This is a genomic window from Streptomyces sp. NPDC001970 (assembly GCF_053594115.1).
This window is the reverse complement of sequence record NZ_JBSFDW010000042.1, coordinates 1-56726: the sequence shown is the minus strand read 5'-3', so window position 1 is coordinate 56726 and position 56726 is coordinate 1. Positions and strand designations below refer to the sequence as shown.

The 56726-nt window shown below is 68.3% G+C and carries 51 protein-coding genes and 7 pseudogenes (1 of these 58 running past the window's edge); 30 read left to right on the top strand and 28 right to left on the bottom strand.

Annotation, left to right across the window (positions count from 1 at the left end; all coding sequences use genetic code 11):
• Positions 1–881: the 5' portion of a helix-turn-helix transcriptional regulator gene (locus ACWCP0_RS35390; RefSeq protein WP_451082850.1), read on the bottom strand. The gene continues 1828 nt to the left of window position 1, outside the view; 881 of the gene's 2709 nt are visible here — the first part of the coding sequence; its start codon is at positions 879–881; the stop codon falls past the left edge of the window.
• 416 nt (positions 882–1297) lie between these two features.
• Here ACWCP0_RS35390 and ACWCP0_RS35385 point away from each other — a divergent pair, with 416 nt between their 5' ends.
• Positions 1298–1534, top strand: a complete 237-nt coding sequence (locus ACWCP0_RS35385) for a hypothetical protein (RefSeq protein ID WP_451082849.1) — start codon at positions 1298–1300, stop codon at positions 1532–1534.
• A gap of 114 nt (positions 1535–1648) precedes the next feature.
• On the top strand, positions 1649–2563 hold the full coding sequence (locus ACWCP0_RS35380; protein WP_451082848.1) for an MBL fold metallo-hydrolase: 915 nt from the start codon (positions 1649–1651) through the stop codon (positions 2561–2563).
• Here the strand turns inward: ACWCP0_RS35380 and ACWCP0_RS35375 are convergent.
• Positions 2557–3915 (bottom strand): hypothetical protein, encoded by a 1359-nt coding sequence (locus ACWCP0_RS35375; RefSeq protein ID WP_451082847.1) that lies wholly within the window; start codon positions 3913–3915, stop codon positions 2557–2559. The genes ACWCP0_RS35380 and ACWCP0_RS35375 overlap by 7 nt on opposite strands.
• Positions 3916–4665: 750 nt before the next feature.
• Here ACWCP0_RS35375 and ACWCP0_RS35370 point away from each other — a divergent pair.
• A complete protein-coding gene (locus ACWCP0_RS35370; protein WP_451082846.1) occupies positions 4666–5148 on the top strand; it encodes a hypothetical protein in 483 nt (160 codons plus the stop codon).
• A gap of 650 nt (positions 5149–5798) precedes the next feature.
• Here ACWCP0_RS35370 and ACWCP0_RS35365 read toward each other — a convergent pair.
• Together ACWCP0_RS35365 and ACWCP0_RS35360 are read right to left on the bottom strand one after the other, a co-directional pair.
• The gene (locus ACWCP0_RS35365) at positions 5799–6356 is read right to left on the bottom strand and encodes a YcxB family protein (RefSeq protein ID WP_451082845.1); all 558 of its coding nucleotides are present in this window, start codon (positions 6354–6356) and stop codon (positions 5799–5801) included.
• A gap of 477 nt (positions 6357–6833) precedes the next feature.
• Positions 6834–8045, bottom strand: a pseudogene (locus ACWCP0_RS35360) (IS3 family transposase).
• 612 nt (positions 8046–8657) lie between these two features.
• On the opposite strand from ACWCP0_RS35360, the gene ACWCP0_RS35355 reads away from it, so the two are divergent.
• Positions 8658–11021: a glycosyl hydrolase family 95 catalytic domain-containing protein gene (locus ACWCP0_RS35355; RefSeq protein WP_451082844.1), complete on the top strand. Its 2364-nt coding sequence runs from the start codon at positions 8658–8660 to the stop codon at positions 11019–11021.
• Between the two features lie 48 nt (positions 11022–11069).
• A complete protein-coding gene (locus ACWCP0_RS35350) occupies positions 11070–11201 on the top strand; it encodes a hypothetical protein (protein WP_451082843.1) in 132 nt (43 codons plus the stop codon).
• Between the two features lie 280 nt (positions 11202–11481).
• Here the strand turns inward: ACWCP0_RS35350 and ACWCP0_RS35345 are convergent.
• Both ACWCP0_RS35345 and ACWCP0_RS35340 read right to left on the bottom strand, forming a co-directional pair.
• Positions 11482–13009, bottom strand: a pseudogene (locus ACWCP0_RS35345) (ISL3 family transposase).
• A gap of 109 nt (positions 13010–13118) precedes the next feature.
• Positions 13119–14069, bottom strand: coding sequence for a GlxA family transcriptional regulator (locus ACWCP0_RS35340; RefSeq protein WP_451082842.1), 951 nt, complete (start codon positions 14067–14069; stop codon positions 13119–13121).
• 444 nt (positions 14070–14513) lie between these two features.
• Here ACWCP0_RS35340 and ACWCP0_RS35335 point away from each other — a divergent pair, with 444 nt between their 5' ends.
• Entirely contained in the window at positions 14514–15314 is an 801-nt protein-coding gene (locus tag ACWCP0_RS35335) for an alpha/beta fold hydrolase (protein ID WP_451082841.1), read from the top strand.
• A 52-nt stretch (positions 15315–15366) separates the two neighbouring features.
• Here ACWCP0_RS35335 and ACWCP0_RS35330 read toward each other — a convergent pair whose 3' ends face one another.
• The gene (locus ACWCP0_RS35330; RefSeq protein WP_451082840.1) at positions 15367–16071 is read right to left on the bottom strand and encodes a TetR/AcrR family transcriptional regulator; all 705 of its coding nucleotides are present in this window, start codon (positions 16069–16071) and stop codon (positions 15367–15369) included.
• Positions 16072–16257: 186 nt separating this feature from the next.
• On the opposite strand from ACWCP0_RS35330, the gene ACWCP0_RS35325 reads away from it, so the two are divergent.
• From ACWCP0_RS35325 to ACWCP0_RS35315, 3 genes are all read left to right on the top strand, one after another.
• Positions 16258–17100: an alpha/beta fold hydrolase gene (locus ACWCP0_RS35325; RefSeq protein WP_451082839.1), complete on the top strand. Its 843-nt coding sequence runs from the start codon at positions 16258–16260 to the stop codon at positions 17098–17100.
• 57 nt (positions 17101–17157) lie between these two features.
• Entirely contained in the window at positions 17158–18072 is a 915-nt protein-coding gene (locus tag ACWCP0_RS35320; RefSeq protein WP_451082838.1) for an MBL fold metallo-hydrolase, read from the top strand.
• A 259-nt stretch (positions 18073–18331) separates the two neighbouring features.
• The gene (locus ACWCP0_RS35315; RefSeq protein WP_451082837.1) at positions 18332–18700 is read left to right on the top strand and encodes a hypothetical protein; all 369 of its coding nucleotides are present in this window, start codon (positions 18332–18334) and stop codon (positions 18698–18700) included.
• Here ACWCP0_RS35315 and ACWCP0_RS35310 read toward each other — a convergent pair.
• The gene (locus ACWCP0_RS35310; RefSeq protein WP_451082836.1) at positions 18654–19022 is read right to left on the bottom strand and encodes a hypothetical protein; all 369 of its coding nucleotides are present in this window, start codon (positions 19020–19022) and stop codon (positions 18654–18656) included. The two genes, ACWCP0_RS35315 and ACWCP0_RS35310, sit on opposite strands and share 47 nt — an antisense overlap.
• Positions 19023–19041: 19 nt before the next feature.
• Between ACWCP0_RS35310 and ACWCP0_RS35305 the strand changes: the two are divergent.
• Positions 19042–19869 (top strand): annotated as a pseudogene (locus ACWCP0_RS35305) (IS110 family transposase); the annotation flags it as partial.
• A 377-nt stretch (positions 19870–20246) separates the two neighbouring features.
• On the opposite strand, the gene ACWCP0_RS35300 reads toward ACWCP0_RS35305, so the two are convergent.
• The 5 genes and pseudogenes from ACWCP0_RS35300 to ACWCP0_RS35280 form a co-directional block, all read right to left on the bottom strand.
• A complete protein-coding gene (locus tag ACWCP0_RS35300; protein ID WP_451082835.1) occupies positions 20247–21293 on the bottom strand; it encodes a nuclear transport factor 2 family protein in 1047 nt (348 codons plus the stop codon).
• Between the two features lie 150 nt (positions 21294–21443).
• Positions 21444–21578, bottom strand: a complete 135-nt coding sequence (locus ACWCP0_RS35295; RefSeq protein ID WP_451082834.1) for a hypothetical protein — start codon at positions 21576–21578, stop codon at positions 21444–21446.
• Between the two features lie 80 nt (positions 21579–21658).
• A complete protein-coding gene (locus ACWCP0_RS35290; RefSeq protein ID WP_451082862.1) occupies positions 21659–22447 on the bottom strand; it encodes a maleylpyruvate isomerase family mycothiol-dependent enzyme in 789 nt (262 codons plus the stop codon).
• A gap of 191 nt (positions 22448–22638) precedes the next feature.
• Positions 22639–24062 (bottom strand): annotated as a pseudogene (locus tag ACWCP0_RS35285) (aldehyde dehydrogenase family protein).
• Positions 24063–24065: 3 nt separating this feature from the next.
• Positions 24066–25094 carry an alcohol dehydrogenase gene (locus tag ACWCP0_RS35280; protein ID WP_451082833.1) on the bottom strand — a complete coding sequence of 343 codons (1029 nt, stop codon included), beginning with the start codon at positions 25092–25094 and terminating at the stop codon, positions 24066–24068.
• An 873-nt stretch (positions 25095–25967) separates the two neighbouring features.
• On the opposite strand from ACWCP0_RS35280, the gene ACWCP0_RS35275 reads away from it, so the two are divergent.
• The 3 genes and pseudogenes from ACWCP0_RS35275 to ACWCP0_RS35265 all read left to right on the top strand — a co-directional run bounded on the left by ACWCP0_RS35275 (position 25968) and on the right by ACWCP0_RS35265 (position 28767).
• On the top strand, positions 25968–26858 hold the full coding sequence (locus ACWCP0_RS35275; protein WP_451082832.1) for a helix-turn-helix transcriptional regulator: 891 nt from the start codon (positions 25968–25970) through the stop codon (positions 26856–26858).
• 684 nt (positions 26859–27542) lie between these two features.
• Positions 27543–27713 (top strand): annotated as a pseudogene (locus ACWCP0_RS35270) (IS701 family transposase); the annotation flags it as partial.
• Positions 27714–27861: 148 nt separating this feature from the next.
• A complete protein-coding gene (locus tag ACWCP0_RS35265; protein ID WP_451082831.1) occupies positions 27862–28767 on the top strand; it encodes a hypothetical protein in 906 nt (301 codons plus the stop codon).
• Here the strand turns inward: ACWCP0_RS35265 and ACWCP0_RS35260 are convergent.
• From ACWCP0_RS35260 to ACWCP0_RS35250, 3 genes are all read right to left on the bottom strand, one after another.
• The gene (locus ACWCP0_RS35260; protein WP_451082830.1) at positions 28676–29506 is read right to left on the bottom strand and encodes an NAD(P)H-quinone oxidoreductase; all 831 of its coding nucleotides are present in this window, start codon (positions 29504–29506) and stop codon (positions 28676–28678) included. The genes ACWCP0_RS35265 and ACWCP0_RS35260 overlap by 92 nt on opposite strands.
• 1072 nt (positions 29507–30578) lie before the next feature.
• The gene (locus ACWCP0_RS35255) at positions 30579–31493 is read right to left on the bottom strand and encodes a patatin-like phospholipase family protein (RefSeq protein ID WP_451082829.1); all 915 of its coding nucleotides are present in this window, start codon (positions 31491–31493) and stop codon (positions 30579–30581) included.
• A gap of 190 nt (positions 31494–31683) precedes the next feature.
• Positions 31684–32385, bottom strand: a complete 702-nt coding sequence (locus tag ACWCP0_RS35250; protein WP_451082828.1) for an SDR family oxidoreductase — start codon at positions 32383–32385, stop codon at positions 31684–31686.
• 93 nt (positions 32386–32478) lie between these two features.
• Here ACWCP0_RS35250 and ACWCP0_RS35245 point away from each other — a divergent pair, with 93 nt between their 5' ends.
• On the top strand, positions 32479–33090 hold the full coding sequence (locus ACWCP0_RS35245; protein ID WP_451082827.1) for a TetR/AcrR family transcriptional regulator: 612 nt from the start codon (positions 32479–32481) through the stop codon (positions 33088–33090).
• 67 nt (positions 33091–33157) lie between these two features.
• Here the strand turns inward: ACWCP0_RS35245 and ACWCP0_RS35240 are convergent.
• Positions 33158–34230: pseudogene (locus ACWCP0_RS35240) on the bottom strand (IS630 family transposase).
• Positions 34231–34999: 769 nt separating this feature from the next.
• On the opposite strand from ACWCP0_RS35240, the gene ACWCP0_RS35235 reads away from it, so the two are divergent.
• Both ACWCP0_RS35235 and ACWCP0_RS35230 read left to right on the top strand, forming a co-directional pair.
• Positions 35000–35701, top strand: a complete 702-nt coding sequence (locus ACWCP0_RS35235; RefSeq protein WP_451082826.1) for an SDR family oxidoreductase — start codon at positions 35000–35002, stop codon at positions 35699–35701.
• A 48-nt stretch (positions 35702–35749) separates the two neighbouring features.
• A complete protein-coding gene (locus ACWCP0_RS35230) occupies positions 35750–36214 on the top strand; it encodes a tautomerase family protein (RefSeq protein ID WP_451082825.1) in 465 nt (154 codons plus the stop codon).
• 237 nt (positions 36215–36451) lie between these two features.
• Here ACWCP0_RS35230 and ACWCP0_RS35225 read toward each other — a convergent pair whose 3' ends face one another.
• Positions 36452–38158 carry a hypothetical protein gene (locus ACWCP0_RS35225; RefSeq protein WP_451082824.1) on the bottom strand — a complete coding sequence of 569 codons (1707 nt, stop codon included), beginning with the start codon at positions 38156–38158 and terminating at the stop codon, positions 36452–36454.
• A 294-nt stretch (positions 38159–38452) separates the two neighbouring features.
• On the opposite strand from ACWCP0_RS35225, the gene ACWCP0_RS35220 reads away from it, so the two are divergent.
• Positions 38453–39391: an alpha/beta hydrolase family protein gene (locus tag ACWCP0_RS35220; RefSeq protein WP_451082823.1), complete on the top strand. Its 939-nt coding sequence runs from the start codon at positions 38453–38455 to the stop codon at positions 39389–39391.
• A 64-nt stretch (positions 39392–39455) separates the two neighbouring features.
• Here ACWCP0_RS35220 and ACWCP0_RS35215 read toward each other — a convergent pair whose 3' ends face one another.
• Genes ACWCP0_RS35215 through ACWCP0_RS35205 form a run of 3 tightly spaced genes read right to left on the bottom strand, consistent with a single transcriptional unit; the run spans position 39456 to position 40408 of the window.
• Positions 39456–39620 carry a hypothetical protein gene (locus tag ACWCP0_RS35215; protein WP_451082822.1) on the bottom strand — a complete coding sequence of 55 codons (165 nt, stop codon included), beginning with the start codon at positions 39618–39620 and terminating at the stop codon, positions 39456–39458.
• 21 nt (positions 39621–39641) lie between these two features.
• Positions 39642–40085, bottom strand: a complete 444-nt coding sequence (locus ACWCP0_RS35210; protein ID WP_451082821.1) for an SRPBCC family protein — start codon at positions 40083–40085, stop codon at positions 39642–39644.
• Positions 40082–40408 (bottom strand): ArsR/SmtB family transcription factor, encoded by a 327-nt coding sequence (locus ACWCP0_RS35205; protein WP_451082820.1) that lies wholly within the window; start codon positions 40406–40408, stop codon positions 40082–40084. The genes ACWCP0_RS35210 and ACWCP0_RS35205 overlap by 4 nt, the downstream gene beginning before the upstream one ends.
• Before the next feature lie 111 nt (positions 40409–40519).
• Here ACWCP0_RS35205 and ACWCP0_RS35200 point away from each other — a divergent pair, with 111 nt between their 5' ends.
• From ACWCP0_RS35200 to ACWCP0_RS35185, 4 genes are all read left to right on the top strand, one after another.
• Positions 40520–40948, top strand: coding sequence for an SRPBCC family protein (locus ACWCP0_RS35200; RefSeq protein ID WP_451082819.1), 429 nt, complete (start codon positions 40520–40522; stop codon positions 40946–40948).
• Between the two features lie 65 nt (positions 40949–41013).
• Complete coding sequence (locus tag ACWCP0_RS35195) at positions 41014–41436, top strand: SRPBCC family protein (protein ID WP_451082818.1); 423 nt, start codon at positions 41014–41016, stop codon at positions 41434–41436.
• Between the two features lie 103 nt (positions 41437–41539).
• Positions 41540–41992: an SRPBCC family protein gene (locus tag ACWCP0_RS35190; protein WP_451082817.1), complete on the top strand. Its 453-nt coding sequence runs from the start codon at positions 41540–41542 to the stop codon at positions 41990–41992.
• A 48-nt stretch (positions 41993–42040) separates the two neighbouring features.
• Entirely contained in the window at positions 42041–42370 is a 330-nt protein-coding gene (locus ACWCP0_RS35185; RefSeq protein WP_451082816.1) for a TfoX/Sxy family protein, read from the top strand.
• A gap of 54 nt (positions 42371–42424) precedes the next feature.
• Here ACWCP0_RS35185 and ACWCP0_RS35180 read toward each other — a convergent pair whose 3' ends face one another.
• Entirely contained in the window at positions 42425–42916 is a 492-nt protein-coding gene (locus tag ACWCP0_RS35180; protein WP_451082815.1) for a class I SAM-dependent methyltransferase, read from the bottom strand.
• Between ACWCP0_RS35180 and ACWCP0_RS35175 the strand changes: the two genes are divergently transcribed.
• Together ACWCP0_RS35175 and ACWCP0_RS35170 are read left to right on the top strand one after the other, a co-directional pair.
• Positions 42906–44174: an outer membrane protein assembly factor BamB family protein gene (locus ACWCP0_RS35175; protein ID WP_451082814.1), complete on the top strand. Its 1269-nt coding sequence runs from the start codon at positions 42906–42908 to the stop codon at positions 44172–44174. The two genes, ACWCP0_RS35180 and ACWCP0_RS35175, sit on opposite strands and share 11 nt — an antisense overlap.
• Before the next feature lie 33 nt (positions 44175–44207).
• Positions 44208–44747, top strand: a pseudogene (locus ACWCP0_RS35170) (serine hydrolase domain-containing protein); the annotation flags it as partial.
• On the opposite strand, the gene ACWCP0_RS35165 reads toward ACWCP0_RS35170, so the two are convergent.
• Positions 44716–45063, bottom strand: coding sequence for a hypothetical protein (locus ACWCP0_RS35165; RefSeq protein ID WP_451082813.1), 348 nt, complete (start codon positions 45061–45063; stop codon positions 44716–44718). The pseudogene ACWCP0_RS35170 and the gene ACWCP0_RS35165 overlap by 32 nt on opposite strands.
• A 161-nt stretch (positions 45064–45224) precedes the next feature.
• On the opposite strand from ACWCP0_RS35165, the gene ACWCP0_RS35160 reads away from it, so the two are divergent.
• The 3 genes from ACWCP0_RS35160 (at position 45225) to fxsT (ending at position 49559) form a co-directional block, all read left to right on the top strand.
• The gene (locus ACWCP0_RS35160; RefSeq protein ID WP_451082812.1) at positions 45225–46445 is read left to right on the top strand and encodes an RNA-guided endonuclease InsQ/TnpB family protein; all 1221 of its coding nucleotides are present in this window, start codon (positions 45225–45227) and stop codon (positions 46443–46445) included.
• 280 nt (positions 46446–46725) lie between these two features.
• Complete coding sequence (locus tag ACWCP0_RS35155; protein ID WP_451082811.1) at positions 46726–47181, top strand: hypothetical protein; 456 nt, start codon at positions 46726–46728, stop codon at positions 47179–47181.
• Between the two features lie 68 nt (positions 47182–47249).
• Positions 47250–49559, top strand: a complete 2310-nt coding sequence (fxsT, locus tag ACWCP0_RS35150; protein ID WP_451082810.1) for an FxSxx-COOH system tetratricopeptide repeat protein — start codon at positions 47250–47252, stop codon at positions 49557–49559.
• Here fxsT and ACWCP0_RS35145 read toward each other — a convergent pair.
• Positions 49548–49940 (bottom strand): hypothetical protein, encoded by a 393-nt coding sequence (locus ACWCP0_RS35145; protein ID WP_451082809.1) that lies wholly within the window; start codon positions 49938–49940, stop codon positions 49548–49550. The two genes, fxsT and ACWCP0_RS35145, sit on opposite strands and share 12 nt — an antisense overlap.
• Before the next feature lie 420 nt (positions 49941–50360).
• Here ACWCP0_RS35145 and ACWCP0_RS35140 point away from each other — a divergent pair, with 420 nt between their 5' ends.
• Positions 50361–50624: a hypothetical protein gene (locus tag ACWCP0_RS35140; protein WP_451082808.1), complete on the top strand. Its 264-nt coding sequence runs from the start codon at positions 50361–50363 to the stop codon at positions 50622–50624.
• A 110-nt stretch (positions 50625–50734) separates the two neighbouring features.
• On the opposite strand, the gene ACWCP0_RS35135 is transcribed toward ACWCP0_RS35140, so the two are convergent.
• Positions 50735–51100, bottom strand: a complete 366-nt coding sequence (locus ACWCP0_RS35135; RefSeq protein ID WP_451082807.1) for a hypothetical protein — start codon at positions 51098–51100, stop codon at positions 50735–50737.
• 21 nt (positions 51101–51121) lie between these two features.
• Positions 51122–52111 (bottom strand): hypothetical protein, encoded by a 990-nt coding sequence (locus ACWCP0_RS35130; protein ID WP_451082806.1) that lies wholly within the window; start codon positions 52109–52111, stop codon positions 51122–51124.
• A gap of 57 nt (positions 52112–52168) precedes the next feature.
• Between ACWCP0_RS35130 and ACWCP0_RS35125 the strand changes: the two genes are divergently transcribed.
• Entirely contained in the window at positions 52169–52345 is a 177-nt protein-coding gene (locus tag ACWCP0_RS35125) for a hypothetical protein (RefSeq protein ID WP_451082805.1), read from the top strand.
• A gap of 1113 nt (positions 52346–53458) precedes the next feature.
• Here the strand turns inward: ACWCP0_RS35125 and ACWCP0_RS35120 are convergent.
• Positions 53459–53974 (bottom strand): hypothetical protein, encoded by a 516-nt coding sequence (locus ACWCP0_RS35120; protein WP_451082804.1) that lies wholly within the window; start codon positions 53972–53974, stop codon positions 53459–53461.
• 395 nt (positions 53975–54369) lie between these two features.
• Between ACWCP0_RS35120 and ACWCP0_RS35115 the strand changes: the two genes are divergently transcribed.
• Both ACWCP0_RS35115 and ACWCP0_RS35110 read left to right on the top strand, forming a co-directional pair.
• Positions 54370–54828, top strand: coding sequence for an SMI1/KNR4 family protein (locus tag ACWCP0_RS35115; protein WP_451082803.1), 459 nt, complete (start codon positions 54370–54372; stop codon positions 54826–54828).
• 367 nt (positions 54829–55195) lie between these two features.
• Positions 55196–56296: a hypothetical protein gene (locus tag ACWCP0_RS35110; protein ID WP_451082802.1), complete on the top strand. Its 1101-nt coding sequence runs from the start codon at positions 55196–55198 to the stop codon at positions 56294–56296.
• On the opposite strand, the gene ACWCP0_RS35105 is transcribed toward ACWCP0_RS35110, so the two are convergent.
• On the bottom strand, positions 56293–56556 hold the full coding sequence (locus tag ACWCP0_RS35105) for a transposase (protein ID WP_451082801.1): 264 nt from the start codon (positions 56554–56556) through the stop codon (positions 56293–56295). The genes ACWCP0_RS35110 and ACWCP0_RS35105 overlap by 4 nt on opposite strands.
• Positions 56557–56726: the final 170 nt, after the last annotated feature.

Below are 56726 nucleotides of genomic sequence, written 5' to 3'. Positions count from 1 at the left end.
GCCTCCTGCACTGCGTCCACGGAAACCGCCGAGCCGAAGAGGTGAGTGGATACTTCCAGCAGCCGGTTCAGCGGCGCGGTCGGCTCGGTGGCCAGGGCCAGAAGGAACGCGCGGCACTCCTGGCTCGCCGAGTCGCTGCGCGCGGCGAACGCGTCCTCCAGTCGCTGGGTCAGCGGCAGGCCGTCCATCTGGGCGGTCATGCCCTGCACCGCCTTGGGCAGCTCGACCAGGGCCAGCGGATTACCCGCGGCGCGCTCCAGGATGAGTTTGCGCAGCGGCGCCGCAAGGCCGGGCGCGCCGGCGTCGAGCAGCTCGGCGGCGGCCGTCCGGCCGAGCGGTCCCAGACGCAGGTCCGGGTACGCGCTGGGGGTGTACGAGTCGGAGGAGTCGATCCGGGCGGCGCAGACGGCCAGTATGGCGAAGTCGCGGGTGCGCCGGGTCACGAACCTGAGCACGTCCCGGCTGGACGAATCGATCCACTGCAGGTCGTCGACGAGCAGCAGGACCGGCTGCCGTTCGGCCGCGTCGGCGAGCAGTTCGAGTACGGCAAGTGCCACCCGGAATATCTCGGGCTCGGTCTCCGTGACGCCGAGGGCGCCGCTCAGCGCCAGCCGGTGTGGGGCCGGCAGGTTCTCGACACCCCGGGCGACTGGTTGCAGCAGTAGTTGCAGTGCGGCGAACGGCAGCCATTGCTCGGTCTCCACGCCCGACGTGCGCAGCACCCTGAAACCGCTTTCCGCGGCCTCGGCGCCGACTGTGCGCAGCAGAGCCGACTTGCCGACGCCGGCGGTGCCATGGACCAGCAGCGCATCGCCGTGCCCCGCCGCCGCGTCCGACAACACCCCGCGCAGGGTGCGCAGCTCCTCGTCCCGGCCGATCATCGCGCGCGTGCTGCTCCTGGTTTGTGCAGGGTCCCCCGCAGTTGCGTCTCGAGATGCCCGCCCCGCAGCGCGAGCGCAGGCGTGCGGGCCGGGGCGGACGGCGAGGAGATGGTCCCGGTTGCCGCCCGGCGATGCCCTCTGACGTTGCGCCTGTCACCGCCGGCCTGCGTGGTGGCAGAACGCTCAGGCATGGCCGGACGTTCGGTCACCGGCACAGTGGGTATCGAGCTCAGCACGTGGAGATTCCTCCGGCAATGGTTATTGCACGCCATATGGTACCTGTCAGCCGTGATGACCTGGTACGCGGTGTGCTGTCCGGCGCGGGAGCCGGACAGCGACCGCACTGGGCGTGGCGTCAGTCGATGACCGGATGTTCCCGGGCCCGGTGCTGTGCCTGTTCGGCGCGCAGGTGCTGCATGAGCTGGGTGAAGCGGGTGCTGCCCAGGGGAAGTTCGGCTGTGTGGATCGCGCGCTCGATGACGGATCGCGAGACGCCGTGCTCGGCGACAGCGGGCCGGGCGACCGCCAGAGGCCGGCACCGTGTAGAGGCAGGTGAGCTGCTCCTCGTCGTCGTAAGCGTCCACGGTGGCCTGCGCAACCAGCTCATCGAGTTCCGCGTCACCCAGCTGTCCGTCGGGCAAGGCGAGGGATAAAGCAGGGTGAATGTCACAAATCGGGCTGCCGTCCGGTCCTAGTGGATGACTGGACGGTGTGACTCATGGCGCTGTCGATGTCTTCGGTCAACTCTCTTTCAGGAGGAGAACAACATGAGCCATGTCCACATCGCACACCCCGATGCACCGGGGCGTGACGAATTGGTTCCGTCGCGCTACGCGCTGAAGGTCGGCGACATCGACGTGATGGTGATCAGCGACGGGGTGATGCCGATACCCACCGTGACGTTGGCCCCCAACGCCGCCAAGCCTGACCTGACCGCCTGGCTCGGTGACATGTTCCTGCCGCCGGAGGTGTGCGACTGGCCACTGAATGTGGCCGTGGTGCGCAGCGGTGGCCGGACCATCCTCGTCGATTCCGGGCTGGGGACGGAGTTTCCGGGCTTCCCGCGAGCTGGGCAGTTGGCCATGCGACTGGAGGCCGCCGGGATCGATCCCGCATCCGTGACCGACGTGGTGCTCACCCACCTGCACATGGACCACATCGGCGGGCTGCTCGTCGACGGGCTGAGGGGCCGGCTGCGCCCGGACCTGCGGGTCCACCTGGCGGCCGCCGAGGCCGAGTTCTGGGACGCGCCCGATTTCTCCCGCACCGTCATGCCGGCGCCGGTGCCGGACGTGCTTCGAAGGACCGCCTCGCGGTTCCTGGACGTGTACCGCAGCCAGTTGCGGCCGTTCGAGACGGAGTACGAGGTGGCGCCAGGAGTGGTGATGCAGCGCACCGGCGGGCACACCCCCGGCCACAGCATCGTCCGCCTGGAGTCCGGCGGAGACCGGCTGACGTTCGCCGGCGATGCCCTGTTCCAGCCCGGATTCGACAAACCCGAGTGGCACAACGGCTTCGACCACGACCCCGAGCTGACAGCCCGCGTCCGGATCCGTCTCCTGAAAGAGCTGGCGGCACGCGGCGAGCAACTGGTGGCCACTCACCTGCCGTTCCCGTCCGTCTGCCACGTGGCGGTCAACAACAACGCCTTCCGTTTCGTACCGGCCGTCTGGGATTACTGACCGCACTTCGGCCCGGGGCCGACGCGTGAGCAGCACGTGAGAGGCCAGCCCACGGCCGGCAGTCCGGCGACCGGGCGCCACACCGCGCCGGTGCCGGGGCAGCCGTGCACGAGGACGACCGTCGCCCGCCCGGGCGCGCCGCGCCATTCGATCACAGCCGGTCCGGCGCCCCCGGCGGCGACCCTGCCGAGGGCGGGGCGATCGTCACGGGTCTCTCCTCGGCCTTGTGCGGCCTCGCCGGAAAAGCTCCCGCAGCGCAGTCCGCCGTGCGCGTACATGGGCCACACCGGCCACTGCCGCCTCCAGCGGGCGATCTCCGAGGACGGCAGGATCTGCAGCCAGCGCAAATCCCGGGCGCTGCGGTCGGGACGCGTCTTCTCCCTGACCATGGAGCCGTACTGGTCGAGGGAGTCCTCGAGGGCGTTGGCGTCGGGCACGATCTCGAGCCCAAAGAACCGCGCGTGCCGCCTGACCCCGGGAATCCGGGAGAGCTCGGGCTGCCGGTCGTCGGCCGCCACACCGTTCTGCGAGGAGACCCAGATGCCGTCGGGGGCGTTGAGCACGAGCGAGCGGCTGCCGTCGGTGCGGCCGGGCGCCCACAGCAGGCTCACACCGACGCCGAGTTCCACGTCCGCGTCGAAGGCGGCGACGCGGTCCCCGGGCACACCCTCCATGCCGCCGTCCACGTACCAGGCCCACTGCATCGGGTGCGGCGAGGCGAAGGTCCCCAGCTCCTTGCCGTGCACCAGCAGAGATGCGCGAGGGAACAGCGGCCCGGACGGAATCGCCCCTCCGGCCAGAGGCCTGGAGCTGCCCATGATCAGCCGGACGTCCTGCACGTGCAAATGGTCGAAGCTGACGTAGTCGACGTCCTCCGCACGCAGACCGCACAGAGGCAGCACCTCCTCCGGCTCATGACAGTAACGGGCGAATACCCGGCCGCCGAGGAAGTCGCCCGCCAAGCACCTGAGCTGGACGTAGAAGGGGGCGGTGCTCGACCCGGCGGCAACGGTGGGTTCCCAGACCAGGGTCCTGGGCACTCCGTCGAAGCCGTCGAAGTGCACGACCAGTACCCGGTTGACAATGCTGACGAACGGGTCCGGGCCGATCGCAGCACCGTGGAAGACGTACCGGGTGGGGTACGGTGCGGCCGCGATGCCGAAGCTGCGCACCGCGTGGATCCGGCCCTGGCCGCGGAAGCGCTCGCGACAGGCAAGAGCGGCCTCGCGCACGGCCTCAAGCCGGCCGCCCCGTGGCCACACCTCGTGCACGCCCTCGAATTCCGGGATCGTGCGCATGCCGGCGCCGAGGGCGTCACCGGGCGGTGGCTGCCCGGTGCCGGGCACGCTCACCGATCCGTCCCCTCCCTGGTCCGCGGGGCGGCGCCGGTCTGTGTCGCGGTGCCGCTGTCGCGCTCGTAAGAGGCGCACGGCGGGTTCGGCGAGAGGTCCGGAGAAACGGACCGGGAGCAATCCCGGCACCGCGCTCCGGACCTACTCAGCGGACCTGTCGCGGAGCGTCACCGCAGTGTTCGATTGCGAGAGGTTGCGCTTGTGTGAGACCGCGTACGCCTCGTCGCCCGATGGGCGGCAGTGACGCCCCATCAGGTCACTGCGGACCGCGCTGGTTGTTGCCTGTGGCCGGTGACGGCACTGGTCATGCAGGCCGACTCATCGTTCTGGGACTTTTCGTGTTCGACGGGATCGACGAGCTGGACGTCGAGGCGGTTACCGCCGCCTTCGGCACGGTCGACGTGACGGCCAGAGGCCGGGTAGCCGGCTCGGCATGTCCGGACTCCTGATGAGGATCCTTGATAACGGTTCTGGCCGCGATTTCGTGAAGGCGCGTTTCCTATGGAGTGACCACCGCTTCCACCAGCCACGATGGAGCAGATCCTCCAGCGACCTGTCAGTCCGTCAGAGCGATCGGGTGCCCGTGGTAACGGCATCAAGGTGATGACAGGTACATGGCGCTCATTCAGCCGAAGTACGTGGCGTTCCACACATTCCACGCCGGGGGCTGTAAAGCCGCTTGCCATGAACACATCGATACGTCGAAGATCAGCCAGCTGCGCTCGACCACATGAAGATCCACTCGAGAGGATGATTCATTTGCGTCTCAAGGGACAACGCCTGAGCCTCAGTTCTGCGATCACGGCCGCACTCCTCGCCGCCTCTGCGGTGGCGGTCACCGCCGAGCCCGCGCAGGCAGCCGCACACTGCCACACCACGTGGGAGATCGGCTACAAGAATGTCGGCACGCACTACCCCGTCACGCTGCACGGGACCACGGTGTACCTACAGAGCGGCAGCCCCAACGGATCCGCCCGCGCCTATGCGAACCTCAGGACCGGCGACATACTGACCCTCGACCGCTCGAAGTATCAGACCACCCGCACGTGGTCGACAACCACCCAGGTCATGAACGAGCTGAACGGCTACGACTACTGCGGCATCACCGCCAGCTCGAACGGGACGCGCTACACCCAGCAGATCGAGGGCTACCAGAACGCGATCCGTGTCTGTCTGCGCCGTGGAGGCGCTCTCCAGTGCAGCAACATGTGGTACGCCGACCAGGACAAATAACCACCGTCTCGGGCGGAGCCCCGGAGGCCCAATCCGGGGCTCCGCCCGACGAGCCCATGGACGCCATCGGCCGGTCCCGAGACGAGCTTCGCCATCGCCGACCGTGAGCACGATGTGGCCCACCTGCGCCAGCGCGACATCACCGCGCACGAGAACGGCTCGCCGAAAGGCGGCCGCCGGGCACTCACCGGGGTGACCAGCGCAGCGGAACTCCCGCGGCCTGCCAGGTTCGAGGACTGGTCACCGCCGGTCGCGGCTGGGCCGGGCCGGGCCGGGGCGCGGTACTGGCCCTGCGACCAGCCCGTTTCCCCGACCCGCCCGCCGCACCCGCCGTGCGTGTCTCCACGCAACGGGCGCTCCACGTGCCTTGGCCGGTGGTCAGCCGCTGGTGTTGGCGGCTGTCGGTCGTGGTGTCTCTCGGCAACGGGTGAAACGAGGTTCTGGATCACTTTTGGTGCGGGCTCGCCCAAAGGTCACTGTCCGTGTCGGCAGCGGCCTGGATCATGCTGCGAGGAGTACGCGCTTGCGCAGGACGTCGAGGCCAGCCCGAGCAGCAGTACGTCGGCGGCCCGGTACAGGAGTCAGTTGCCGAGCGGCGCGCCCGCCGGGCCCGGATGCCGGTGCGGGCCCCTTCCACGTACGCTTGTACGTCAGACGCGGGTGGTGTGCCGGTCCAGGAGGGCCCGCAGCCGGTCGACGTCGTCGGCCGTGCTCAGCCCGTGCTTGGGCAGGACCTCGAGGCACATGATGTTGGGGTCCCGGCTGAGCAGGACGAAGTGGCCGCGCGTCTCCCGGTAGCCCTGGAGGACCGACCACTTCTGGATGAGCGTGCTGTGGTCGCTGCTGGTGGTGATCCCGGCCGGGGACACGGTGGTGCAGTACTCGCCCTGCCATCCGACGAGCCGCTGCACGTGGGCCGCCTGCAACCGCGGATAGCCGCCCACCACCAGGACGACAAACAGGAACAGAGCGGTAGAGACCACGTCGGCACTCCCCCGGTTTATGGTGCCCACCAGCCACTGCCCCACCCACAGTGCGAGGAACACGCTCCGCAGCAGCAGCCCCCACCGCTTGATCCGCTGCCGGACTCGCAGACCGACCAGTGTGTCGGCGGGCTGCGGGCGGTACACCAGCTGCACCGCCGCCTCGTCCACGACATCGGCGGCGACTTCCGCGCTGTTGTTGGTGACTTCGCGGCCCTCGGCCATGATCCCTCCCCGGTAAGACGACCCGCGGATCCTACCGGCCCCTCAAAGCCTGGGACCGGGCCAACCGGGTGCCACTCGGTGAACCCCGCAGCACCTTCCCGAAGTACACGTCCGCGTCGGAGGGCTCCATGTCCCACAGCGGCCGCACCCGAACTGAACGGCAACGTCAGCCCAGCGGTCACCGCCAGCGAGTTCCTCCAACCAGCGGCACTACTCGACCCGCCGGAGGCATAGAGAAGAGGCAGGCGACGAGCCGCATCCGAGAGTGCCGAGCGCGCACGCGCTCCATCCGCTTGTTGGGATCGGTCCCCTCACTTGATTGACGTTGGCGCGTGGACGGGCAGCACGGACGATTGGGGGCCGGATGTGCGGGCAAGGTCTGCTTCGGCCCAGACGACCTTGCCGCGCGGCACAGGGCGGGTGCCCCATCTGCGGGACAGCTGGGCGACGGGCCTTGACCCCGGAGTTTGAACACGTCTATGCGGCTCGGGTCAGGGTAGTTGATGTTGTGTGGAAGGCGTCCTCGTAGGCGATCGGGGATCGCTGGCCGAGGCGGGAGTGTCGGCGTCGGGTGTTGTAGCGGTGCAGCCAGCGGAAGGCGTCGAGTCGGGCTTCGCGCTCGTTCGACCAGCCCTTTCGTCCCTTCAGTGTCTCTCTTTTGAAGGTCGCGTTGAACGATTCCGCGGCGGCGTTGTCCGCGCTGCTGCCGATCGCGCTCATGCTCTGGCGGACACCGGCGAGGCGGCAGGCGTCGGCGAAGGCCCGACTCGTGTACTGGGCTCCGTGGTCGGTGTGCATCACGGCTCCGGCGAGGCTGCCGCGGGTCCGGATCGCGGCAGCGAGGGCGTCGGTGACGAGTTCAGTGCGCATGTGGTCGGCGATCGCCCATCCGGCCAGACGCCGTGAACACAGATCGATGACGGTCGCGAGGTAGCAGAACTTCCCGCCGCCGACGCTCAGGTAGGTGATGTCGCCGACGGACTTCGTGTTCACCTCGGTCGCGGTGAAGTCGCGGCCGATCAGGTCCGGCGCCTTCACCGCGGCCGGGTCGGCGATGGTGGTGCGGTGCCGGCGTCTGAGGCGGACCCCTTCGAGGCCGATGGTCCGCATGATCCTCGCGACGCGCTTGTGGTTGACCGCCTGGCCGCCCTCGTCGCGGAGCTCGGCGGTGATCCTCGGGACGCCGTAGGTGCCGTCGGAGTCCTCGTGGACCTTGCGTATCCGGGCCGCGAGCAGGTCGTCGGCGGCCTGGCGAGCCGCCCGGGCCGAGGCGGTGCGGCGCCAGTAGTAGAAGCTCGAGCGGGCGATGCCCAGGATGTCGCAGAGCCGCTTCACGCCGAACCGGCGCTGGTGATCGTCAACGAACTGGCAGCGGTTCACCAGCGCGTCTCCCCTGCGAAATACCGGGCCGCCTTGCGGAGGATGTCGCGTTCCTCCTCCAGTTCCCGGATCCTCTTCCGTGCGGCGGCAAGCTCCGCCTGAACCGCGTCACCGCCAGGCTGCGGCACCGCCGCGGGTGCGGAGTGGGCACCGGAGCGGCGTCCATCGGCGGCCCGGATCCAGTTGCCGCAGCGTCTCGGTGTTCACTCCGAGGTCGGCGGCGACCGACTTGATCGTCGCGCCCGGACGGGACCGGTACAACGCGACCGCGTCCGCCTTGAACTCGGCGGGATAGTGCTTCATCCCCACAGGGACTCCGTTCTCCTGGACCATCAAGATCCAAGTGTCTCCGGTGTCCAAACTCCAGGGTCAGGGCCCGACCCCCCGAGATCCAGAAGTGGCTCGCCCGGCACCCCCGCTTCCACGTCCACTTCAGGCCGACCGGCTCCTCCTGGATCAACCAGGTCGAGCGGTGGGTCGGCCTGCTGACGGACAAACTCATCCGCCGCGGCGCCCACACCTCCGTCCAGACCCTGGAGAACGACCTCCGCGACTGGATCGAGACCTGGAACGCGAACCCGAGGCGCTTCACCTGGGTGAAAACCGCCGACGAGATCCTCAACTCGCTCGCCCACTACCTCGCCGAGGTCAGGATCACCACCGACTCAACCAAGCAAAAATATGCCTCGGGATCACACCCGCGCCGTAGCCCACCATGTCCGCCATACATCCGATAACTAGGTACTCCCGATGACCGATAGGCAAGGCATTTGGTGTGTGATGCGCGCATAATTCACCCCTACCTTCTAATCGTTCTCCACAAAGGTCGGATGGTCATGCGTCATGGCTGTTGACATGTGCAAAACGCGTCACCTACGTTTCGGGGGCTCCCGCGCTACTGCTTCTGTGGAAGGGAACCCCGTGCCCGCTTCCTCTCGTCGCGATTTCCTCCGCATCACCGGTGTTGCCGGTAGCGGACTCGCTTTTGCCGGCGGTTTCCGCCCGTTCACGGCGCATGCGGCGCCGTCCCGGCCCTCCGACGTGCTCTTCGTCCCGGAGGACAAGGCCACCACGATCTGGTACCGCACGCCCGCAGACGAGGCGCACATCATCCAGGAGGCGCTCCCGGTCGGCAACGGCCGCCTTGGTGCGCTCGTCGGCTGTGACCCGGCCGACGACTTCGTCTACCTCACCGACGGCTCCTTCTGGTCGGGCGGACGCAACGACACCCTCACCGACGACGGCCAACTCCCGTATGGAAAAGATGACTTCGGCAGTTTCGGACTGCTAGCCAAGCTCCGGATCGCCCTGTCGGGCCACTCGAGCGACACGGTGACCGAGTACCGCCGCCAACTCGACCTAAGCAACGGCGTGGTGTCCGCGACCTACCGGGTGCGCGGCATCCCCTACCGCCGCGAGGTCTATGCCAGCCACCCGGACGACGTGCTCGTCATCCGGCTCACCGGTGGACCGCACACCGGGACGATCTCGCTGGCCGGCACGCACGACGAGACCACCTCGGGCGCCAACGGGCAACTGTCGTTCACCGGGAAACTCGCCAACGGCCTGCGCTACGCCGCCGCCGCGATGGCGGTCGGCACCGGCGGCCAGGTCGCCGTGGAGCAGAACAAGGTGTCCTTCGCGGGCTGCCGTGAACTCCTGGTCGTGGTGTGCGGCGGCACCAACTACGCCCCGGACGCCGCCAAGGACTTTCGCGACGCGAGTAGCGACCCGCTAGCTACGGCCCGCGCCAAGGTGACGACCGCCGCGCGCGTGTCCGGCACCCGGCTCCTGAACACCCACGTCGCCGACTACCAGCGGCTATACAACCGGTTCTCGATCGATCTGGGCGAGTCAACGGGCATCCAGCGGTCGCTGGACTCCTGGTCGCGCATCGCGGTGCGCTACACCGACAAGTCCACGCCGGACCCGGAGCTGGAGGCCGCCTACGTCCAGTATGGCCGCTATCTAACCATCACCGGCTCCCGCGACTGGCTCCCGATGAACCTGCAGGGAATCTGGGTGCACAACAACACGCCGGACTGGTACGCGGACTACCACACCGACATCAACATCCAGATGAACTACTGGCTCGCCGATCCCGTCGGCCTGGGGGAGAGCTCGTACGCCCTCGCCCGCTACTGCGTCTCCCAGCTCCCGGTCTGGACCGACGTCACCAAGCGCCTCTACAACAACGAACGCAACCGGTTCCGCAACAGCAGTGGGAAGATCGCAGGCTGGGCGGTCGCGTTCTCCACGAACATCCACGGCGGCAGCGGCTGGGCCTGGCACCCGTCCGGCAACGCCTGGCTCTGCAACTCGCTGTGGCGGCACTACGAGTACAGCCAGGACCGCGAGTACCTGGAGCTGATCTACCCGGTCCTCAAGGGCGCGGCCGAGTTTTGGCAGGCGCGCCTGATCACCGCCCAGGTCTCCGACGCGGACGGCACGTCGCGCGAGGTGCTGATCGACGACACCGCCTGGTCGCCCGAGCACGGTCCGGACAGCAAGGGCATCACCTACGCGCAGGAACTCGCCTGGGAACTGCTCGAGGAGTTCAAGACCGCCTCCCGTGTACTGCACCGCGACACCGACCTGGCTGCCGACCTGGCCGCGATACAGGAGAAGCTCTACCTCCCTCAGGTCAGCCCGAAGACAGGGTGGCTGGAGGAATGGATGAGCCCGGACAACCTCGGCGAGATCACCCACCGCCACCTGTCCCCGCTGGTCGGCTTCTACCCCGGCGACCGCATCTCCGCCGACAAGAGCCCGGCCGACCTCCTCAAGGGCGTGCGCGAACTGCTTACCGCCCGCGGCATGGACAGCTACGGCTGGGCCTGCGCCTGGCGATCGCTGTGCTGGTCGCGGCTAAAGGACGCGGAGAAGGCGTACCAGCTCTACCTGACGGTGCTGCGGCCGTCGATCACCAACAGCAATGGCACCTCGGCGAACTGGTTCGACATGTACAGCCAGGGCAGTTACACGATCTTCCAGATCGACGCGAACCTGGGCGGCGCCACCGCGGCGCTGGAGATGCTCCTCTACTCCCGCCCCGGCGTCATCGAGTTGCTGCCCGCGCTCCCCGACGCGTGGGCGGCTAAAGGCTCGGTGCGCGGCGTCGGCGCCCGGGGCGGCTTCGTGGTCGACCTGGCCTGGCGCAACGGCAAGGCGACCGCAGTCACCGTCCGCAGCGTCGGCGGCACCACGACCGAGCTGCACGCCGGCGGTTTCCGCAAGCAGATCAGCCTCAAGCCCGGCAACTCGGTGACGCTGCGAATCTCCTGACAGCCGTGCCTCCAGCGCGTGCCGACTCCGAGCCCAACGCGACGCGTCGTGTCGCCCCACGCGGCAAAATTCATGGCCTGCGCGCTCACCGCATCCGGCGAACTGCGTGTCATCGGCTACTCCCCGGAGGCGACCCGTACCTACCGGCGGCCCCGCCCCGTCCGGGAACTGCCGGGGTAGGGCCCTCGACGATGGCCTGCACCCTCGCCCACCACAGCCTGCATCCCGTCGGCGACATTGCCGACGTCCCGCTCCGCACGCAGCAGTGCCTGCTCGGTGCAGCCACGGGCAGGTTGCTTCACGAGCGGGCACAAGACGGGACATCCGCCTCGTCGAACCAACACCGACCCTGAAGAGCTCCAGCGCCCAATACCCCTTCCCCCCGAGCAGCAAGGCCGCAGAACGCGGGACTGTAAATCGTTCGGCCCTGTCTCACATTCGGTGGTGACGGAGAGTGCCGCTATCCGAGGAGGATGCGGTGGCGAAGGAGGGTGAAGCCTGCTCGTCCGTGCATCTGGCGCGCGATCCGCTTGGTCTTGGTGTTGACGCCCTCGGTGGGGCCGTTGCTGTACGGAAGCGTGAGCGCGGCGATCACGGCGTCGCGGTCCCGTTCCAGGCCCCGGGTGAAGGCGTGCAGATGGGGCAGGTCGGTTGCGCGGACCTGGACGATCCAGCGCGCGAGCCCGTCGGCATTTCCTTCGCGAGGCGTCAGGAGCTCGGCGAAGTCCCCGATGCAGGAGGCCAGTTGGGTCATCTCGGGGATGCGGCGGTGAGCCGTGCCAGGAGGTCGTGATGTTCGGTCTTGAGGTTGTCGGGTCTGGTGAGGATCATCCGGGCGAGCCGGCGCGGGGAGATGTGGCTGCGGTCGGCGTCTGCGCGGCCTTGGTTGATGTACTTGTGCAGGAGGTTGAGGCAGCCCTCGTAGCCGAGGGCTTTGATCTCTTCGAAGAGGTGCTGGACGGGGACGGCGGGGTCTTCGGCCCGGCGTTTGCGCAGGTGCTCGCGGTAGGGGTCGACGAGGCTGGCGCGGTATTTGGGGACGCGGAGCATCCGTTCGGGCCGGTCGGCTCGCGCGTAGCGTTTGACGGTGTTCAGCGCCAGCTGGAGGCGGCGGGCGCATTCGAGCAGGCCCACGCCCTGGTCGAGCAGGCCGTGGACCTGGTGCCAGCGCTCCAGGGTGGTCTGTGCGCGAGGCCCGTCGTACAGGGGCGCGTCCAGCACGGTGGCCCAGCAGCTGCTGTGCGCCTTCACCTCGCTCAGGGCGGCTTCGCACAGGTTGTGCCACAGATGCCACCGGTCGGCGACCTGCACCGCGTCGGGCAGGGCGCGGCGGATGGCCTCGGCATAGGTCGCCGAGCCGTCGCGGCACACAACCTCGACACCCGGATGCTCGCGCAGCCACGCCTCCAGCGTGTCGGCGGTGCGGTCGGGCAGCACGTCGATTCGCTCATGGGTCTCGGCGTCGATCACCACGGTGGCATAGCGGTGCCGCCGGCGCAGAGCAAAGTCGTCGACGCCGATCACACGGGGCGTCCGCCCGGTGGGCAACGGGATGCGCAACAGGGCGCGCAGGGCCGTGTGACGAGACAGGCCACCGCGAGTATCGCCAGCAACCGAGCCCGGCCCGCTAACTCCTTGACCACGGCCTTGACCTGCCTGGTCAGACGGGCCGTGCGGCGCTGGTAACGCTCGAGCACCCCGGGCACCTGCTCGCGGAAGGTGTGGCGGCAGCCGCGCGTGGGACACACCAGACGCCGCACCCGCACACGGACCACCGCCCGGCGGTCATCGACCGGTACGTCGGCCACGATCCGCCAGTGATATCCGTGCACCCGCCCCGAAGACGCCCCGCACACCGGACAGACCGCGGCCTCCTGCGGAGTCCGCGCCCGCACCACGATCCGCTCACCCTCGTCGGCCACATCCTCGATGAGCAGCGGGGACAGACCCGAAAACACCGTCCGCACAAGCTCGTTGACATCCTTCACATGAAAGTCAACGACCCTCACGACTCTCCGTCACCACCGAATGTGAGACAGGGCCGAACGATTTACAGTCCCAAAGGCCGCAGGAGCATCGACACACGGGCAGCTTCACTCACTCCGTGGTTTTCTGCTGGAAGGTCCGCCGGTAGGCAGAGGGTGTGGTGCCGATCGCGTCGCGGAACCGGGCACGGAGGTTGGTGCTGGTTCCGAGGCCGCTTTGGGCGGCGACCTGTTCGATGCCGAGGTCGGTGACTTCCAGGAGTTCGCGGGCGTGGTTGACGCGGGCGGTGAGCAGCCACTGGTGCGGAGTGATGCCGGTTTCCTGGCGCCACATGCGGACCAGGGTGCGGGCGGAGACGCGGGCGTGCCGGGCAAGGGCCTCCAGCGTGAGCGTTTCGTCGAGGTGACTCAGGGCCCAGTCGCGGGTGTCGGCAAGCGTGTGGGAACTGGGCTCAGGCAGAGGCTGAGCGATGAACTGGGCCTGGCCGCCGTCGCGATGCGGTGCGGCGACCAGTTCGCGGGCGATGTCGTTGGCGACGGCACTGCCGAGGTCCTTGCGGACGATGTAGAGACAGAGGTCGATGCCGGCGGTCACACCCGCGGAGGTCAGCAGGGGGTCGTCGTCGATGTAGAGGACGCTGCGGTCTACGCGGACCTCGGGGTAGAGCTTTTCGAGTTCGTCGGCGCTGGCCCAGTGCGTCGTGACGGTACGGCCGTTCAGCAGACCCGCTGCGGCCAGTGCGAAGGCGCCGGTGCAGATGGAGGCGATGCGGGCGCCCCGGCTGAAGGCGAGTTTCAGAGCCGCCGTGACCTCAGTTGCCGGTGGCCGCTGATATTCCCAGTAGCCCGGCACAATGATCGTGTCCGCCCTCGCCAGGGCCGGCAGCCCTGCTGTGCCTCCGACCGTGAACCCGGTACTGGTGGTGACGCTGCCACGCGCTTCGCTGCACAGCGTGAGTTCGTATGGGGTGTTGGGCCTTGCGTTGAAAATCTGGGTCGGAATGCCCAGATCGATGGGAAGCACACAGGGCAGCACCAGGACCGCGACGCGATGAGGAGCCATTCCCCAATGCTACGACCGTAGCTTTCCGGACAGGCTGAGCCGGGTACCGCAGGAATGTCCGGCGGCCCAGGGCAGGTGAATGTGTCGGCCGTGCGGAACTCGGACGGGAGGGTGACGGTGCGCCGGAGCGGTTCGATGTCCCAGCGACCCGAGCAGCCGTATCGGCGCAGCGGCAGGGAAAGCCACCAACGTGATCGCAGCCATCGGCCGTGGCCACCGAGGAGCAGCGACGTGGCTCTGTTGGTCAGCGGGTCACCCGTCGGCGGACGTGACCGGCGGGCGTGTCCCGAAAATTACGAATGGTGGCACACCAGCTTGTGGTTGAGCGGGAAAGACCGGACGACGATTGAGTCATGAGCAGCATGGCCCAGCCGCCGGGCTCACGTCGGCAGCGGCCGCGGCAGAGCGGCTCAGCACCGGCCCCAGGTAAGGAACCCGACTGCCGTGACCCCCTACACCCCGATCGGCCGGTACTTCCACGTGAAGGACGGGCGGATCTACGGCCACGTCCGCGAGGGCCACGGGCCGGCCCTGGTCTTCCTCCACTACTGGGGCGGCTCCCACCGCACCTGGCGACCCGTCATCGAGCGCCTCAGCCCCGCGCAGAAGTTCGTCTCGTTCGATCACCGCGGCTGGGGTGAGTCCACCCACGTTCCTGGCCCCTACAGAATCGAGCAGCTCGCCGACGACGCCGAGCGCGTCATCGACGAACTAGGCCACAGCGAATACGTCGTGGTGGGCCACTCAATGGGTGGAAAGGTGGCCCAGGTGCTCGCCTCCCGCCGCCCGGCCGGATTGAAGGGCGCAGTACTTGTCGCACCCGCCCCGCCGGCTCCGATCGGTGTGACACACGAGTTCCAGGAGGCCCTGGCGCACGCCTACGACAACCACGAGACCATTGACCAAAGCATCGATCTCGTACTGACCAACGGAGAGCTATCCGCCGAGGCACGTCGGCAGGTGCACGAGGACAGCTCCCGGGCGGGCGAGGCGGCCCGCATGGCCTGGCCGCGACAGGCGCTGCTCGAGGACTTCACGGACAGGGTCGGTGCGATCGACGTTCCCGTCCTGGTGTTGGCCGGCTGCGGCGACAAGGTGGACCCGCCGCAGATTCTGCGGGAACACCTGCTTCCTCTGATCACCACAGCCACCCTCACCGAGCTCGGCGGTACCGGCCACCTTTCACCACTGGAGGTCCCCGATCAGATCGCCTCCCACATCAGCGCGTTCGTCACCCGCCTCTAGCCTCCTTCCCGCTGTGATGACAGAGACCTTGGACGAGTCTCATCTTCCCAGCTCAGAAGGCACTTTCACCTTTCCGATCAAGATCCGCACCTGGTTCTGCCTTCTGACGGTGCCCGGGGAGGTCGTGGTCGTCGACGGTGGGGCGGGCCCCGTTTGCGGTCCTCAACGCCGCCTCCAGCAGCGTCTCGGCCGCACGCCGGGCATCCGTGAAGGCCTCCGCGTCGTTGTTGGAGGCCGCGAGCGCGTTGGCGCCTTCGAAGAGCACGGCCAGCTGCCGGCCCAGGGTCTCCGGGTCGGCGGCTCCGGCTTCCGCGGCGGTGGCTACGAGGCGGTCGCGGAAGGCCTGCTTGTGCCGCTGCGCGAGGTGGGCGATCTCGGGCAGTTCCCCAGCGCCCTCGACGACGGCGTTGTGGAACGGACAGCCACGGATGACCGCCGCCGGGCACCCGTCGATCGGAGCGAAGATCGCCAGCAGTCGCTGAACCGGCGTCAGGTCGATGCGCTCCAGCTCTGTTTCGGCGAGGAGCGGCGTCTCCTTCTCGAAACGGCGGAGATACTCCTCCACCAGCGCGTTCTTGGTCGGGAAGTGCACATAGAAGGTCCGCGGCGAGACATGCGCGGCCTCGATCAGCGCCGCCACTCCGGTGGCGTGGATCCCGCGCGCATAGAAGAGCTCCCCCGCCGCGCGCAGGATGCGCTCCCGTGCGCCGCGTCCGCCGCTGCGGGCGGTCCCGGTGGTCGTTGCCTCAGTCTCCATGCCCGTAAGTATAGCGACCGCTTTACATCTGCCGAGCAAGGGGATAGCTTCATCGTCATCAAAGTAAAGCGATCGGTATACATCGATCGGTACACATCGATGGCGCTCAGCGGCCGATCAGCGGCTTCTGTGTGCCGGAGCATCCATCCCGGCCCCCTGTGGGGCCAGCCCTAAAGGGAGAGTCCGATGACTCAGCTCTACGCAGAGGCACCCGCCAAGACCGTGTCTGCCGCCAACGGCATCGAGTACGCATATCGCGAGGTAGGCGAAGGCGGCGTTCCGCTGGTTCTGCTCATGCACTTCCGGGGCAACCTCGACTACTGGGATCCGGCCCTGGTCGACGCCCTGGCCCAGGGCCGGCGCGTCATCGCCTTCGACAACACCGGCGTCGGCGGATCCAGCGGCACCACACCCAGCACGGTCGCGCAGATGGCACTGGACGCCATCGCCTTCCTCGACGCCCTGGACCTGGCGCAGGCCGACATCCTCGGCTTCTCCCTGGGCTCCTTCGTGGCCCAGGAGATCGCGCTGATCCGGCCCGCGCTGGTACGGCGTCTCGTGCTCGCCTCGGCAGCACCCCAGGGCGCGCCCGGTATGCACGGGTGGGCGAAGTGGGTCATCGACTCGGTGGGCGAGCCGGAGGTCGTGCCCGCCAAGGTGCTCGACGTCTTCTACACCCCCTCACCCGAGAGCCGGTCCGCCGGGGAGAAGGCCATGGGACGGATGTTCACCCGGACCGAGTTCGACACGCCCACCACATGGCAGACGCGCCAGGCGCAGTACGACGCGGTCACTGCCTGGGGCATCCCCAATGTCGCCCTCCTGGAGCGGGTGACCGCGATCCAGGCACCCGTGTTCGTCGCAGCCGGCGACAGCGACCCGATGATCCTCCCCCGCTACTCCCACCTGCTCGCCGGGCTCATCCCCGACGCGCAGATCAAGATCTACCCGGACGCGGCACACGGCTTCCTCTTCCAGCACCACGACGAGTTCGCAGGTGACGTCAAGGAGTTCCTCGACCGCGTATGAACAGCCCGACGACCACACCAACCACCAGACCACATGCAGTGATTGACAGGAGACACCATGTCCGCCCACAGCAACCTCAGTACCAACTCCACTCTTGGTTATGACGTGTTCGTCGCGGACCCGCTGCCCATGGCCGGTCCCGGACCGCTGCCGAACGGAGAACCCCGCAACTTCCAGCCCATCGCGGTCACCTTGATCCACGGCGCGCAGGACGCCGTCCTCGTCGACCCGCCACTCACCCTCGACCAGGCGCAAGCGGTCGGTGACTGGGTCGAGGCGAGCGGGAAGCGGCTGACGCACATCGTCGTCACCCATGGGCACGGTGACCACTGGTTCACCGCCGGGGTGCTGGCCGAGCGCTTCGGCGCCCAGGTGGTCGCCACCGCGGGCTCCATCGCGCAGATGCACAACAACGTGTACGCCCGGGAGGTCCTCTGGGACGTCCTGTGGCCGGGCCAGATCCCCCCGTCCCCGGTCACGGCCGTCGCGGCGCCCGGCAACCGCCTCACCCTCGAAGGACACGACGTCAGCCTCGTGGAGGTGGGGCATGCGGACAGCGACGACAGCGCGGTGGTGCATGTGCCGGACCTGGACCTCGTGGTGGCCGGCGACGTCATCTACAACGGCGTCCACGTCTACCTCGCCGAGTCCGCCGACGGCGACTTCGGCCCCTGGCGCAAGGCCATCGACACCGTAGCCGCGCTGGCACCGCGCCACATCGTGGCCAGCCACCAGAACAAGAACCTCGACGACGACGCCGCGCGCCTCTTCGCCGAGACCCGCCGGTACCTCGACGACGCCGAGGCCGCGCTGGCCGCGCACGGCACCGCGGACGCGTTCTTCCGAGCGATGCTCGACCGCTACCCGGACCATGTCGGCCCGACCGTTCTCTGGGTCAGCTCCCGCGCCCTCTACCTCGCGCGCGAAGGCGGCGACCCGGTGCAGAACCTCGTCGCGGCCTGGCGGCAGTAAGCCGGTCGGCCTGGGCGGCCTGTCGGCAGCACGCCGACAGGCCGCCCCCCCCGTAACACAACTCCCCACGAATCGACGGCGTCCCATGAGCGACTCACTGGATCTCGTTCTCGAGGCACACGGCGGCCTCACCCGCTGGCAAGAGGCGCGGACCATTCGCGCCGGGGGCGCGTCAGCCGAGTTCGTCCGCGCCTGACCATCCCAGGGCCCGGCTGCCACAGGCCGGGCCCTTCGGCCACCGCCTCGAAGGGAGCCCGCCTTGACTCGCCGTGACTGGAACCCCCTCTACGCCCCCACCTGGACCACGCCCGACGGGGCGCACTTCCGCACCGGCACCTCCCGCGACGCCCTCCAGGTCGCCCGTGACATTCACCGGACCGGCGAGCAGGGGGAGGCGTGGGACATCTGGGTCGTTGACGAGCGGGTCCGGGCTCTGCGGCAGATCATGGTGCAGAACTACTACCGCGACGGGGCCGGCCGCCTGCGCTGGCGCACCGCCGAGGACGGCGGGCTGCCGCCCTCGGCCGTCGCAGTCGTCTCGCCCTACGACCCGACGGCCCGCTATGCGCGCCGCGGACATGTCACTCGTTGGAAAAGGGTTCGTCGCACATCTCACCGAGACCTGTGATCCTGACGGCGTCAACGTGATCACAGATGTGGTCACCACCGACGCCACCAGCTACGACGCTAAGGCTCTGCCCGGCATCCACACCCGGCTGAAGCGCCGCGGGCTGCTGCCCGCCGAGCATCGGGTCAACGGCGGCTACACCTCCCTGGTCCATCTGGAACAGGCAGCCCGCGAACACCAGGTCACGCTCACCGGACCGCTGCCGGTCAACTCCACCCGCCAGCACCGCAAGAACGACGGCTTCGGCTGCGACGACTTCCACATCGACTTCGACCGCCGGCAGGTCACCTGCCCGCAGGGCGAGACCAGCGCGGGCTGGCACGGCCCCTATCATCACGATCCCACCCGAACAGGTCTGTACCCTCCGGCTGCTGACCGCCAACCGGCGCGACCTGATCGCCGAACGCGTCCGCCTCGTCAACCGGATGCGCGACCTGCTGTGCGGCATCAGCCCGGCCTTGGAGGGCGCCTTCGACTACGCCCGCTCCAAGGGCGCCGTCATCATGCTGACGCACTATCAGACCCCGCCCGCCCTGCGGCGCACCGGTGTGAAACGGCTGGCCACATGGCCTCAGCGGCGCAAAGTTTCGCAGCCCTCAGAACATCGCGGAGAAGGCCGTCGCGGCGGCGGACCGGCAGCACACCACCTTGCCGGGCGAGACCCGCGCCGCAGCCCTCTTGGGCAAGCTGGCCCACCATCTGCTCACACTCGACGCACGAATCGCCGCCAACGACCGGGAGATCCACGAGACCTTCCGCGCCGACGACCGCGCCGAGATCATCGAGTCCCTGCCCGGCATGGGCCCGACCCTGGGCGCCGAGTTCGTCGCCATCGCCGGAGACCTGTCCACCTACCGCAATGCGGGCCGCTTGGCCGCCCACGCCGGCCTCGCCCCCGTCCCACGCGACTCCGGACGCCGCACCGGCAACCTGCACCGGCCCAAACGGTACGACCGCCGCCTGCGCTGGGTGTTCTACCTCTCCGCCCAGAGCGCCATGCAGTACCCCGGTCCCCCAGAGACTTCTACCTGCGAAAACGAGCCGAGGGCCTGCGCCACGTTCAGGCCGCCTTCGCTCTGGGCCGCCGCCGCGTCGACGTGCTCTGGGCGATGCTCCGCGACAACCGCCCCTACGTACTCACCCCACCGAACGTCCGGGGCTCTGGCTGACGCTGTCGTGTCTCCCGGGGCTTGACAGCCCATTGAGATTCAACGAGCCGGATCAGGGGAAGCAACAGGTTGATCCTCTGCGAGCCCTTAGCTGGCTACATCACCCCAGCTCAAAGCGAAGCACATTATCTACCTGTTGAACTGCAGCAGCCCAGGTCAACAGCCCCTTGATGTTGCAAGTGTGCAGGTAACTGACACCGAACGCGCTCTCCGCCGGATCACCCGACAGGCCAACGCCATCGGCCTCACCGTCCGCTTCGACCTCATCGCAGCACCCTGAACCTACCTGCCTGCCAGCGTTCAAGCTTCATTTTCGGACCAGAGTCAGGCTGAGCCCTGGGCGGCCTGTGCGTCCAATCACAAGCCGCCCGAAGCGGTCAGCTGAAGAACGGGTCGTCCACGACGTGAACCCAGCCGCCGTCCGGCTGGCGTCGAAGGATCTCGGTTGTGGTGGAGATCACCGGCTCCGGTCCGGCTCGGGTGAGGATGGCGTTGTTCGACACCAGGGCGACGTCGTCAACCTGTCGAATGTCGCGCAGTTCGAGCTTGAGGTGAGCACCGCTGTCGACCATCTGCTGCATGGCCGCGCGGATGGCGTCCGTGCCCACCAAGTGAGTTCCCGGGACAGGGACGAAGTGGGCATTCGGCTCGTAAAGCGGTACCAGGCCCTCTACGTCGCCTGCCTCCAGGTACTCCATGAACAAGGTCCCCACCTGCTCAGGCGTCTCAGCGCGGCGCCGGGCGACGGCGCCGACGGGCTTGTCGCCCCAGCCGGCCCCGGCGAGCAGGTCGTACCAGCCGGGGTAGGCGCCGTAGGGCAGATGGCGGCGCAGCAGGTCGCCCGGGAAGGTCAGCGGGGACGCCTTGTGGGGCTTGGACTTGGTCTGGGTGAGGATGGCGTCGCTGAGCGCGTAGCCGAGGTCCAGGCGCGGGAGCAGGGCGTGCACATCGTCGGCAAGGCCGGATGGAAGGCTCTCACGCCGAACTCCGAGGATGTCGGTGCTGATGCCGGCCTGGGCCAGCGCGACCACCGTGCCCTTCCGCTCGGCGATGCCATCCGAGGTGTGCAGGGCGATGGCGTCCCAGGCAATGGCGATACGCCCTTCTTCGACGCCGCGCTCGCGCAGGAATGCGGCTGCGGCGTCAGCGCCGTCGACTTCGAAGCGCTGGTCGCCGTTGCCCTCCTCGGTCACGCCGATGTCGTGCAGAACACAGCTGAGGAACAGCAACTCGTCGTCGTAGTCGGTACCGGCGCGCAGCCCCTGGTTCTGAGCATGAGCGCGAGCGAAGACATAGCTACGGACGCTGTGATGGAGAAGGAATGCGGGCGAGATCTGGTCCACATCGGCGTATGCGTCCCGGGCGAGGTTCGTGTCGGGCAGGTCGAGCTGCTCAAAGACGGACAAGCGTGCGTCAGTGGTCATGATGTATCTCATTCGTTCTGATGCCCCGGTACGGGGCCGATCGGTTCGGTGTCCCGGCAACGCGCTTACGCGTGTCTCGGAGGTGTAGTGCACGGCACGTGGAGCCACGGCAGATCGCCCTGCCGGAGATGTGTGGCCCGAATGCTGTGCTTACAGCCGGGCCACGAACGCGCCGATGTGCGCGGCCACCTGGTCGGGCACCTCACGGGGCAAGAGGTGCCCGGTGTCCTTCACAATGGTCAGCAAGGTGGTCGGGATCATCGGAAGCAGGTAGTCGGCGAGCACGGTCAGCGGGTCAACCTTGTCGTGGCTGCCTGGGAGACCAGCACCGGCGTCAAGCGCCGCATACGCCCGAGCTTCGTCGGTCAGATCAGATTCAGCTCGTCCAGGAAGCTCGCCGCGATGGAGACGTCGCCGTTCACCTGAGTCACCTCACGCCACGGAATCCGGGTGGTCGACCAGGCCAGGAAGTCGAAGGCGGACGACGTCACCACAGCCGCGGGAGACGGAGCGGTGCCGCTGTCGTCGACGACGATGGCATCCCCGACGCGGTGGACAACGACGCTCGTCGATCCCGGTCCTGTCAGATCGAGGCCGACGGGTGCCTGAAGCGAGCGATACAGGGTGGACTGCATCTTCGGGATTCCGCCCATGAGCCAGCTGACAGCGGGCGCCGTTCGATCTTCGTCCATGGGCGGCACCGCGACATTCAGCGGCCCGCGGGGAGCGAGGAGATCGAAATGGAGGTGCGCGGCGAAGTCGAAGGTGAACATGTTCGCGATCGCGTGCAGCTCATACGTCCCGAGGTCGAGCAACTCCGCCGTGGACGACGCGAGGGGCTCCTCCTGGAGGGCCTCGAACACCGGAAACGCGGCTTCCGACTGGGCTCGCAGGAAGTCGACGACCGCGGCAGGCTCCTGCTCGCGGGTCGAGCCGACCAGGACGTTGTTCAGGGGCTCGATGCCGAGTGGCGGATCCGGGTACTCCAGCGTCCCCTGGACGGCTGCCGTCAGCAGCGAGACAAGCTGACCGGTGTGCGAGAAGACGTCCTTGACCGTCCAGCCCTCGGCGCCGCTGGGGCGGCTCCAGTCGTCGTCGCCGAGCGCCTCAGCCAAGGTGAGCATATCCTGCGTCAACAGGCGGAAGCCTTTCATCGCTGCAACCGTCATTGTTTTCTCCATTCTTTTTTGGCCTGCCCGGGTCGGACAGCTGGCTCGAAAGTGTTCAGGGGTCTTTATTCTTAGGCTTCGAAGGTGTCAAGCCACCCTCTGGTCGCTGTGTTGCGGGAGCGGGACCGGTGCTCGGTCCCGCTTCCGCAGTCACTTTCCGCGCAGCCTCACCGATTTCAGTAGTCGAACCACTGGTTCAGCGCTTCGACCTTGTCGTCGGTGTACGGGGGGAAGAGGTGGTCGATCGCGACATCCGGCGGCGAGATCAGGATCGACTTCGCGTTGGTGAACGTGTCGAATCCCGACTTGCCGTAGTACTCGCCCATTCCGGCCGTGCCCACGCCGCCGAACGGCATCGATTCGACGTAGAGGTGAATGTTCACCTGGTTCACCGCGCCGCCTCCGAACGAGAGCTCACCGATGAAGCGGTCGATCGTCTTCTGGTCGCGGCTGAACACGAAGCCGGCGAGCGGCGAGGGCATTGCCGCGATGCGCGCGAACGCCTCGTCGAGGGACGAGTAGCGAAGCACGGGGAGGATGGGGCCGAAGACCTCGTCCTCCATGATCTTGTCGTCCCACGAGACGGGGTACACGATCGTCGGGTCGATGTAGCGTTCCCCCGGGGCGGACTGGCCACCAGCGACGACCTTCTCGGGATCGACGAGACCGGCCAGACGCGCGACCGCCGCCGCGCTGACCATACGGGAGTAGTCCGGGTTGTTCCTCGGGTCGTCGCCGTAGAGCTCGGCCAGCGCCTTCTTGGCTTCGGCCACGAACTCATCGGCGACCGACTCGTGGACATACGCGTATCCCGGCGATGTGCACCACTGACCGCCCCAGGCCGTCGCACCCCACACGATCTTCTTCGCGGCGTCGGCGATGTTCGCCGTCTGGTCGACCAGCGCCGGGTTCTGGCCGCCGAGTTCGAGAACCACCGGCGTGAGATGCTCCGCTGCCGCGCGTGCGACCGCCTTCCCCACCGTCGGCTCCCGGTGAAGAAGATGAAGTCGAACGGGAGCTCCAGCAGTGCCGTGTTCGAGGCCCTGCCGCCCAGCACGGCCGTCACGTCACGGGGATCGAAGTACCGCGGAACGAGGTCGAGCAGAACCTCGGCGGTGGCGCTCAGTGCGCTGCTGAGCGACAGAACACACGTGTTGCCCGCGGCCAGCACCCCGAGCGCGGGACGGATCAGGAGCGTCAGCGGACCGTTGGAGGGCCCGATGACGAGCGTGACGCCGTAGGGATCGCGATGGACCTCCGCGCGGTGGCCGGTCGCGGCGAGCGCCCGCGGAACCGGGGCCTCGGCCGGCTCCATCCAGTCCTTCAGCTGGCTCTTCTGGAACGCGGCCTCGAACACCGCGGACGACGTCTCGAAGACGTACTCGGACTTGGCGGTCTTGAAGTCGCTGCGTATGGCCTCCTGGAGGCGGTCCTCGTTCTCACTGATCAAGCGCGCCATACGGTCGAGCTGATCGATCCGCCACTCGTACGATCGTGTGATGCCTGACGCGAAGCGCGCCTTCTGAGCATCGAACACGTCCCGGAACTCGTTCGCCGGAACACCGGCCGGCGTGGCCTGGGCCAGATGCTGCGTGGCCATCGTTCACGCCCCCATCGTCAGGACGACACGGAACCGCGCTTTGCCGGAGAGCATCTTCTGGAAGCCCTCGTTCACACGGTCCAGTGGCATGGTCTCGGTCATCGGCCGGATGTTGTGCAGGGCGCTGAAGGCCATGGTGTCCTCCACGTCCTGCGAGGTGCCCGCGGGGTGACCTCGGACGACGTGGGCGCTCACGAGCAGCTGGGTCGGGTTGATGCCGAGTGGAGTGGAGTCCACTCCGATGGTCACGAGCTCCCCGCGGGGGGCCAGACCGTCCACGGTCGCGGTGATGGCCTCGGAGTTGCCCGCGGTGGCCAGTACGACCTTGGCGCCGCCGAGGGACTGCAGCGCTTCGGCGACCGGAGTGCCGGAGGTGCTGTCGATGTAGTGATGGGCGCCGAGCTGCTTGGCGAAGTCGGCCTTCTCGAGGCCTCGGGCGATGGCAACGGTCTCAAAGCCCATCGCGACCGCGTACTGCACCCCGAGGTGCCCCAGGCCGCCAAGACCGAGCACCGCAACCAGATCGCCGGGACGGGCGGAGCTGCGCCGCAGGCCGTTGAAGACGGTCGCGCCGGCGCAGGCCATCGGCCCCGCGTCGACCGCCGACAGCGCGTCGGGGATACGGGCCAGGGCGTCGGCGGGCGCAATCACCTTCTCGGCGAATCCTCCGTCATACGTCCACCCGGGGACCTTCAGGTTCCGGCAGACGATGAAGTCGCCCTGCCGGCAGGGCCTGCAATGACCACAGCCGCCCCCGAACCAGCCGACCGCGACCCGGTCACCGATCTGCCATCCACGGTCCTGAACGCCCTCGCCCAGTTCCTCGATGTGTCCGGCGATCTCATGCCCGGGTACCTCGGGGAACGACACGCCTGGGAGCCCAGCGCTCACGAAAGCCGCGTCAGAGTGGCAGACGCCGCACGCCTCCACGGCGATCCTGACCTCACCGAAACCCGGCTGCGGCACCTCTCGCTCGGTGAGTTCGAAGGTGCCGTCGGGTTCGTCCACCTGCGCGACTCGATAGGTACTCATTTTCAGTACTCCTCGGGGAAGGGAAAGTCGTCGCCGTACATCGACATGCAGCTCAGGGACTGTTCGCTCACGATGACCCTATTCCTGTATTTGCTCATGAAGTGTTCCTGTCTTCGACGTTACTCATGAAGTTTTCCTGTCTTCGACGCACCTCTGAGTGATCACCTTCTGTCTGCCATTTGTAGAAATTGGCACAAGCACCCTGGAAGACTGCCGGTCAAGCCGCGCGCCGCCCGACCGGGCGTCAGGCCGACCTTGTGAGGGATCTAGCGGTTCCCGGACAGACGAATAACCATCTATTTGACGCGGCGATTCGCCGTCCCAGAATTCGATGTAAGGGCTGCCTCGCGGGTCAGGTAAATCACGCGTAATGCGCGTCGCTCACGCGTGATGCGCGCTCGTTCGAGTCAAATCTCGTCGATGAACTCGTACTTGCTTGTCACCGGGGATCTCTCCGCGAAGTACGCTGCAGCTCTTTTACCGACTTTCTCGCGGAACTCCGTATGCGTGTCGAGATTGGCACGGCAGCAGTCCGAAATCTGTCAGGAGGTGTCGTTGCTATCGATCGTCGTCGGAGCCGCGTCAGGAGACGACAGCGTTCGGCGCCACGCCTCGCAAGTTTCGGGACATCCCGATCGCCACCCGGAGATCGCACCGGTGATGAGATAGGTGGAAGACATGGCGGTTGCTCCTGTACTGGGCCGTGCGGCCGGCGCACGGCTGAGGTTGCTGAGAGAGCCGGGTGGCGTCCCGTTCTCCAGCCAACCGCTCGCGCACACCGGCGAGGAGCGTGGATGTGGCCTCGTTGTTCCTGGGACGCGCAGGGCCACCCTGCGACTGTCCGCGCCCGCGGATCGGCGCGATCCTTGGTCCATGGAACGGAACGAGAGGCTCAGCGACTTCCTGCGTGCCCGGCGTGCCGCGATGGACCCGGAGCAGCTGGGCATCCATGTCGACGCGCCGCGTCGGGTTCCCGGGCTGCGCCGGGAGGAGCTGGCGGCGCTGGCCGGCGTGAGCGTGGACTACTACACGCGGCTGGAGCAGGGCAGGCCGATCACCCCGTCGGAGTCGGTGCTGGACGCCTTGGCGAGCGCGCTGCGGCTCGACACCGCGGAACGCAGCTACCTGCACGCGGTCTCGCGTCGGCCGGCGTCCCCACGTCGCCGGGCCCCGCGCACGGTGCAGAAGGTGCGGCCCGGGGTGCATGCGTTGCTGGCGCGGCTGGGAGACACCCCCGCCTTCGTGCTAGGGCGCCGCACCGACGTGCTGGCGGCCAACCGGATGGCCCGAGCTCTCCTGGCCGACTTCGACGCCATGCCCGTGCGGGAACGTAACGCGGTGCGCTGGATCATGATCGACGATGCGGCGCGCTCGCTGTTCGGCGACAGCTGGGAGCGGATCGCCGCCGAGTTCGTCGGGGCGCTACGGATGGACGCCGCCCGGCACCCCGACGACGTGCGCACCGCGGACCTGGTGGGCGAGCTGTCGATGCGGAGTGAGCCCTTCCGTCGCTGGTGGGCCGTGCAGAAGGTGGTTCAGGTAGGCCATGACACCAAGGTGCTGCACCATCCGATCGTGGGGGAGCTGACCTTTCACACGGAGGCCCTGACCTTCCCCGACGACCCGGATCAGACGCTCTTCACCTTCCTCGCCGCCCCCGGGTCGCCGTCCGAGGAAGCACTCGCCATGCTGGCCTCGTGGGCCGCCGGACACGCCCAACCCGGCCGGGCGCGAGAAACCCTCCGCGAGCAGAACCGCTCGTAAGGCCGGTGCGGCACTCCCGCACGACCGACAAGGCGCTCTGCCAGGATCCAGGCCCGCCACATCCAGCAGATGGCGCTCATTCCCCGTCACCGTCCCCCGCGGGCCCGCGTGCTCGCTCCTTCGCGTGCGCCGATGACACCGATCACAGTGTCCGTAATGAGGTCCAAATGGCTGCGGTGGCCGGGCAGTCGGGCGGGGACTGATGCAACTGAGCGGTCCGACGTGGGTGGCCGGGTCCAGACGGTGCACGGTGACCTTCCCGGCACGCTGTGCCCGGTTCCAGCTGCTGTGTCGGCACAGCTGCCAGCGCTGCGGGAAGATCCAGGTGCCGGCCCGCTCGATCCGGTCGTTCGCGCTGGTCAGGCAGTACAGGTGCTCGGCGTGGGTGAGGTCGTTGGCTCCGTTGTGGAATCCGCCGATCATGAGCAGCAGGAGCAGGGCCCTCAACGTGGTGTGCAGTTCGCCGACGGCGCCGGTGGCGACCTGGGCACCGGGTGGTCTGACCCGTGAGGGACCAAGCGCGTGCTGGAGTCCGCTCTCGAAGAGCACGATCCTGCCGGCGCCGGTGCCGACAGCGGCAACAGTCGCAGCGGGGCCCGGTCCAAGCCTGTTCTGACCGACGTGGGTCCAATGGAGATCACGGAGCCGTGGGATGTCCAGCGGCAGGTCCGCGATCTCGGTGGGATCGTGCTGCGCGCGCTCACCTCGCCGCTGCCGATCGCCTGGGTGACCGCCGACTCCGCCTACGGCCAGGAGTGGCGCTTCCGCCGGATGCTGGAAGAGACCGCCATCGGCTACGTCCTGGCCGTCCCGAAGTCCCAGCAGGTGCCGCGCTTCGGCCGCATCGACCACCTGTTCACCTGACTTCTCCCAGGAGGCCCCGTCCTTCTGGGCGGGGAGGAATGGGTCCTTGGAGCGGAGCCGCGGAGCGGCGGAGATCTCTGCGCATTGGTCGTGACCTGTGCTTTCGGCTGTTGTCAGTGGTGGCGGTTAGGTTGAAGGGGTGAAGGTCGTGGTGCAGGTGAAGCTGTTGCCGTCGCCGGAGGTGGCGGCGGCTTTGGCGGCGACCTTGCGCGTGTGCAACCGGGCGGCTGATGCGGTATCGGTGGTCGCGTACGAGACGGGCACCACCTCTCGCAACGAGCTGCAGAAGCTCGTCTACGCCCGCTTGAAGGCGGAGTTCGGGCTTGCTGCCCAGCCGGCCGTGCGGGTGGTGAAGAAGGTCGTGGACGCTTACGCCACGTTGCGGGGGAACATCCGGGCGGGAAACCTCGGCCCGAACGGGTCGAGGCGGCGCGGCCGTGCGGAGTCGAAGCCGGTCGTCTTCCGCCCCGATGCGGCCCAGCCCTACGACGACCGGATCCTGTCCTGGCAGCACGACGCGCGGACCATCAGCATCTGGACCGTGGCCGGGCGGATCAAGAACGTCCGGTACACCGGGCACCCTGCCCAGTTGGCGATGCTCGAGAAATACCGGCGGGGCGAGTCGGATCTCGTGCACCGGGCCGGCATGTGGTTCCTGATCGCCACCTGCGAGATCCCGGAGGCCCCGCTCAACACCCACCCGGCGGACTGGATCGGTGTGGACCGGGGCATCGCCAACCTCGCCACCACGTCCGACGGGGACAACTACCAGGGCCGCCGTCTTGGCCGCTACCGGCGCTGGCACGCCCGCAAGCGAGTGGCCCCGCCGACCACGTCGCCGGGGTCAACGTACGCAACCGCGCACGCTCGGCGTGGGTTCTGGTCAACGGACCCGTACCACAAAGGACCTGAACACCTCCTTTCGCTGGTAGATGCGACCCGTGACCGCCCTGTCAGACGTTCTTCTGCACCTCGGCGACGATGGCGGCCTTCTGCTCTTTGGACCGGGAGCGCAAGGCGGTGCCGTGCACGGATATGCGCTTGAACAGCAATTCGGCCAGGTTGAGGTTGCCCTCCAGGCCGTTCTGGAGGCCGATGACGACGAGGCGTCCGCCGACGGCGAGGGATCGGATGTTGCGTTCGAGGTAGTCGCCGCCGATGACGTCGAGGATCACGTCGTAGGGGCCGTGCTCGGCGAAGTCCTGCGTGCGGTAGTCGACCGCCACATCAGCGCCCAGTTCCAGCGCCCGCGCGACCTTCTCGGGTCCGCCGACAGTGGTGACGACTCGGGCCCCCAGCGCCGTTGCAATCTGGATCGCCACGGTGCCAACACCTCCGGCCCCACCGTGCACGAGGAGGGTCTCGCCTTCCTTCAGCCCGGCGGTCATGACGATGTTGGACCACACCGTGGCGACCGCCTCGGGCAGGCCCGCGGCCTCGACCAGGCCGATTCCCCTCGGCACCGTGAACAGCTGTCCCGCAGGGACGGCCACCTTCTGAGCGTAGCCGCCGCCCGTCAACAGCGCGCAGGCCTCATCGCCCACCTGCCAGCCGCTCACACCCTCGCCGACGGCGCTGATACGGCCCGAGACCTCCAGTCCCGGATACGGCGAAGCGCCCGGTGCCAGGGGGTAGAGTCCCCAACGCTGCATGATGTCCGCCCGGTTCAGGGCACTGGCCACCACATCGATGACCACTTCGTCGGCGGCCGGAAACGGGTCCTCGACCTCGATCCATTCCAGGACCTCAGGGCCGCCCGGTTCCTTGATCGACACTGCTTTCATGACGCTCCGTTCACATGACTGGGACAAGGGGCTTCCACGGACGTCCAGGACGGGGTGCTCGCGGCATGACCTTGCCCGAAGTCCGGCGCCGAGGGTGTGTCACGACGTCACGCACACCGCACCGAGAGGGAATGAATGACAGCTCGCGTCCCGGATCCCCGAGATGACCTCAATGTTTACACTGTAGACATTGAAGCACAAGGCATGCAGCTGCAACATCGGAGGGACAGCCGCCCTGCCCAACGTCAGGCTGGCACCCGGCCCCCGCCCGACCGGCCTTCTCGGAGGCGCCAATGCGCTGCCATGACGATGTCGGACCACACTGCGGCGACAGCTCTAGACAGGGCCGTGAACTCGTCGACAAGGCCGACCTCTTCGACCTCGGCGCCTTCCAGGCCCTCGGCGCCACCGGGTCATTGATTGATCTTGCCGTCACCGCGCTCCGCTCATGCAGCCGACGCATGAGGCTTCCATGAGTACCAGAGGCGCCCGGGAGTTAACAGCGTCATCAACACGGGGCTGTGGCGGTCGCCATGCGGCTCCGATGGTTCACGGGCGCCGCGTGCTACCTGACGCGAGAGACCAAAGGCACTCACCTGAAGGACGTCTGACGCTGGATACACCAGCCGATGCCTCGCGGGTGGTCGCGGATCAACACCGCCAGCCCGCCCCCACCCTGCCCGTTGGCCAGTCCTCCCAGCGCAACACGACCGGTTATGCCCTAGTCTGCACGTGAGGTGCGGCCGCCGTCCGTAACATCGCCGCAGGGGCGGCGAACAGTGCGTGGACGGGGGCGCGGACCTGGTCGGCGACCACCTCGGGGGTGGAGGCGTCAAGCTTGCCGTCGAGGTGCAGGAAGGCCAGGCCGTGGACCAGCGCCTGTAGACCATCCCGTCGATGACCTGCCGGTCCTCCACACGCGGCCGACCCGTCGCGGCCCGCCGTATCAGCGGAGCTGAGTAACTCCCAGTCACTGTGGTGAGAAACGAATTCGTGGGCTGGGGCGTTGTTGCCTGCTTCTCCCGCAGCCACCCGCGGGCCCGCCCGGCGCCAAGGGATGAGAACGGACCCGTCACACGTCGCACTGGCGGCTATGAGCCTCATAGACCGCGGCACGTCCGGCTTCCAGTGCGGTTTCGAGGAGGTCGCTCTGGCGAGCCAGGCGGCCGACCGGCGGTGTGCTCGGCGCGGGGCGGATCGAGACGATCGTCGGGTGGTTGCCCAGGTACGCGTCGTCTTCGGCCAGGCGCGCTTCGCGGTCGAGGAAGACCCGACGCAAGGCCGCGGGCTCACGGCGCAGCAAGGTCTTGGCGATGACCGGGGCGGAGCGCGAGGGGCGCGCCGTGTCGATGGCACGCCGGGATCGCAGCACCATGACATGGGTTGCCCCCTGGGCCAGCGCGGTTCGGTAGGGCACGGATTCGGAGACGCCTGCGTCGTAGAACCGGTGCCCGCGCAGTGTCACGGGGTCGCCCGCCAGTAGCGGCAGGGCGGCGCTGGCCCGCAGTGCAAGGCGCAACTCCGTGGCGTCGCCGATGAAGGGCCGCAGGTCGGTGGACTTGCCGGTTGCGGCGTCGGTGGCCAGCGGGTGGTACTCGATGTCGCCGGCCAGGATCGAGGCGAAGTCCATTGGCGCGAAGTGCTGGTGACCGTAGCGGTAGAGCACCTCGTAGAAGGCGTGCAGGTCTACGAGCGGCCGCCCGCGCAGAGGGTTCGAGTGCCGGATCGCCGTTCTGGCGTAGCGGGGTTCCGCCCAGAAGCGCAGCGATTGCGGGCTGCTGCTCAGCAGCCACGCTCCGGACGCGGCGCCGGCGGAGGCGCCGTAGACGGCGTCGAAGCCGTTGGTCAGGCCGAGTTCGTGCAGCGCCAGGGCCATCCCGCCGGCGATGATGCCGCGCATCCCGCCGCCCTCGATGGCCAGTGCGACGCGGTGCCCGTCGGCGCGTGCGCCAGGCTGGCTGTTGGCCTGTGCGCGCTCGGTGAGCACGCGCCAGACCGAGTGCAGCCCGTCGGGCTCTGTCGGCGCAGCAGGTGTGGAGGACATTGTCATGGTGTTCACGGCTCCAGGGGACGGCTCGGGGGCAGGATCTGTGCGCAGGGTCGGGGGGCGCGCGGCATGGGCGCCCCCCTCGACTCATTCCGCGGGCGTGCCAGGAGTCCCGAGCCCGGCTGAGCAATCAGTGCGCAAGCTGCGGGTAGAGAGCCCCGAGGTCGCCGGAGAGCGCGGCTTTGACCTGGCGGCTCGTCTCGTCGGCCAGCACTTCGAACGCGTCGGTTTCGACGCCGTCCAGCGCCAGCGCGGCGACGCTTTCGGGGGAAACCTTGGGCGCGTCGACGTGGGCGGCCAGGTCGGTGTCGACGTAGCCGACGTGCAGACCCGTGACGTTGATGCCCCGCGGGTTGAGGTCCACGCGCAGCGAGTTCGTCTGGGACCAGAGCGCGGCCTTGGACGCGCTGTAGGAGCCGCCGAGTGCGATCCAGGACACTACGGAGTGCACGTTGAGCAGGTGGCCACCGCCGTTGGCCTCGATGACCGGGACGAAGGCCCGGGCGGTGTGCAGCGGCCCGTAGAAGTTGGTCTCGAACTCGCGGCGCACGTCCTCGATCGGTGAGGACAGGTAGGAGGCGCCGATGGCCGCGCCCGCGTTGTTGATCAGGATCGTGACATCGCCCGCGGCCGCCGCGGCGGCGGCCACCGAAGCCGGGTCTGTGACCTCGAGGGCCAGCGCGACGGCGTCGGGGTGGGTGACGGTCCTCGGGTCGCGAGCGGTGGCGTACACCTTCTTGGCACCCCGCGTGTACAGGTCTTCGACCAGCGCCTTTCCGATGCCACGGCTGCCTCCGGTGACCAGGACGGTCGAGCCTGCTATCGCGGTCATGGGCCTACTCCTCAAAGTTGGAAACCGATCGGTTTCAGGTCACCGTAAACTGATCGGTTTCCACAGGCAAGTCGACGACGTACCCTGGCTGGCATGAACGTGAGTCCCCCCGCCCCGGCCGCAGCCGCCGCGACGACAGCGCAGCCCGCGGCGGCTGCCGCACCTCGCGAGCGGCTACTGGAGGCCGCAGCGCTGCTCTTCTACCGGGAGGGCGTCCATGTGGGAGTCGAGGCGCTGTGCCGGGCTGCCGGAGTGTCCAAGCGTTCGATGTACCAGATGTTCACGAGCAAGGACGAGGTCCTGGCCGCGAGCCTGGAACGCGCGGCGCTGACCTACTGGGAGACGCTGGTCCCGGGCGAGGACGACGCCCCACCGCGCGCCCGCATCCTGCACATCTTCGAGCGACTCGAGTCGCTGTCGGGCTCACCGGCCTACCAGGGCTGCCCACTGGTGGCCACCGCAGTCGAGCTCAAGAACCCCGAGCACCCGGCCAGCATGGTGGCGCGACGCTTCAAGGACATGCTCACCGAGTACTTCCACCAGGAGGCCCGGCGCGCCGGCGCCCGGGACCCGGAACAGCTCGCGCGCCAGCTCACTGTCGTCTTCGACGGATCCAGCGTCCGGGCCGTCGTGCAGGCTCAGCCTCTGCACGGCTTGGCGGTCACCACCGCGACCACACTTCTGGACGCGGCCGGCCTTCGATAAGAACCTGTCTACGGCCCCAACCTGTCAATGAGTGCTACGCGGCATGCTGTTGCGGTTACTGAGGTTTTCAGGGTGAGGTCGGTGCACTCAAGGGCAGTCTGGTCGCGGTGAGGCAGCCGTCGACGAGGTGGGGCCTGTTTTGGATTCTGCGTAACTCTCGGCGGAGTGTGCGGTCGAGGTCGTCAGGCGTGTCGAACGCGGTGTTGGCCATCGCTCTGCGCAGGAGTGACCAGATCCCTTCGACAGGGTTGAGGTCGGGTGCGTACGGCGGGAGGCGGACGGTGGTGAGCCAATCGTGCTCGGCCTCGTACCGCTTCAGCCCTGCTGCCAGGTGGGTGTTGAGATTGTCCCAGACCACCACGATCGGGCCGCCGAGCTGGATGTGGGCCCGAACCAGCAGGTCGCGGTAGTCCTTCCAGGAGAAGCTCTTCCGGGCACCCTTCAGCAGCAGATGGCCGCGCGGCCGGTAGATCAGCCGGCTCGCCTCGCCCGGGCGGTAGCAGCACAGGGCTGCCACCGAGGTCCTGCGGCGGGATCTGCCGCGGACCCGGATGACGGGGGTGTGTCCGCGCCGGCCCCAGGTGCGGGCGCGGGGCGGCGTCATGGAGAACCCGGCCTCGTCCTCGAAGACGATCCAGGCCCCACACGCCGCCGCGAGCCTTTTACCCGCGGCCACACTTCCTTCTTCCACAACTCGATGGCGTGCTCGTCACGCTCCAGGGCCCGGCGGGCGGGCGCCTGCCAGGACCAGCCGTGCCGCTTGAGCAGCCGCCAAACCGTCGCCACCGAAAGACTCAGTCGGAACCGGCGGCGGATCACCGTCTGGACCCGGGCCAGGGTCCACCGCTCATCCTCGAAGCCGTGCGCGGCCGGGCCCTTGCCGAGTTCCTCCTCGAGTACGGCGAACTGGGCATCGCTGACGGTCGGGGAGTTCGCCGGACCCGCCGAGCGCAAGGCCTCCATCCCGCCCTCACGCCAGGCCCGGCGCCAGCGCTCCACCGAGCGCACACTCACCCGCAGATCCTTCGCGATCACCGCAGTCTTCTCACCCGCCGCGAACCGGGCCCCGGCCTACAGCCGGATCTTCTCCCGAAAAGCCCGACGCTCAGCGGTCAGGCCCCCACCCTCCGGATAACGCATACCAACGGCATGCCGCAGGGATCAAGACCCGTCACTACCCGATGACAACCCGAAAACCTCAGTGGTGCAGGGTGACATCCCGCCGATGGTGCGGCCTTGCGGCGGTGAGGGCTGGACTCATGAGGGTGACGGCGGCCCAAGCGGTGAGGAACGCGCTCATCTCGGGGAGGCGTCGTGATCGAGGCGGTGATGGCGGGCCCTCATAACCCACGACCAAGATCGTTTTTATGCTGGCCCGCGGCGGACGGTCCCTATGGTGATCATGGCCCAGGGCGCCAGTTGGTCAGACAGCCCGGCTGTGCCTCCCACCGTGAACTTGGTACTGGTGGTGACGCCGCCACGGGCTCCGCCGCGCACCGTCAGTTCGTACAGAGTGTTGGGCCGCGCGTTGAAATCTACGTAGGGATGCCAAGATCAATGGCAAGTACGCGGGGCAGCGCCTGAAGCGTGACGCGGAGCCATGGCCCCAACGTTACGAGCGTGACTCTCTTGACAGGCCGAGCCGGGCGGAGAACCGCAGGAACGGGGCCCGGCGACCCATGGCAGGGCGGCGTCGGCCAGGCGGAACCCAGCGTCGTGGGGCGCCTGCGGGGCGTGCCGGTGCGGGAGTGACCGTGTCCCATGTGCGTGTCCCGAAAGTTTCGAGTAATGGCATGCGAGCTTGTGGTCGATCGAGAAGGCCTGGACGACGATCGAGTCACGAGAAGAACAGCCCAACCCGGCCCCCGCGGGCCGGCATACCCGAGCACGTTGATTGAGGAGAACGCACGTGACTGCAATCGAAGGTTCTGTCGCCCTTGTCACCGGAGGACAGCGCGGCATCGGCAAGGCATACGTCGAAGAACTGCTGGCCCGCGGTGCGGCAAAGGTCTATGCCACCGCACGCAAGCCCGTCCCGAGCCACGATGAGCGGGTCGAGGTCCTCGCGCTGGACGTCACCGACGACAACTCGGTCGCGGCCGTGGCCGAGCGCGCCCAGGATGTCAACGCGGTATACAACAACGCTGGCATCATGTACGCGGCTCCGCTGCTCAAGATAGACATGCAGCAGGTCAAGGACACGTTCGACACCAATGTCTTCGGTCCTCTGCGGATCACCCAGGCATTCGCCCCGGTGCTCAAGAGCCACGGCGGCGGCGTCCTGGTCAACATGCATTCGCTGCTGTCCTGGGGCGCTGGAGCCGGCGCCTACGGGGCCTCCAAGGCGGGCTTTTGGTCTCTGACGAACTCCCTGCGCATCGAGCTCGCTGCCCAGCACACCCAGGTCGTCGGCGTGCATCTGGGCTTCGCCGACACCGACATGGCCGCGGCCCTCCCCGTCCCGAAGATCACCGCCGCCGACGTCGCCCGCATCGCCCTGGACGGCGTCGAGCGCGGCGACAGCGAGGTCCTCGTTGACGACATCACCCGGAAGATGAAGTCCGCCCTCACCGGCCCGGTGGAGGGGCTCACCCTCCCCATCAGCCGCTAACTCCTCGACAGGCAAACATTCCTCTCCCGCTCCAGCCTGGAGATACATATGCCGCTCTGGCACATCTATCACCCGCCCGGCACCTACACTGAGCAGCAGAAGAAGCAGTTCGCCGAAGACGTCACGGGGCTCTACTCCCGGGTCGGGCTGCCGAAGTTCTACGTCGTCACACTCTTCCACGAGATCGACGAGACCTCGTTCTACATCGGCGGCGAGCGCTCGCCAAGCGCCGTACGCGTCGTGATCGAGCACATCGCCCGGCACACCGAGGACGCGGCTTTACGCAAAAAGACCGGCAAGGTCCTCGCCCGCCTGCTCGCCCCCCACACCACCGACCGTGGCCTGTACTGCGAGTTCCACGTCGACGAAACCCCCCGGGACCTCTGGATGACGGACGGTATAGCACCGCCCCCTCCAGAGAGCGAGGCCGAAAAGATCTGGGTGCAGGGAGAACCGCCCGGTCCCCTACTGACCGGGCTCCTGCCGTGCTCCGCGCGACTCTCGCCATCATGAGTTGCCGGGGACGGTCACCAGCCAGGACGGCGCGCTCGGCGACCAACCGGGCGCGCCGTCCAACCACTTTTTTGCTACGGCGGGGATACGCACGGTTCCGCCACAACGGATCACGCAGACCCGGCCGGCTGGCATCATCGTGCTCCCTGGGGCCCGCAGTTCAGCAACACCGACGCCGTCCTTCGCCTCAGGGGCAACACTTCAGAAACGTGCGGCCACTTCACCGGTCTGTGAAGTTCATGAGCTGCGCTCCCGGCGGCTGCCGTTCGACGCCACGACGGATACGACCGAGCCGAGCTGCTCAGGGAGGGCCGCTTCGATCCGCGGACTTTCGCGATGGTCTACGCGTCCGGGACTGACATCACTCGGTCGCGGCAAAGCGTGATGGTGCCCCGAAGTCCTGTAGGCGCTCGCAGCGCCGGTCTCGTCATCGGCACCGGACTCGGACTGGCGGGCACCGCCTGGATCGGCGCCGTTCAGGCAGTGGTCGAGGAGTGCGTGCATGCGGGGGACGGGGAGGGACGGGTTGGCCGCGGCGCCCTCTGCGGTGCGGAGGTCGGTGAGGAGGGTTTCCAGGGTCTCCGGTGTCAGGGTCGGGTTGGCGGCGGCTGCCCGGCGTACTGCATCGTCGGGGTCTTCCAGCGGAGGTTCGAGCAGGGTGGGGTCGGCCGCGGCCAGGGCGCGTACCTCGGGGTCCGGGTGGCCGATGAGGTGGGTCCGGCCGGTGCGGGGGAACGCGGGCAGGGTCAGCAGGTGCGGACGGTGGGCCGGGCGGGTCACGAAGACGTCCAGGAGGAGGTGCGGCGGAGCCAGCGGGTGGTGGCAGGCCAGCTGGATCCGTACCTCCTCGTCATCGTCCAGCGCCAGTGTCCCGACGAGCTCTGCGGGCAGGCCGGGCCAGCTCGCCGCAACCCGGCGGAGCACCGGTTCCTCGGACGCCGCGCAGGTGGCGTACCAGTCCGGCGATGGCTCGGTGGCCGGCTGCGTGATCGGGCAGGTGCAGTCGGGACCGTGATCGACGACCTTGTGGACCTCCTGGAATTCGGCCCAGGTGCGGATGGAGGGCTGGAGGCGGGCACGCATCCGCACGTCCTCGTCCGGATCCTGCCTCAGCTCCGCCGCCTCCGGTCCCAGGTCGGGCCGGGTGGCGACCAGCCTGCGGATCTCTGCATCGGGGTGGCGGGCGAGCCGGGCGAGGGCGTCGGCCGGGGTATGGCGGTTCCGGGCCAGCGGGTGCACCTCGTCGTCCGCGAAGCACCGCTCGACGACCGCGGGTGACAGGGCACAGGTGCTGAGCACGGACACCGCGTGGCGTGATCCGATGGGCGGCAGCTCGGCCTCCACCGCCTCCGGGTCCAGCTGCCGGTTGCTCTTGCTGGCTGCTTCCCGTACGGCCGGATCGGGGTCGTCGAGCAGGGCATTGCGCTGCGCAGCGGTGAGCGACTGCCACTGGAAGGCGGCGTACAGACGGAGTGCGGGGTGGTCGTGACCGGCCATGTCCCGCGGGAAGGACAGAGGGACCTGCCGGGAGGACCAGAGCTCCCCGACGATGTCCCGTTCGGTGACCCTGCCGTCCTCGCCTCCGTCCTGGGCGGTCAGGAAGGTGACGAGGATGTCGTCCGGCAGGGGCCGGACCCACCGGGGCTGGAGCCGGGTGCGGGTGCCGCCGGCGAGATACGCACGGACGAGTCCCGAGGGGTCCGATGCCAAGGGAGCAAGTCGTGTGGGGTCGACGTGCAGGTTGCGGGCGAGGGCGCGGCGGATCCGCTCGACCGGGTGGCGGAGGGCCGCGTCGATGACGGCGTCGGGCAGGTCGCGGCCCTCGCACATCAGCAAGCCGGCCTCACCGGCCGCTTCGTCCAGGAGACGTATCAGCACGTCGGTGGGCGCCGCCGCGTTGAAGGCGATGCCGCGCAGCCACAGTTCACGGAGATAGTCGGACACCACGTCATCCTGCCACCTCGCCTCCTGAACCGCGCCGCCCGACGGCTACCTCGTCGGCGCTGACCGGCGGCTCCGGCCGCAGGGCTTCGGACCACGTGGCGAGAGCCTTGCTCATCATGCGCACCCTGACCGTACGCGGCACACCGCCAGGCTCTGCATCCACCCCCGCCGCGCACTCTTCTGAAAGGCACCCTATTCGGGAGTGCCGCCGCCCTGCTGCCCACGGCTGCGTCCGCCTCCGGTGGCGGCTCGATCCTCCGGCTGCCCGCGCCCGCCGGCCCGTACCACGTAGGCATGCAGACGGTCCATCTGACGGACCCGGCCCGTACCGACCCGTGGGTGGGCGGCGTGCGGGAGTTGATGCTGACCGTCCTGTATCCGGCCCGATCGGTACGCGGCTTCTCCCGGGCCCCGCAGCTCACCCCGGGCGAGGCCGGGGTGTTCGCCGAGTACGCGCCGCACGTTCATCCGGGGCTGCCGGAGCCGGGAGTGGTGGATTGGGGCGCGGTCCTCACCCACGGGTACGTGGGCGCGCCGCCGCTGCCCGGGCGGCGGCCGGTGCTGGTGTACTCACCCGGCGGCGGTGACTCCCGCACGCTCGGCACAACCCTCGCCGAGGACCTGGCGAGCCACGGCCGAGTGGTCGTCCTCGTCGACCACCCCGGTGACGCTTCTCAGGTGGAGCTGCCCACCGGGATGCGGACGACCGTCCTGATCGGACCGCCTGACCCGGCGACCTTCCGCACGATGGTGGACACCCGGATCGCGGACCTCCGCCTGGTCCTGGACCGGCTCAGCGACCTGCCGCTCGCACCGGTCATGGACTCCTGCAGGATCGGTTTGTACGGGCACTCCGCAGGCGGCACGGCGGCGGTGTACGCGGCCCGTGGCGACCGCCGGGTCGGCGCGGTGGCGAACCTGGAGGGCTATCTCGACCTGTACCCGACGCCGGTCGGCTTCGACCAGCCGCTGCTGCTGTTCCGCACCGACGGATTCGAGGGCACCGCCCGTATCGAGTCCTCCTGGGCAAACCTGCCCGGCCGCCGCGTGCTGCTCACCGACGCGAACCACTGGGCATTTACCGACTACGGCTCGCTCGTCGCGCCGCTCCAGACCACCGGTCTTGTGACAGCGACAACGCGGGCCGCGCTCGTCGGCACCGGCGACCCGGTTGTGACCCTCGCTGAGGTACGACGCCGGATGGGGACCTTCTTCGCCCGCCATCTGTTGTAGCGGGACCATGAGGAGGCGGCCAGTGGCCTGTTGCGGCCGCACAACAGGTGTCGGTCGCCTGTCGTCAAACAATCGTTTGACGACAGGCGACCGACGCGTCCAATGAACCCGTGCAATCCGGGGGTTCGGTGCCCTTGAGATAACGCTCCCGGTACGCCTTGGTGCGTTGCTCGGCGGTCGCGTCCAGCAGGAACACCAGGCGGTTGGTCGCGTCGTCGGCCGTGCTCATGTCGGTGACCCTACGACCAGGTCACATCCACTGGTCCAGGCCGGGGTCGCCGCCCTCCGCCCGTACGGCGAGACGCTGCATGTAGTGCGTCCAGCCCTCCTCGTGGGCAGCGCATGCCTCGGGGGTCGGCAGGCCGCTGTGGACCAGGCGCAACAGGGTGCCGTCGGCGACCGGCTCCAGGGTGATCTCGACCGTGGTGGAGCCGGGCGGTACGGGCATGTCTCCCTCGGCCCAGCCCCAGGTGAAGACGAGCCGCTTGGGCGGGTCGATCGCGACGAAGCGGCCCTCAGCGACGTTCTCACCGGTGACGTTGGTCCGGTAGGTGCCGCCGGGCTCGAACGTGAACTCGCCGTCCTTGCCCATCCAGGACAGCCATTTGTCCCGGTCGGTGAAGAAGGAGAACACCGTCTCCGGCCGGGCGGCGATCCGCCGCTCCACCGTCACCGCACCTGCGCCTGCGCTCACTTGGCCGTCCCTTCGTCGCTCTTCTTGCTGCGCTCGGCCGCTTCCGCCAGTTCGGCGAGGGTGTCGAGCTTGGTGGACCACATCGACTGCAGGTAGTCGGCCAGCGGGCCCATGCTCTCGCGGTCCGCGCGGTAGAAGCGCCTCTTGCCGTCCTGGCGCAGCGTAACCAGGCCCGCATTCCTGAGCACCTTGAGGTGCTGCGAGACCGCGCCGAAGGTGACGTCGAACCGCTCGGCGATCTCGCCGGCCGACAGCTCCGCGTCCCAGACGAGACGCAGGATCTCCCGCCGTCTCGGCTCGGCGATCGCCCGTACCGCATCCATGCAGATCATTTTAGTCGCCACTTCGGTTTGCCAACCCTAGACATGCCATTTTAGTGTCTACTAAAGCAATGGCTCCGGCACTCCCGCCGGACCCCGACGAATGGACCCCTCATGGCCGACATCGCACTGCAGATCCGCATCGACTCCGACACGGACACCGTCTACCGGGCGATCTCCACCGCCGACGGTGTGGCCGGCTGGTTCACCACCGGCGCCGAGATCGGCGAGGGCGTCGGCGCGCTGCACCGACTCTCCTTCCCCGGCGCCCCGATGACCTGGGACTTCCGCATCGAGGCGGCGGAGCCGGGCAAGCATCTGACCCAGGCCGTGGTCGCGGGGCCGTCGCAGTGGATCGGCACAGAGATCGTCTGTGCGCTGGAGGCGCACCCCGAGGGCGGCACGGTGGTGCGGTTCGACCACACCGGCTTTGCCGAGGTCGACGACACGTTCCGCGAGGTCACCATGGGCTGGGCCGGCATGTTCATGCGCCTGACGGAGTACGTCGCGACCGGCAAGCCGGCCCCTTACTTCACCGTCTGAGCCCCAGCCTCCCGAACACCAGCCCACCGGTCCCCTACCGGCCGGATCAGCAAGGAGCGCAACCCATGTCCGAGATCGCCTTCCAGGTCGACATCTCCGCCGACCGCACCAAGGTCTACGAGGCCCTGAACAGCCATGACGGCCTGACCGGCTGGTGGACCACTGGCGTGAACCGTGAGGACGAGATCCTCTTCTTCGACTTCCCTGGTGTGCCCGAGCCCTTCCAGTTGCGGCGCGACGAGGCGACCGAAGACCGCGTCGTGTGGACCTCGGTCGGCGTCTTCCCGCCGCACTGGGCGAACACCATCATCACCTGGAAGCTGTCGGACAACCCCGATGCGGACGGCACCCGTGTGCTGTTCCGCCACACCGGCTGGCAGGATCAGGACCCCGGGCTTCCGCCGGCCGCCTACACCTGGGGCCTGCTCATGACCCGGCTCAAGCAGTACGCGGAATCCGGCGAGCCCGCCCCGTTCTTCACCCTCTGACACGGCCCCGGATGCCATGGACACGCGCTGGCGGCAGGAATCCTGGGTGGAACCGTAGGCCGGCCCATCGCGACACGGCTGACACCAACGACAAGGCAGCACCATGACGATCGACGAAACGGCACAGCGGGTGATTCCCCTGCCGCCCGACCAGGTGGCGGCCTACGCCATGGACTGGCGCAACGACGCCAAGTGGACCCAGGGCATCCGCGAGGCGGCACTGACCCGGGAAGCGGACACGGGCGGGTTCGGTGTGGGGGCCGAGGTGACCCGCACCGCGTACTTCCTCGGCAAGCGCATCGACTACGTGCTCCGCATCGCCGAGCATGAACCCTCACGGCTGCTGGACATGGTGTCCGTGGCCGGCCCGATGCCGATGCACATCACCTACACCTTCGCCCCGCATCCCGACGGCACCCTCGCAGCCATCCGCGTGCGGGGCGACGCCGGCACCTTCTACCGCCTGGCCGCGCCGATCATGGCCAGGAAGGTCCGCTCCTCCATCGGCAAGGACCTGCGGGACCTCGAGCGCAAGCTGCTGGAGCCATCGTCATGACCGACGGTCCGCACCGCCACCGCCCGATCACAAGGAGCGAGGTCTGTTATGGCATTCGATGAAGGACTGGCTGAGCGGATCCGCGACCAACTGGGTGCGGATCCGGAGGTCACCGAAAAGCGTATGTTCGGCGGTCTGTCGTTCCTGTGCCACGGGAACATGGCCGTGGGTGTCATCGGGGACGAGCTGATCGTTCGGGTTGGCCCCGACGGCACCGAGGCCGCGCTGGCCCGGCCCGGCGCGCGCGTCTTCGACTTCACCAGCCGCCCGATGCGCGGCTGGATCACCGTCGCCGCGTCCGCGCTCGCGGAGGACGCCGCGCTCCACGCCTGGATCGACGAGGGACACAGCTACGCACTCGGTCTGCCGCCCAAGTAGACCAGCCCGGGGTTGCACGAAGGGCGCTCGCGCACCCGGCATCCGACGCGGCCGTCAGGGTGACTTCACGGCGATCAGCAGGGCGTAGCCGAGGATGCCGGACGTGACGGCGTCACGGGCCGCCTGAAGGACGGCCGGGGCCGCGGTCAGGTCCACGCCGGCTTCGGCGAGGCGGGCCGGGGCGGTGATGCGCAGCAGGTTCAACCGCGCCTCGATCTGGTCGATCATGCGAACCATGGCCTGGTCTTGGCGCTCGGTGCTGAGGGTGCGCAGTCCGGCGGCGGCCAGGATGTCCGTGTACTGGGCGAGCGGGCGGGCGTCGGCGACGCAGGCGATCCGGGCACCGAGACCGGTCAGCTCGGGCGCGAGTCGGCCGGGGACGGCGGTGACGTCGGTGATGCCGACCCTGCCGCCGGGCCGCAGGACGCGGGCGAATTCAGCGGCAGCCTGTTCCTTGTCCGGGAAGGTGCACAGGGCGCACTCGCACACCGCGTCGAACACGCCGTCCGGGTAGGGCAGGCGCTCGGCATCGCCCGTGACGAACAAGGTCGTCCACGAGGAACCGGACCTCTCCGGAGTCGACGAGCCACTGGCGTCGATCGTTCGCCTCTGCCTGAAGAAGGACCCCCAGGAACGACCCACACCAGAGCGGCTGCTACAGCTGCTTGCATCACGCCGCGAGCGGCGCGAATTCCAGGCTGCGGAACGCAGCCGCAACCAGAGTCACAACAGACGCAGACGCACTGTCGCGAGCATCCTCGTAGTGTTCGTGGCTCTGGCTGCCGGCACCGCCACCGTTATCTCCAATACCACCGGTACTGACGGCAAGAGCACCTCAGCAGGCACGCCGACAGCGACGCCCACGACGCTCATAGAACGCGCCGCGGCGCTGCGACCCCGCGGCTGGGGCACCTGGAACACCGACCTCCCGCGGGATCCCAAGCACGCGTCCGACTACGGCAACCTGGTCTGCCAGCCGGCGATGGGAAACCTCGTGTGCGCTGACACCCGTGCGCTCTACTTACTGGACGGCCGCACAGGACGCGTCGTGTGGCAGCGAGAGCCGCTGTGGAGCGTCGCCACCGTGGGCGTATCGGCCCGCACCGGCATACTCATCATCAACGTTCCGCATGGAGGCCCAGACCCCGACAGCGATCTCTTGGGTCTCCGCGTGAAGGACGGAAAAACCCAGTGGACGCTACCGAGCCATGGCAGTCCCAAAGCGGTCCTCGGGGAACCCAACTCCTCGTGCACAGTCCTCGCCTCCGGTTCCGCAATGCTGGCGATCGACCCAGCCGACGGAACCGCCTGCACCGTGCCGCAGCCGCCCGGGACGATGCCGATCGCAGCCTCCGGTGACAACGTGCTCTTCGTGCACGACAAGGGCGATGATTCCAACATCGGCACCCTGTACCGGGTGAACGTGCGAACCGGCAAGACAGCGCGGACCGGGCGGATCCCGCTCCCCCTCACCCCGCCCGAGATCGTTCCCGGCCAGCCAGAGGAAGCATCTGCGTCCTACCTGCTGCATACCACCTCTCTCGATACGCGGCCGGTGCGATACACCTCCCTCGTCCACGTGGACAACCGGACCGGCACAGCGACGACTGTGACCCTGCCAGGCAACCTGACCGGCCGAGCGGTAATGGTGCAAGACAACCTCATCGTGCTGCGCGCCGACGGGCAAATGACCGCCGTAAACACCCGGCAAGGACAAATCTCATGGACAAAGGCCCTGACCTGGCCGGCAATCCAGGAGGGCTCCGGCCCAGTTGCCGCCGGAAGCACCGTCCTTGCCCCCTGATGGGAGGCCGCATCGCCGCACTGGACGCACACACGGGGCGAGTCGCACAACCCCAACTACTTCGTCGCGGCCCGCCTGGTCGAGGTGGTCAGCGGACAGCGCTTCGCCGACTACCTGTCCGCCAAGCTCTTCAAGCCGCTGAGGATGACGCACACCGCATCCGTCAACACGACCACCGAGATGCCCGACCAGGCCCGCGGCTATGTCCGCGCCTACGGCACAACGCTCTCCCGTGCTCACCCCCGCTGGTTCGCCGCCGGCAGCCATGGTGTCGTCACCACCGCGGACGACCTCGCCCAGTGGCTGATCGCCCAGAACAACCAGGGCATGTCCGCCGACGGCCGCCGCATCGCCACCACACGCACCGTCCGGCTCACGCGCACCCCACCGGAAGTGCCGGGCGACATGGACTACGCGATGGGCTGGGCACGGTACAAGAAGCCGCCCAAAGGCAGGGTTCTTACCCTGGTCAGGGGCGCAACGCGCAGCTCTGTCGCATTGCCCGTGCTGCGGTGCCCCGGCCCCGTGTGCGGCCGCGCCGCTACTGGGTCTGGAACGCCCCGCGGTCGATGAGGTGCTGGTGTAGGTCGACGAGCTCGAGAGTCTGCTGGCGCAAGTGCTCCCACAGTCGCACCCGGGCCAGTACCGCCTTTCGGGCCGCGTCCGCCGGCAGGCCGGACTTTGGGTCGGCGAGCCGGGCCTGGTGGCGCTCGGCGTACTGCAGCGCGCCGAGCAGGTCGTCCGCCATGGCCCGGGCGCCCGCCGCGGCGTAGACGGCGGCGAGCTCGCGCAGCAGCTCGACCGGGTCCGTCTCCCCCGCCGTCGCCGGCGTCTTCCGCAGCGGCGAGGCGGCCGCCACTGGTCCGCGCGTCTTCCGGGTCCTGGCCATCAGACCTTCTTTCGAGGGGACCACCGGCTTGGGCCGGTGGGGGAATCGAATCCTTGGACCGGAGCCGCGAAGCGGCGGAGCCTGCTCCGTTGTCAGTGGCGGCCGGTAGCGTGATCAGATCAGTCTTGACCTGGGGGAACGAGCAAGGGGGTGGGCCTGGGGTGTTACGTGCGTACAAGTTTCTTCTGCGGCCCACCCGCCGCCAGGCCCAGGCCTTGACGGAGATGCTTCGGGATCACTGCTCGCTCTACAACGGCGCGTTGCAGGAACGCCGGGACGCCTACCGGCACGGCTCCAAGACCTCGATCACCTACGGTGACCAGTCCGCGCAGCTCAAGGAGATCAGAGCGTTCGACCCGGAGCGGCAAGGGCGCTGGTCGTTCTCGTCCCAGCAGGCCACGCTCAGGCGGCTGGACAAGGCGTTCGCGGCGTTCTTCCGCCGGGTCAAGGCCGGGCAGACTCCCGGATACCCGCGCTTCAAGGGCATCGGGCACTTCGACACCGTGACCTTCCCGAAGGACGGGGACGGCTGCCGGTGGGATGCCACCCCACACAACCCCGTCACCCGCGTCCGGCTGCAAGGCGTCGGGCACATCCGGGTGCACCAGCACCGCCCAGTACGCGGCCGGGTCAAGACCATCACCGTCAAGCGCGAAGGCCGTCGCTGGTACGTCGTCCTCGCCTGCGACAACGTCCCGGCCGAGCTGCTGGAGGCCACCGGGGCGGTGGTCGGTATCGACCTGGGCGTGACGCGCTTCCTCACCACCAGCGACGGCGAGCACGTGGCCAATCCTCGCTTCCTGGAGCGGTCGGCCGAAGCGCTCGCACAAGCCCAGCGGCACCTTTCGACGTTCCCTAAACGCGCGAAGCGCCGGACGAAGAAGCACCAGGCAGCGGCCCGGAAGGTTGCGAAGCTGCATGCCAGGATCCGGTGGCAGCGGCTGGACCACCACCACAAACAAGCCCTTGCTCTCGTGCGTGGACACGATGTGATCGTGCACGAGAGGCTGAACACGGTGGGCATGACGAAAGCGCCCGCACCCAGGCCCGATCCCGAGCGGCCCGGGGGCTTCCTTGCGAACGGTGCCGCCGCCAAGGCCGGGCTGAATCGCAGCATCCTCGATGCGGGTTGGGGGCAGTTCCTGTCGATCCTGGCGAACAAGGCTGAGAGCGCCGGTCGCCGAGTGATCGCGGTGGACGCCCGCAACACCTCCCGCACCTGCCCACCCACCGCCGGGGGATGCGGGCACGTTGCGAAGGAGAACCGCGTCACCCAAGCACAGTTCACGTGCACCGCGTGCGGGTTCGCCCAGAACGCCGACCACGTGGGCGCCTTGAACGTCCTGCACAGGGCCGGGCTGGTCCTCTGCGACGGTGCCTAGCCACCGCCACAGGAAGCCTGCGACTTCAGTCGTGGGCGGAGTCACGGATCGCGGGCAATCGGCCCCGGCGGCGATCACGTCGGACGGTACGGGGACGTCAGCCGTTCGGCTGCTCACGGTGATTGAAGGGGCCGCTGGCTGTGAACCAGTGGGAGCGGATCCTCCCCAGCACCGATCGCGACGGCGGCGTCCAGCGGCCGCATAGGGCGGCTTGTAAGTCGCACCTTGGGCTTCCTCGTTCGCCTTGACCGGCTGCGGACTCTGAGCAAGGATTCTGGCCGTGGATCCGGTGACGGTAATCGTGTCGGCCATCGCGCTCGGTGCGGTGGCGGGGGTGCAGGAATCCGCCGCGGGCGCGGTACGGGACGCCTACCAGGGACTCAAGCGGCTCATCAGCGAACGCTACGGGTCCGCCGTGGACGTGATACCCGTGGAGCGGCGGCCGGAGTCCGAAGCCAAGCGCGCATCCCTCGAAGAGGACCTGACCGCTGCTGGGGCCGCCGAGGACGCCGAACTGCTCGATGCGGCCCGGCACCTGATCGAACAGGTGAAGAATCACCAGTCAACGGCTGCACCGGCCGTGGGCATCGACCTGGAACGCATCGAAGCCGCCGCTTTGAGCATCGACACCATCGAAGCATCGGGCACCGGTGTGCGGGTCCGGCAGGGCAAGTTCACCGGGGACGTCACCATCGCCAACGTACGCGCCGGTGAGGAGCCCCCAGCGCGCCCTTAGCCGCGGTCGGCCTGCCCGAACCGGCCGCTGAGACGGAGGGCTCAGCACACCCGGTGGAGTCCCGTTCGGTGGAGCTCACCGCCGTGTACGTCGGCGGCGATCTGCAGGTCGACCAGCGGACGATCATCCATCAGCAGGCCGTACCCACCCGGCCGTTCGGACTCGATCCGAGGGTACCCGGACTGATCGGCCGGGACGTGCTGCTCACCACGATGGGCGAGCGGCTGGCTCCGGCGCGGGGCCCGGAGGGGACGCCGAGTCCTCGTCTGCTCGTGCTGCACGGCCTCGGCGGCGTCGGGAAGACGAGCGTGGCGGTCGAGTACGCCCGTCGCCACCAGGACTCGTACGGGTTGGTCTGGCAGCTGCGCGCCGAAGACCCGGCCGTCCTGTCCGCGGACTACGGCCAGCTGGCCGACGCGCTCAGCCTGCGGAATCCGCAGGACACGTCGGATCCGTGCGTGAGGGTGCACGCCGCCTTGGCCGCCCGCACCGACCGATGGCTGCTCCTGCTGGACAACGTCACCGACGAGAGGGCGATCCGGAACATGCTGCCACCGGCGGGCGACGGCGACATCCTCCTGACCACCCGCTCCGCTCTCTGGCCCGAGTCCGTAGAGCTCGAGGTGCCGGTACTGGACCGCAGCGCCGCAGCCGACTATCTCATCGCCCACTCCGGCGACTTGGATCAAGCAGCCGCGCTCGCCCTCGCCGACGAGCTCGGCGCCCTGCCGCTAGCGCTCGCCCAAGCCGCCTCGTACATTGCGGCCACCCGCCGCACCCTGCACTGGTACCACACGCAACTCCGCAGCAAGCGCGCGGCCATGCTGCGCCGAGGGACGCCTTGGGGATACGAGAGCTGTGTCGCCTCGACCTGGGAGCTGTCCCTCCGGCAGCTTCAGCGCACCGAACCCGCCACCGTCACGCTGCTGCGTCTGCTCGCCTGCTGCGCCCCGGACTCCATCCCGCTCAGACTGCTGCTGTCGCCCCGCGAAGGCGACGACCTGCCCCTCCTCTTCGGGGACACCGAGATCGCGGAACTGCTCGCACCACTGATCCAGGACGAACTCGCCATCGAAGACGCGGTACTGGGGCTGCGCCGGTACTCCTTGATCACGCCCCTCGCGGACGGCACCGTATCCATCCACCGCCTCGTCCAGGCCATCACGCTCGACGCCCTCCTCGATGAGCGCTGTCAGGCCTGGCGCAGTTCGGCGGCGGCGCTCGTGGAGGCCGCCCTGCCGGACGAGCCGCACCGGCCCGAGACATGGCCGACCTACCGCTCACTCGTCCCGCACGCCCGCGCCACGCTGGGCCCCAGACGTGGAGGCACCGCAAAACTCGTGGAGTATCTGGGCGCCAGCGGTGACTACCGGACCGCCAGGCTGGTGCAGGAAGAGGTGTGCACCGGCCTCGCGGGGCATCTGGGGCCCGAGCACGCCGACGTCCTCAGCGCACGGGCGCAGCTGGCGAACTGGACCGGTATGGCCGGGACCCCGGCCGCGGCGCGCGACATGCTGGAGACACTGCTGCCGGACTGCGCGCGCATCTGGGGTCCCAGTGACCCGCGCACCCTCTCCCTGACCGGTCGCCACGCCGACTGGACAGGGCAGGCCGGCGACTGGACCCGCGCCCGCGACATCTGCACCGCTCTCCTGCCGCAGCTGCGCAAGGCCTTGGGCGACGAACACCCCGACACCCTCACCGTCTGGGCGGACCTCGGATTCTGGACCGGCCAGAGCGGAGACGCCGCCGGTGCCTGTGCCCACTACGCCGCGTTCTTGCCGATCAGAGAGCGCGTTCTGGGCAGCGATCATCCGGACATCCTCAGCAGCCGTGACCAGTACGCGCGGTGGCTGGGCGAGAACGGGAATCCGGTCGCGGCCTGCGACCTGTGCGCCGAGCTGCTCGAGCGGCACATCCGGGTCTTCGGCGCGGAGCACCACCTCACACTGTGGGCCCGTGCCAATCTCGCCTGGTGGACCGGCAGAGCGGGCGACGCCGCCTCGGCATGCGAGCAGTACATCACCCTGCTCGTGATCCGTGAGCAGGTCTCGGGCCCCGATCACCCCGCGTCTCTCGTCGCCCGCGCCAATCTCGCCTACTGGACCGCGCAGGCAGGCGACACCGCAGGCGCCCGCGACCAGTCCGCGATCCTGCTGCCGATGTACTGCCGCGTCCTGGGTCCCGAGCACCCCGAAACCCTGCTGACCCGCAAGAACCTCGCTCAGTGGACAGGCGAGGCCGGCGACCCGGCCTCCGCCCGCGACCAATTCGCCGGCATGGTCGCCGACTTCGAGCGCGTCCTGGGCCCCGACCACGCCGAAACCAGCGCCGTCCGCACCGCCCTCACGATGTGGACAACCCGTTCAATGCCCTGAAACGATCTGCCCTTCACCACCCACCTGATCAACCCTCACGGCGACCCGGCACCTGGGCTTCAACGACGAAGACGGCCGCCATACCGGCTGTGGCAGCACCGTCAGCCCGAGCCGCTGCAGGTCGCATCTTGCCGGACTTGTCGGTGCCTGCCGCTGTCCGTTCGGATTGCACTCGATCGCCCACCAGTCCTCCGGACGGTCTCCGTCGCCGGTCAGGGCGAAGTCGAAACAGTCGAAGACCAGTCCGAACGAGGCCAGGTGGTTCTGCAGGGCGGCCTCGATCGGCGGGGGGAGGGCGATGGGTGCGTGGATCAGGTCGTCCCAGTCGCCGCGGCGCCAGTCCAGAGCGCCATCCGGGGCGGCGATCTGCTGGGCGAACACTTGGCGGCCGGCCACGGTCACCCGTACGTCGCCGGTCTTGGGGATCTCGGCCTGGAAGAGTTGCGCGCATCGACGTCGAGCTGTAGATGCGGGCATCCAGCATGTGCGTGACGGATGCGTGGTGGCCGACCCTTTGCACTCCAGGGCGATACGGCCTTTACCAGGCCACCGTTGATCCGCGCGGGCGTCGGCCTCGCTTGCCGTATTGCCCCCTGCTCCGCCGGGTCACAGCTACGATCCAACGGCTCGAAGCGGGCAGGCGCACCAGCCCGCCCGCCCAGCCTCGAGCACTCACCCGCGTAGAAGGAAGAAGTACCTGTGAGCGCTGCTGAGTCTGGCGGTCGGGTTCTGCCTGCCCGTCCCGGTGACCCGTCCAGGGTCGGCCCCTACCGGATCACCGGCCGTCTCGGGGCGGGCGGCATGGGCACTGTCCATGCCGGCCTCGACCCGGCGGGGGTGCGGGTGGCGGTCAAGGTCATCCATGCCGCTCAGGCCGAAGATCCCGAGTTCCGGGCCCGGTTCCGCCGCGAGGTACAACTCTCCGCACGGGTACAAGGCCCTTGTCTGATCCCGCTACTGACCGCCGACCCCGATGCCGCGGCCCTATGGCTGGCGGCCGAGTACGCCCCGAGACCAATCCTGAACCGGCACCTGGACGATAGGCCGAAGAACCGCCTTCTGTGAGCAGCATTCCGGCGGTTCGGGCCGGTGGGTGCCGTGTGGTGTCCGGCGGGTGTGGTGGCCGGGAGGCGTGCGGGTGCGAGGTACGCAGCACGCCTCCCGGCGTCCGAGCGTCAGGCGAAGACGTCCTGCTGGTAGCGCTCATCGGCTTCCAACTGGGCGAGCCACTGCTGGGTGGCCTCGTCGTCGCTGCCGGTGTGGCGGCGGTGAATGGCGGCGAGGGCCTCGCGCACGGCGGGCGCCATACGGCGGCCATCACCGCAGACGTAGACGTGAGCACCGTTCTCGAGGGCTTCCCACACCGTGTCGGATGCGGCGGTGACGGCGTCCTGGACGAACCGGGCCGGGTGGCCGGTCACCGCGGAGTAGGCGGTGTGCACCTGGGCGATCCCGGCCTGCTCCCAATCCTGCATCTCCTGACGGTAGAAGTAGTCGTGCTCCGGGTGCCGGCAGCCGACGAAGGCCTGAGCCAGACCCACTTCCGTGCCGTTCGCGTGCTGTCAGGCACGCTCCTCCAGGAAGCCGCGCAGCGGCGCGATGCCGGTGCCAGGGCCGATGAGGACCAGCGGCGTGGCGGGGTCGGCCGGCGGAGCGAAGGTCGGGGAGGGCACGCGCACGTAGCCGTAGATGACGTCTACGGGCTCAAGGCGTGCGATGTAGGAGGAGCACACGCCGCGGTACTGGCCGTCGCCGGACAGGGCGGGGCCTTCCAGCAGGCCGACGGTCAGGCGCACGTGGCGCGGGTTGGCCTGCGGGGCGGAGGAGATGGAGTAGAAGCGGGGACGAATCGGCCCCGTCATCTCCAGGAAGACCGCCAGCGGCAGCTCGATGGCGAGGAAGCGCTCCAGAAGGCCCAGAACGGAGACGCGTTTGCCAAGGATCTCCTTCTGGTAGCGCTCTTCGGCCTCCTCGGTGTCGGCCGTGTAGGCCTGAAGCTGCGGCCGGGTCCACGGGCACTGGGTGTGCTCGGCCAGGGTCTGGATCTGAGAGCGGGTGGCTACGTCCTGCAGCTCCAGGAACTCCGTGAAGAGCAGGCCGGCGGTGACCGGCGTGCCCACCGGAAGGTGCGTCCTGCCGCCGCCGGGCTGGTCGAGCCGAAGCACCTGGTCGCGGTCGACGCCGAGCCGCGCCAGCGCACGGTCGGCCAGCTGCGGCTCGTTCTTGGCGAAGACGGCCAGGTGGTTGCCGGTGTCGTAGGTGACGCCCTCAGGGAGTTCGATGGTGATGGACTTTGCGGACGGGCGCGGCAGCTCGATGCTGAAGTCCCACAGCCCGGTCGCCGGTCGCGCATCGAGGACTTCCGCCTCTCTCGTGATCCTCACCAGCGAAGGCCGTATCTCCCTCGTACAAGGGGGGCGGAGGAGGAGACCGCGCAACAGGAGCAGGCCCAGGCCGACCAGCGCCGCGCGGACCAGATCCGGGGCAGCGTCCTGGTCGTGGCCGCCCTGGACGCCGAGGCTGCGTGAGGTCGCGTGCTCCGACGACCTCACCCGCACATGGAACACGAAGGCCTGGCAGGCCGCCCACGCCGGAGCCGGCCCGGTTGGGTGGCCGCCTCGACCAACCCGCACCTGCTGGTCAGCCAGAAGACCGCGATCACCCCCGACCACCCGGCCGTCGACATCGGCACACTCCGCGGAGACCCTCCCATGGGGCTGACCCTGAGTGGCCTGCGCCAGGACCGCACCCTCCACTTTACCGACCGCGAGTTGTGCCGCCCGTGATGTTCGTCTGGACCTGTGACGGAGACGTCAAGGGCTCGTTTACCGACCGAGACCGGGACGTCGGTCATGTTCCGGAGTCGGTACGGAGGACAAGTGGTACGGCATGTCGTCGTCGGGAACCTGAGAGTCCAAAGGATCGAGCGTAAGGACGGGCAGAGGTCGTGGACGATCGTCTGGCCTGAGGGAACCCTCCACGCGGAGGCGGAGCGGTTCCTACGTGAGCATGAGGGTTCGGGCACTCAGAAGACCTACGCGTACTACCTGGTGGACCATCTGCGCTGGCTGGAGCGCGAGTGCCTGATGTTCGACACGCTTCAACTACAAGACTTGGAACGGAGCACTGCCTGCCAGTCCTCCACCGAGGCATCTGGGACACACAAGTCCGGCAGCGACCCCATCAGGTCCGGGTCGAAGAAACAGCTCACGTCATCCCACAGCAGATCAGCCACACCGCCATGCTGCCCAGCTCCCCGATCCAGCGCAGCCCCGTTTCCCTTGACCAAAGACACAGGGGCATCCCGCGGATCACTCGGACGGGCGACAACATCGCCCCCAACTCGGCGTCACGGACATGTAGTCTATGAATCGTCGCAGTTCAGAGCCGGTATCCGAGCTCCTGCGGTCGGTAATCTGGACGAAGCGTCAGAGAGCGCTGACCCTCTCAAGCTGATGCGGTGCCGACCCGAACCAGGCCGCGCCCGGCGCGCCTGCACCGCGGGCCGACGTCAATAGGTGTCTTTGATCCTTGCGGTGACTCTGCTGCTCAATTCCGAGGCGGCCCCGGTGAGCCGACCGCGGCCTGCGACAGCACGGTGGCCGTCGCAGCCTTTCGGGTCGGCTTCAACCACTCGGCCGAATTGAGCGGCAGAGTCGCCACAGGATTCAAAGACGCTCTCTTGCGTGCCCATGGCAACAACATTGGACCCCTACATACGGCCCCCGCGTCCGACTGGCTATCGGGCTCACTCGCACCAAGCACAAACGACGTCCTCCGGACGGGCACCCGCGCCCGTTTTCCCGGCCCCGGGGTGAGGCCGACAGGCCTCGGGATGACTGGTTAACCGGGAAAGTCGGGCGATTTATCGGGTCCCCTCTGTCGGCCTATGCGATGGACTACCAACGGAACATGGGGAGCGGATGGAGCGGGTGCCGCTTGATGTGCCGGGTCGCCTCGCGCAGCAGGAAGCGATGGAACCCGCAGTACGGCAGTGCCTCGGTGATCTCGTCGACCTCCCGGCGTCCGAGACCGCTGCGGAGATGACCTCGCATGACGTCGATCCGGTCGGCCTTGCGAAAGGTCTCGACCAGCGGATCGTCCATGGGGCGCAGCTTGTGGTGCAGTTCCACCATCTTGATGACCCGCGGCAGGTCTGCCACCTCGGCCTCGCCGGCATGCTGGCGCGCCAGCTCCACCGAGGGCGCCAGGTAGTCGAAAGTGCGTGCGGTCCAGATCCCCAGGTCGTGCACTGCCCAGGCGAGCGCCTGGTCATTCGAGACCTCTTTGCGCCCGAGCAGTCGCCGCTGGTAGTTGAGGCCGCGGTAGACATGGTTGCGATAGGTGTCCAGGTCCGGGCCGATCAGAAGGCGGTAGTGCGCCAGCACGGCTTCGACCACGGGATGCGACGTCACAACCGGGCCACCTGGCATGACCACAACCCTAACGCAGGGTGCCGACCGACCTGTTCCCGACCGGGCCGGGAACAGGCGGATTGTTCGACGGCCCATGGTCGCCTACAACCAAGGACGCCCGTGGCCGACTGGGCAGCGCTGCTGGATGCATCAGCGTCCTCGACGACTCTGCTGCTCAATTCGGCCGAGTGGTTGAAGCCGACCGGAAAGGCTGCGACGGCCATCGAGTTGTCGCAGGCCGCGGTCGGCTCACCGGGGCCGGCTCGGAATTGAGCAGCAGAGTCTGCGGTGGATGTCCGAAGGCCATGGCATGATCCGGCTCCATGAGTGGGCGTTCGTTGTCGCCGGCCTGGCTGTCCTCGTGGGCGAGCACGGTCTCAGGTGCTCTGGACGGGTTGACCGAAGGATTCGAGGCCAAGCACGGCTTTCCCCCTGGGGCCAACCAGGTCCGGTTGGCCAACCACGATGATCAAGAAGCGGCCCGTGCACTTGCCCGTGAGGACCTGGCTGCCACTGACCTGGTGACCTTCTACGACTACATCGGCGAAGTCGATATGGGTGACGTCGGCAACGGCTACTTCATCCACTCGGCAGGTGACGTCCTCCATCAGCTCGCGGAGTACGGAGCGGTATGCGTAGACGAGGGCCAGGAGCCGTGCGGGATGGTGATCGGAACAGATGGTGGTGGTCTGTTCTATGTCATCGACCGTGAAGGTGCGGTGCACCGAACGCGGACAGCGTCGCTGGATGAGCCTGAGCTCGACACGGTGGCGGATGACCTGCGGCAGTTCCTGGAGTTGTTGGAGCGGTCCGTGGCACGGTTCATTGCCACTGGTGAGCCAGGATATCTCTAGCTCTTGCAGTCCGGGGCGTCCGTGCGGACGCGGTTCCCGCGGACGAGGCGCCTGGTCATGAGGGTGATGAGTGCCCAGTTCATGTGTGATTCGGCATGCTGGGGCAGGCTTTCGAAGCCGCGGAGTTGCGGCGGGCATTCATCAAGCCAGCCCAGCGTCCGCTCGACCTTCCATCGCCGGGGCAGGACGACGAAGCCCTTCGCGTTCCGGGGCCGTGAGACCGTTCGGAGCGTGGCCAGAGCCGGTCGTCGGCCCAGTTGTCAAACCTCCTCTGCGCCCGCGCTCCGCGCGGACGAGGGGGGATGAGGCCCGGGGCGTTGTCCCAAATTGCGTGTACGGCCGGGGCCCTGCAGCCTACATTGACCCCATGACGCTGCCCCGCCAGGGACCGACGCCGGACGGCGCCGCAAGCACAACGCCGACTCCGGACGGAGAGTCGACCGGGACCCCGACTCCGGACGGAGCGGGCAGCCCCGCGCCCGGCCCGCAGCCGCCCGAGCCCCAGCAACGACCCAGTGTGCGGGCGGCGTTGACCCCAGTCGCCATGACCCTGGGGCTGCTGGGCGTCGCCGCAGTCGGTACCGGCTTCATCGCCCGCTTCCACGCCGGCGAGACGGAGCATGGACGACTGTTGATGGGCGGGCTCGAATTCGGGCTGTGGAGCGTCCTGATCGGCGTGTCCCTGGCGATCTGGGCCGCGGTCGGCGCGGTCACCGGACGGGCGCTGTACACCAGCTGGAAGCCGCGCGCGACCCGCCCGCAGGGCAGAGTACTGGCGGTATACGGCGCCGGCGCCGTGGCCTTCAACGTCGTGATCTTCACAACGATGGTCGTCCTCAACAACAGCGCCAGCGACGCCAGCGATGAAACATTCCCCCTTGACGGCGTGGTCTGGCGGATGAGTGCCCTTGTGGTTCTCGCCCAGCTGGCGTCACTGCCGTCCATTCTGGGCGTGTGGGATGTCCAGACCCGGCTGATAGACCTCGCCGCCCGCTTCCCGTCGCCGGGCACCGCCGACAACGCACCGCAAGGGGCGCTCCAGCTGCTGGACCAGCTGTGGAAGGACGCGATGCGCCATCTGACCTGCGTATCGCTGGTCATCTCCACCGCCGTGATCGACACGGGTGCGTTGCGCAACGCGCTGCTCTCGTACGGCCGCCGGGCCTCCGTACAGATCGACTTCCCGGCCTCGCACGTGTTGGTCTACGGGGCGTTCTTCAGCCTGATCTTCGCGCTGGTGTTCATCCCCGTGGCCCTGCAGTGGCGCGCCCTGGCGCACCGGCTGGTGGAATCAGCCCAGCGGGTACCGGAGGCGACCGGGCTCACCTCCGAGTGGCTGGAGCAGAGAGCGGCGCTGACAACATTTCTCCGTCTGGACCTGTCACTGCCGAAGTTGCTCGCCCCCGCCATGGGGATCCTCGCCCCGCTGGCAACGAGCGCGCTGAGTCTGGTACTGCCGGGAAGCTAGAACGGGTTTCTGAACCAATGCCGGGAAGTCAGGACCGGCCCTGACCTGCGCAGGGCGACAACTTCCGCGCGGGCCGGCGCATCACCGACCTGATCCGGCACGCCGAAACCTGCGACATCCCGCCAGGGGCTCCCGGCCCTGAACCGCCACATCGCACCGTTGAACTGTCGCCGCAGGTCAGGGATCGGACCACGTTCGCCCACCGGCAAAAACGGCTCGACCAACTCCCACTCGGCATCCGAGAGATCACCACGCGCCACCCTCGACAACTACCAGGCCCAGGCTCCCGCGCACCGGCGAATCCCAAAACCAGTGATCCGAACCTGGAACAGTCCCTAGTACTCCAGCAGTACTTCGTGGCTTGACCTGGGGAAGCGTCGAGCGGTGGGAGTGTAGCGGGCAGGATGCCGTCACGGACGGCTTCTGCTCG

Coding starts and splice junctions, on each gene's coding strand:
- ACWCP0_RS35110 (WP_451082802.1), top strand. CDS start 55,196: ATGACGCTGCCCCGCCAGGGACCGACGCCGGACGGCGCCGCAAGCACA.
- ACWCP0_RS35165 (WP_451082813.1), bottom strand. CDS start 45,063: ATGGCCAGGACCCGGAAGACGCGCGGACCAGTGGCGGCCGCCTCGCCG.
- ACWCP0_RS35340 (WP_451082842.1), bottom strand. CDS start 14,069: ATGGCTCCTCATCGCGTCGCGGTCCTGGTGCTGCCCTGTGTGCTTCCC.
- ACWCP0_RS35230 (WP_451082825.1), top strand. CDS start 35,750: ATGCCGCTCTGGCACATCTATCACCCGCCCGGCACCTACACTGAGCAG.
- ACWCP0_RS35140 (WP_451082808.1), top strand. CDS start 50,361: ATGGGCACTGTCCATGCCGGCCTCGACCCGGCGGGGGTGCGGGTGGCG.
- ACWCP0_RS35280 (WP_451082833.1), bottom strand. CDS start 25,094: ATGAGTACCTATCGAGTCGCGCAGGTGGACGAACCCGACGGCACCTTC.
- ACWCP0_RS35215 (WP_451082822.1), bottom strand. CDS start 39,620: ATGAGCACGGCCGACGACGCGACCAACCGCCTGGTGTTCCTGCTGGAC.
- ACWCP0_RS35385 (WP_451082849.1), top strand. CDS start 1,298: ATGAGCTGGGTGAAGCGGGTGCTGCCCAGGGGAAGTTCGGCTGTGTGG.
- ACWCP0_RS35185 (WP_451082816.1), top strand. CDS start 42,041: ATGGCATTCGATGAAGGACTGGCTGAGCGGATCCGCGACCAACTGGGT.
- ACWCP0_RS35275 (WP_451082832.1), top strand. CDS start 25,968: ATGGAACGGAACGAGAGGCTCAGCGACTTCCTGCGTGCCCGGCGTGCC.
- ACWCP0_RS35300 (WP_451082835.1), bottom strand. CDS start 21,293: ATGACCACTGACGCACGCTTGTCCGTCTTTGAGCAGCTCGACCTGCCC.
- ACWCP0_RS35195 (WP_451082818.1), top strand. CDS start 41,014: ATGTCCGAGATCGCCTTCCAGGTCGACATCTCCGCCGACCGCACCAAG.
- ACWCP0_RS35320 (WP_451082838.1), top strand. CDS start 17,158: ATGTCCGCCCACAGCAACCTCAGTACCAACTCCACTCTTGGTTATGAC.
- ACWCP0_RS35380 (WP_451082848.1), top strand. CDS start 1,649: ATGAGCCATGTCCACATCGCACACCCCGATGCACCGGGGCGTGACGAA.
- ACWCP0_RS35250 (WP_451082828.1), bottom strand. CDS start 32,385: ATGACCGCGATAGCAGGCTCGACCGTCCTGGTCACCGGAGGCAGCCGT.
- ACWCP0_RS35260 (WP_451082830.1), bottom strand. CDS start 29,506: ATGAAAGCAGTGTCGATCAAGGAACCGGGCGGCCCTGAGGTCCTGGAA.
- ACWCP0_RS35325 (WP_451082839.1), top strand. CDS start 16,258: ATGACTCAGCTCTACGCAGAGGCACCCGCCAAGACCGTGTCTGCCGCC.
- ACWCP0_RS35200 (WP_451082819.1), top strand. CDS start 40,520: ATGGCCGACATCGCACTGCAGATCCGCATCGACTCCGACACGGACACC.
- ACWCP0_RS35205 (WP_451082820.1), bottom strand. CDS start 40,408: ATGGATGCGGTACGGGCGATCGCCGAGCCGAGACGGCGGGAGATCCTG.
- ACWCP0_RS35365 (WP_451082845.1), bottom strand. CDS start 6,356: ATGGCCGAGGGCCGCGAAGTCACCAACAACAGCGCGGAAGTCGCCGCC.
- ACWCP0_RS35190 (WP_451082817.1), top strand. CDS start 41,540: ATGACGATCGACGAAACGGCACAGCGGGTGATTCCCCTGCCGCCCGAC.
- ACWCP0_RS35245 (WP_451082827.1), top strand. CDS start 32,479: ATGAACGTGAGTCCCCCCGCCCCGGCCGCAGCCGCCGCGACGACAGCG.
- ACWCP0_RS35370 (WP_451082846.1), top strand. CDS start 4,666: ATGATTCATTTGCGTCTCAAGGGACAACGCCTGAGCCTCAGTTCTGCG.
- ACWCP0_RS35220 (WP_451082823.1), top strand. CDS start 38,453: ATGCAGACGGTCCATCTGACGGACCCGGCCCGTACCGACCCGTGGGTG.
- ACWCP0_RS35330 (WP_451082840.1), bottom strand. CDS start 16,071: ATGGAGACTGAGGCAACGACCACCGGGACCGCCCGCAGCGGCGGACGC.
- ACWCP0_RS35290 (WP_451082862.1), bottom strand. CDS start 22,447: ATGAAAGGCTTCCGCCTGTTGACGCAGGATATGCTCACCTTGGCTGAG.